Genomic DNA, 40,631 nt, shown 5'->3' with positions numbered 1-40,631 from the left:
CCCACCCTCTGTGCTGGGGGGGGGGCGGGCGGGGGGCCGCCCCCCCCCCCCGCCCGGGGCGGGGGGGCGCCCCCCGCCGCCCCCCCCCCCCGCCCCCCCCCGCCCCCGGACCAGAGGCTCAATCCAGCTGCAGTTCCGGCCGGTACAGGTCGAACCAGTGGTAGAGGTCCAGCGCCCGGTCGATCCCGGCGCGCTGGACCGAGGGCATCGTCGCCGGATCCACTTCGGACGCCCGGTGCAGCCAGTCCCGGTCCACCAGCGAGAAAACCGGGTTGTCCCGTTCGGTCAGGGCCTCCTTGGCCTGCTGCTGCAACGCCGCCGCGTAGCCCGGGTCCTGTGTGGACGGATACGGGCTCTTGACCCGGTCGCGCACGGAGGCGGGCAGGACATGCTTCGTGGCGTGCCGCAGCAGGCTCTTTTCCCTGCCGTCGAACGTCTTCAGCGACCAAGGCGTGTTGTAGACGTACTCGACGAGCCGGTGGTCGCAGAACGGCACCCGCACTTCGAGTCCGACGGCCATCGACGCCCGGTCCTTGCGGTCCAGCAGCATCCGCACGAACCGGCTCAGGTGGAGGTTGCAGACCGTCCGCATCTTCCGGTCCTGCTCGGTCTCGCCGTCGAGGTGCTCGACCTGGGCGACGGCGGTGGCGTACTGGTCGGCGACGTAGCCGGTCAGGTCCAGCTTGTCCCGGACGTCTTCCCGCAGGAGGGCGCCCCGCTCGCTGGTGAGCCCCGTCCGGAAAGCGAGCCAGGGGAAGGTCCCCGAGTTCACCGCGGCGTCGTCGTGGAACCAGCGGTACCCGCCGAAGACCTCGTCGGCCGACTCGCCCGAAAGCGCCACCGTGGATTCCGCGCGGATCGCCTTGAACAGCAGGTACAGCGACGTGTCCATGTCGCCGAGCCCCGCCGGGATGTCCCGCGCGGTCAGCACCTTGCGGCGGATCTCGGGATCGCTGAGCTCGGCCGGGTTCAGCACGACGTCCTTGTGGTCGGAGCCGACCAATTGCGCGACGTCGCGGATGAAGGGCGAGTCCGGGGTGTCCCGCATCTCGTCCGGCTGGAAGTTGTCCTCCTGGCCCTGGAAATCGACCGAGAACGTGCGCAGCCGTTCGCCCTGTTCGGCCAGCCGCGCGGCGGCGAGACCGGTGACGGCGCTGGAGTCGAGGCCGCCGGAGAGCAGGACGCAGCGGGGCACGTCGGCGATCAGCTGACGGTGCACGATGTCGGTCATCAGCTCGCGGACCCGCTCGACGGTGGTCTCCTGGTCGTCCGTGTGCTGCTTCGCGTCGAGCTTCCAGTACGTCCGCGTGCGGATCCCGGAGCGGTCGACGGTGACGATCGTGCCCGGCCCGACCTCGTACATGCCCTTCCACAGCGACCAGCCCGGGGTCTTGGTCATCGACATCAGTTCGCGCAGGCCGTCGGTGTCGACCACCTTGCGCGCCAAGGGGTTCGCGAGGATCGCCTTCGGTTCGGAGCCGAAGAGGACGCCGTCTGACGTCGGGTAGTAGTAGAACGGCTTGATGCCCATGCGGTCGCGGATCATCACGAGCTTCTCTTCGCGCTCGTCCCAGATCGCGAAGGCGTACATCCCGTTGAGGTGGTCGACGACCTCGTCGCCCCACTCCAGATAGCCGTGGAGCACGACCTCCGTGTCGCTGTCGGTCTCGAATTTGTGGCCCCGCTTGAGAAGTTCCTCGCGAAGCTCGGTGAAGTTGTACGCCTCGCCGCTGTAGACCATCGCGGCCAGCCCGGCCTCGGCCATCGGCTGCCTGCCGCCCGGCAGGTCGATGATCGCCAGCCGGCGGTGACCCAGCGCCACGCTCGGCCGCACCCAGGTGCCCGAGTCGTCCGGCCCGCGGCACGCCATGGTCGCGGTCATCGCGTCGACGACCTCACGGCGTTGTGTCAGGTCCGTGTCGAAGGAGACCCACCCTGCGATTCCGCACATCGCTACCTCCCGATGATTAGTTAGCGCATACAACTATCGGTAACACTGGTGTAACACGCTTCGCGCGGCTTGTCTGCCCGAATTGCACGCTCCGTCCTCGGTGCGTCACGGTCTGTGGGGCACGTCACCGGGCATCAAGAAGTCGTAAAGGCACCCGATCGGGGCATCAAGAGGCCGTCAGTCGATCACCGGAACCGGTCTGACCAGGCGCAGTGTTGCGGGGTCCTGGTCACCGATGGGGTGACCTGTCCTGAGAGGTGCCTAGTGGCCGACTTGCTCTACGCCGTGCTCCTGATCGGCGTATTCGTGGTTCTCGCCCTGACCCTTCGCGGTATGGAAAAGCTGTGACCGGCACGGGGACCGTGGCCAACGTCGTCGGCGGACTGCTGGCGCTGGGGCTGATCGTCTATTTGTTCATCGCACTGGTCAGGCCGGAGAAATTCTGATGTCAGACACGATGGCCGGCCTCTTGCAGGCCGGCCTCCTCCTCGTCGCGCTCGCCGTGGTCTACCGGCCACTGGGCGACTACATGGCGCGCGTCTTCTCGACCGAGAAGCACACCAAGGCCGAACGCGGCCTGTACCGCCTGTTCCGGGTGAACCCCGGTTCGGAACAGCACTGGAAGACCTACGCGTCCGCCGTGATCGGCTTCTCGTTCGTCTCCGTCGTCTTCCTGTACCTGCTTCAGCGGCTTCAGGCGATCCTGCCGTGGAGCCTCGGCAAGGAACCGGTCTCCCCGGCGGTCGCCTTCAACACCGCCGTCAGCTTCGTGACCAACACGAACTGGCAGTCCTACAGCCCCGAAGCGACCATGGGTCACTTCGTGCAGATGGCCGGTCTGACCGTGCAGAACTTCCTGTCCGCCGCCGTCGGCCTTTCGGTCGCCGTCGCGGTCGTCCGCGGCTTCGTGCGCGCGAAGACCGACCGCCTCGGCAACTTCTGGGTGGACCTGACCCGCGGCACGATCCGGATCATGCTGCCGATCGCGTTCGTGGCGGCGATCGTGCTGATCGCGCTCGGCGTCGTCCAGAGCCTCAAGAGCGGCGTCGACGTCCTCAACCCAGACGGCAGCACCAGCAAGATCGCGCTCGCGCCCGCCGCGAGCCAGGAAGCCGTCAAGGAACTCGGCACCAACGGCGGTGGCATCTTCAACGCCAACTCCGCGCACCCGTTCGAGAACCCCAACGCGTGGACCAACCTGATCGAGATCTTCCTGATCCTGGTCATCCCGGTCTCGCTCACGCGCACGTTCGGCAAGCTCGTCGGGAACACACGGCAGGGGTACGTCCTGCTTTCGGTGATGGCCACGCTGTTCACCGCGATGCTCGCGGTGACGTGGCTTTCCGAAGCCCACGCGAGCGGCCCCGCGTCGCTGGCCGCCGGGGCGAACCTGGAGGGCAAGGAACAGCGCTTCGGCATCGGCCTGAGTTCGCTGTTCGCCACCGCGACCACCGGCACGTCGACCGGCGCGGTCAACGGCGCGCACGACAGCTACAGCGGGCTCGGCGGCGGCGGGGTCCTGCTCAACATGCTGCTGGGTGAGATCTCGCCGGGCGGGGTGGGCACCGGTCTCTACGGCATCCTCGTGATGGCCGTGATCGCGATGTTCCTCGCCGGGCTGATGGTCGGCCGGACGCCGGAGTACCTGGGCAAGAAGCTCGGCAAACGCGAGGTCACCTGCGCGGCCGTCGCCATGCTGGCGATGCCGACCGTGGTGCTGCTCGGCTCCGGGATCGCGCTGATGCTGGCCGACACCCCGGCCGCCATGACCAACTCGGGCGCGCACGGACTCTCCGAGGTCCTTTACGCCTACGCGTCGACGGGCAACAACAACGGCAGCGCGTTCGGCGGGCTCACCGTGACGAACGACTGGTTCCAGTCGTCGCTGTCGGTGGCCATGCTGCTCGGCCGGTACATCCCCATCCTCGCCGTGCTGTGCCTCGCCGGATCCCTTGCCTCGCAACGGAAGGTCCCGGAGACCGCCGGCACGCTGCCCACCACCGGACCGCTCTTCGGCACGATGCTCGCGGGCACGATCGTGCTCGTCGCGGCCCTCACCTTCATCCCGGCGCTCGCGCTCGGGCCCATCGCAGAGGCACTCGCATGACCATGACTCAGGAACGCACTCCCGAGGAGATATCCCAGCACCACAGCGAAAACACGGGCCGCGTCGGTGCGGGGATCTTCAGCCCGCGTCAGCTGCTGACCTCGCTGCCGGAGGCGCTGCGCAAGCTCAACCCCAAGCACCAGCTGGCCAACCCGGTCATGTTCGTGGTGTGGGTCGGCTCGGCGCTGACCACCGTCTTCGCGATCACCGACCCGAGCGTGTTCACCATCCTCATCACGATCTGGCTGTGGTTCACCGTCCTGTTCGCGAACCTCGCCGAGGCCGTCGCGGAGGGCCGGGGCAAGGCGCAGGCGGAGACCCTCCGGCGCAGCAAGAAGGAGACCGTCGCGCGCCGTCTCACCGAGGACGGCGACGAGGAGAACGTGCCGGGCGCCGATCTGCGCGTCGGCGACCTCGTGGTCGTCGAGGCCGGGCAGGTCATCCCGGGCGACGGCGACGTCGTCGAAGGCATCGCGACCGTCGACGAATCGGCCATCACCGGCGAATCGGCTCCGGTCATCCGCGAATCGGGCGGCGACCGGTGCGCGGTCACCGGCGGCACCACGGTGCTTTCGGACCGGGTCGTCGTGAAGATCACCACCAAACCCGGCGAGTCCTTTGTGGACCGCATGATCGCGCTCGTGGAGGGCGCTTCCCGGCAGAAGACGCCGAACGAGATCGCGCTGACGATCCTGCTCTCGACGCTCACGATCATCTTCCTGCTCGCCGTCGTGGCACTGCAGCCGATGGCGGGCTACTCCGGCAGCCAGCAGTCCGTGATCGTGCTGACCGCGTTGCTGGTCTGCCTGATCCCGACGACGATCGGCGCGCTGCTGTCCGCGATCGGCATCGCGGGGATGGACAGGCTGGTGCAGCGCAACGTCCTCGCGACGAGCGGCCGCGCGGTGGAAGCCGCCGGCGACGTCTCGACGCTGCTGCTGGACAAGACCGGCACGATTACCTTCGGCAACCGCAAGGCCACCGAACTGATCCCGGTCGGCGCGTCCACTGTGGACGACATCGCCAAGGCGGCGAGGCTGTCCAGCCTCGCCGACGGCACCCCGGAAGGCCGCAGCATCGTCGAACTCGTCGCGAGGGAACACGGCCTCGCGGAGACGGCGTCCGACGACGAGAAACTCGCGGACTTCGTCGAGTTCACGGCGCAGACCCGGATGAGCGGCATCGACGTCGGTGAGCGCCAGGTCCGCAAGGGGGCCACCGCCGCCGTGAGGGAGTGGGTCCGCGAACGCGGCGGCGACATGCCGGACGAGACCGAACGTGTCGTCGACGAGATCAGCCAGCAGGGCGGGACCCCGCTGGTGGTCGCGGAGTACGACGGCGCGAAAGCGTTCGTGCGCGGCGTGATCCGGCTGTCCGATGTGGTCAAACCCGGGATGAAGGAGCGGTTCGTCCAGCTCCGCTCGATGGGCATCAAGACCGTCATGATCACCGGGGACAACCCGCTGACGGCGAAGGCCATCGCCGCCGACGCGGGTGTCGACGACTACCTCGCGGAGGCCAAACCCGAAGACAAGATGGCGCTGATCAAGAAGGAGCAGGAGGGCGGGCGGCTGGTCGCGATGACCGGCGACGGCACCAACGACGCCCCCGCGCTGGCGCAGTCCGACGTCGGCGTCGCGATGAACACCGGGACCTCCGCCGCCAAGGAGGCGGGGAACATGGTGGACCTCGACTCCGACCCGACGAAGCTGATCGAGATCGTGGAGATCGGCAAGCAGCTGCTGATCACCCGCGGCGCGCTGACCACCTTCAGCGTCGCCAACGACCTCGCGAAGTACTTCGCGATCCTGCCCGCGATGTTCACCGGCATCTTCGCCCAGCTCGGCGCGCTCAACATCATGCAGCTGGCGACGCCGAAGTCGGCGATCCTGTCGGCGGTCATCTTCAACGCGCTGATCATCGTCGGCCTGATCCCGCTCGCCCTGCGCGGCGTCCGGTACAAGCCGTCGTCCGCCTCGGCGCTGCTGCGCCGGAACCTGCTGGTCTACGGCCTCGGCGGGATCGTCAGCCCGTTCCTCGGGATCTGGCTGATCGACCTGCTCGTCCGTCTCATCCCTGGAATCGGGTAACGCCATGAACGCACTGCTGAAGCAGACCCTCGCCGGGCTGCGCGTCCTGCTCGTGATGACCGTGCTCCTCGGCGTCGTCTACCCGCTCGGTGTGTGGGCGGTGTCCCGGATCCCCGGGCTCCACGACAACGCCGAAGGCTCGATCATCACCCAGGACGGGCAAGCCGTCGGTTCGTCGCTGATCGGCGTCGACCCGGTCGCGGCCGACCCGGCCAAGGACCCGTGGTTCCACAACCGCCCGTCCGCGGGATCGAAGGACGTTCTCGGCCCCGGCGACCCGTCGTCCTCCGGTGCCTCGAACAAGGGCCCGTACAACGAGGACCTGGTCGCCGCGATCGGCGAGCGCAAGAAGATCGTCGCCGCCCGCGAAGGCGTCCAGGAGTCGCAGGTGCCCGCCGACGCGGTCACGGCCTCGGCCTCGGGCATGGACCCGGCGATCAGCGTCGCCTACGCGGACCTGCAGATCCCGCGTGTGGCGCGGAACACCGGTCTGCCGGAGGAGAAGGTCCGGCAGCTCGTGGCCGAGAACACGAGCGGCGCCGGGATCGGCGCGCCGGGCGTCACTGTGCTGAAGGTCAACTTGGCCGTGCGCGACGCGGCCGGAGGAGCACACTGACAGACGTGGACGAGAACACGACCAAGCCGCGCCGGGGTGAGCTGAGGATCTACCTCGGCGCGGCCCCGGGCGTCGGCAAGACCTACGCGATGCTCGGCGAGGCGCGACGCCGCCTCGACCGGGGCACCGACGTGGTCATCGGCCTGGTCGAGACGCACGGGCGCAAGAAGACCGCGGAGCTCGTCGAAGGGCTCGAAACCGTGCCACGCCGCCGGTCCGAGCATCGGGACCACGAGTTCGAGGAGATGGACCTCGACGCGCTGCTCGCCCGCGCCCCCGAAGTCGCCGTCGTCGACGAACTCGCGCACACCAACGTGCCGGGTTCGCGCAACGAGAAGCGCTGGCAGGACATCGACGAGCTGCTCGCCGCCGGGATCGACGTCCTCTCCACGGTCAACGTGCAGCATCTGCAGAGCCTCAACGACGTCGTCGAGCGCATCACCGGCGTCACCCAGCAGGAGACGGTGCCCGACGAGGTCGTGCGGCGGGCCGAACAGCTGGAGCTGGTGGACATCACGCCCGAGGCGCTGCGGCGGCGTCTCGCGCACGGCAACGTCTACCCGGCCGAGCGGATCGACGCGGCGCTGGGCAACTACTTCCGGCCCGGCAACCTCACCGCGCTGCGGGAGCTCGCGCTGCTGTGGGTCGCCGACCAGGTCGACGTGGCGTTGCAGCGGTACCGGGCCGAGCAGAAGATCACCGACACGTGGGAAGCACGCGAACGGGTGGTCGTCTCCATCACCGGCGGCCCGGAGAGCGAGACGCTGATCCGTCGCGCGAGCCGCATCGCGAACCGGGCGGGCGCCGAACTCCAGGTGCTGCACATCCTGCGCGGGGACGGGCTCGCCGGGATGGGGCCGACGGCGGTCGGCAAGTACCGGAAGCTCACCGAGGAGGTCGGCGCGACCTTCCACACCGTCGTCGGCGACGACGTGCCGACGGCGCTGCTCGACTTCGCGCAGGGGGTGAACGCGACCCAGCTGGTCGTCGGGACCTCGCGGCGTTCGCGGGTGGCGCGCTTGTTCGACGAGGGCATCGGCGCGGCCGTCGTCCAGCGGTCCGGCCCGATCGACGTCCACATGGTCACGCACGCCCAGGCGGGCGGACGGCTGCGCGCCAGGTTCAACCGGAGCCCCTTGACGCCATCGCGGCGCCTGACCGGCTGGGCGCTATCGCTGGTGCTGCCGGCGCTGGCGACGCTGCTCGGTGTCGTGCTGAGGGATCAGCTGGACTTCTCCACCGATGTGATCGACTACGTCCTCGCGACGGTGCTGGTCGCGCTCGTGGGCGGGCTCGGGCCCGCGCTGCTCGCGGCGGTGGTCTCGGCCGGGCTGCTGAACTTCTTCTTCACCCCGCCGCTGTACAACCTGACCGTCCACGAACCGCGCAACGTGATCACCCTGGTCGCGATGGTGCTGGTGGCGATCCTCGTCGCGGCGGTCGTCGACACCGCCGCCCGGCGCGCGACGCAGGCCGCGCGGGCGCGGACCGAGGCGGCGCTGCTCGCGTCCTACGCGCGGACCGTGCTCACGCACACCAACCCGATCGAGCGGCTGCTGGAGAAGGTCCGCGAGAACTTCGGGATGACTTCGGTGACGCTGCTGGAAAAGCGGGACGGGAAGTGGAAACGGGTCGCGAACGCCGGCACGGATCCCTGCGCCGACCCGGACCAGGCCGACGCCGACATCGCCGTCACCGCCGACGTCCACCTGACGCTGCGGGGCCGCGCGCTGCCCGCGTCGGACCGGGGAGTGCTCGAAGCCGTCGCGGGGCAGGCGCTGCTGGCCCTGCGGCAGCAGCGGACGGCGAAGGCGGCCGTCCGCGCCGAACGCAAGGCCGAGGCGACCGAACTGCGCACGGCGCTCCTTTCGGCCGTGGGACACGACCTCCGCACTCCGCTGACGTCCATCAAGGCGTCCATCGGCAGCCTGCGCGCGACCGACATCTCACTGTCCGAAGAGGACACCGACGAGCTGCTCGAAGCGATCGAGGAATCGGCCGACCGGCTCGCCGGGCTGATCGACAACCTGCTCGACTCGTCGCGGCTGGCGACCGGCGCCGTCCGCCCGCACCTGCGCCCCGTCGGCTACGACGAGGTCGTCGCGCACGCGTTGTCCAATGTGGACAACTCGGATTCGGTCGTGGTGGCGATCGACTCGCGGCTGCCGTCGGTGTGCGCCGACCCCGGCCTGCTGGAACGGGTCGTGGCGAACGTGGTCGACAACGCGCTGCGGCACGGGGCGTCCGGCGAACCGGTCGCGGCGCGGGCCAGCACGCATTCGGACCACGTCGAACTGCGCATCATCGACCACGGGCGCGGGCTCAAGAAGGGCACCGCGGACTCGGCCTTCGCGCCGTTCCAGCGGCTCGGGGGAGACCGGGACAGCGTGCCCGGCGTGGGACTGGGGCTTTCGGTCGCCAAGGGGTTCACCGAGGCGATGGGCGGGCGGATCCGGGCGGAGGACACGCCGGGCGGCGGGCTCACCGTCGTCATCTCGCTGCCCGCATATGTTGGTCAGGATCCGGAAAAGAGCCTCCTCGCCTTCGACGACGAGGGCCTGGAAAACGAAGAGGAGGAGCGAGTGCGATGAGCGCCGACACCGCGTCGGCGACCGTTCTGGTCGTCGACGACGAACCGCAGATCGTGCGAGCCCTGCGGATCAACCTGTCCGCCCGCGGCTACAAGGTGATCACCGCGCACGACGGGACGGCCGCGCTGAAGGCCGTCGCCGAGACCAAACCCGACGTCGTCGTGCTCGACCTCGGCCTGCCGGACCTCGACGGCACCGAGGTGATCGCCGGGCTCCGCGGCTGGACCACGGTGCCGATCATCGTGCTGTCCGCGCGCGGCGACTCGGCCGACAAGGTGCAGGCCCTCGACGCCGGCGCCGACGACTACGTCACCAAACCCTTCGGCATGGACGAACTCCTCGCGCGCTTGCGCGCCGCCGTCCGCCGCTCGGCGACGTCCAGTGTGGACGGTGCGGACGCGGTGGTGGACACGGGCTCGTTCCGGATCGACCTGGCGGCCAAGAAGGTGCGCCGGGACGGCAAGGAAGTGCACCTCACCAAGACCGAATGGGGCGTGCTGGAACTGCTGGTGCGCAACCGGGGGCGTCTCGTGGCGCAGAAGCAGCTGCTGCACGAGGTGTGGGGGCCGACGTATGAGACCGAGTCGCACTACCTGCGGGTGTATCTGGCGCAGCTGCGGCGAAAGCTGGAACCGGAACCCTCGCGGCCGCGGCACCTGCTGACGGAACCGGGCATGGGCTACCGCTTCGAGATGTGACCGGTTGAGGCGTCGGTGCCGGCGCTTGCCCGCTTGCTGTACATGAAGGCCCCCTTCCTTGCGCTAGGCGCAGTGAAGGGGGCCTTCATGTACTCGCCGCTGTGACTGCTGGTGCATGCGGGGCGCACGTGACGATCGCGAGTCCGGCGCCGGAATGTAGTGAAGGCCTCCTTCCCTACCCTCAAGGTAGGCAAGGAGGCCTTCACGGACTTACGAAGTCTTACTGGGCGCTGCTCGTGGAGGTGTCGGTGCCGGAGGTGCTGGACCGGGCTGGCGAGGAATCCGGAGCGCCGCTGGAGCTGGAGCCGCCGCCCGGCGGGGTAGAGCTGTTCGGCGTGGTCGGCGGGTCCGACGGGGTGGTCGTCGTCGGAGGAGGGGTCGTCTTCGTCGATGTCGTCGGCGTGGTCTTGGTCGGAGGCGTCGGAGTCACCGTGTGTGGCGGCTCACCGCCACCCGGCGGGGGCACCACGGGCGGCGGCGCGACGACGCTCGTCGTCGCCTTGCCGTCCGGGCCGACCGAGGTCACCGTGGTCGGCGGCGCCGACGAGCTGGACGAAGCGCCGGGGATCGGCGAGCCGCTGACGGTCATCGGGCCGCCGGGGACGGCGTTGCCCGGGACCAGCTGGACACCGGCGGGGGACGTGCCCTGTCCGCCGGGGACGCCGGTGCCGCCAGCCGTGGCGGAGACGCCGGGGCCCGCCAGTTCGGCGATCGCGGCGAAGGCCGTCGCCACCACGAGGCCGCTGACGCCGAGTACGGCGTAGCCGGCACGGTTGAGCTTGCCGGTGGCGCCGCGCGGGGGTGCCACGGACACGCGTGCGCTCGGATCAGACCCGTCGGGACGGGACATGGGCTGGCTCCTCGGATGGGGGACTTCGGGGAGTGAAGCGACTGGTGAGAGAACACCGGGACGCTTCCGGCTACCCGGGCGAGGTAGCCCAAAGTGGGGACCCGGCGCGGAGATTATCACCGTGGCTTCACTGTCTGCGAACCGCTGCGAACGGTGTGTTCACCCTCCGCGTTCATCCGCGTGGTGCACGATAGGGGACGTGAGTGAAGAACTAACGCACATCAGGCTGACCGCGTGGGTCCACGGTCGCGTGCAGGGGGTCGGTTTCCGCTGGTGGACCCGCAGCCGGGCGCTTGAGCTGGGGTTGGTCGGCAGCGCGGGCAACCTGGCCGACGGACGTGTCGAGGTGGTAGCGGAGGGTGTTCGAGAACACTGTGAGCGGCTTTTGGCGGCTTTGAGGTCCGGCGAATCACCCGGAAGTGTGGATCACGTCGTCGAGCGCTGGTCGCCCGCGAAAGGCGGGATCAGCGGGTTCGTGGAGCGTTGACGCCCCGCGTCCCACGATCACGGTGAGCGCACAGGTAGCCTGGACCGATTGAACGACCGGTTCCCGCAGCCAGAGGGGTCAGCACGACGTGCACCTGAAGAGCCTGACGCTCAAGGGCTTCAAGTCCTTCGCCTCGGCGACGACGTTGCGTTTCGAGCCGGGCATCACCTGTGTGGTCGGCCCGAACGGCTCCGGCAAGTCGAACGTCCTCGACGCGCTTCGCTGGGTCATGGGCACCCAGGGCGCGAAGGACCTGCGCGGCGGCAAGATGGAGGACGTCATCTTCGCCGGGACCGCCGGCCGCGCCCCGCTCGGGCGCGCCGAGGTCACCCTCACCATCGACAACGCCGACGGGGCGCTGCCGATCGAGTACTCCGAGGTCTCGATCACCCGCCGGATGTTCCGTGACGGCGCGAGCGAGTACGAGATCAACGGCGACCGCTGCCGTCTGATGGACGTGCAGGAACTGCTGTCGGACTCCGGTATCGGCCGCGAGATGCACGTCATCGTCGGGCAGGGCCAGCTTTCGGCGATCCTCGAATCCAAACCCGAGGAGCGCCGCGCCTTCATCGAAGAGGCGGCCGGTGTCCTCAAGCACCGCAAGCGCAAGGAACAGACCCTGCGCAAGCTCGCGAACATGCAGGGCAACCTCGACCGCCTCGGCGACCTCACCACCGAGCTCCGCCGCCAGCTGAAACCGCTGGGCAAGCAGGCCGAGATCGCCCGCAAGGCGCAGTGGGTGCAGTCCGAACTGCGCGACGCCCGGCTGCGGCTGTTCGCCCACGACCTGGTCACCCAGCGCGCGGGCATCGCCAAGGAGGAGGCCGACGAGCGGGTCGCCCGGCAGCGTCGTGGCGAGGTCGAGCAGGCGCTGGAGATCGTCGCCGCCGAGGAAGCCGAGCTCGAAGCGTCGCTCGCCGAGGACGCGCCGCGCCTCGCCGCGGCCCAGGAGACCTGGTACAAGCTTTCCGCACTGACCGAGCGGCTGCGCGGCACCGTGCGGCTCGCGCTGGAGCGTCAGCGGCACCTCTCGTCCGACGTGCAGCAGGCGAGCACCGGCCGCGACCCCGAAGAGCTGCTGGCCGAGGCCGAGCAGGTCGCCGAGCGGGAACAGGAGCTCAACGAGGCCGTCGCCGAGGCCCGCATGGTGCTGTCGGAGACCGTGCAGAAGCGGGAGCAGCTCGAACACCTCGTCCAGGCCGCCGAGCGCGCGCACATGGCCGCGGTCCGCGCGATCGCCGATCGCCGGGAAGGGCTCGCGAAGCTCACCGGTCAGGTCGAGGCGTTGCGCAGCAAGAACGGCGCCACCTCCGACGAGATCGACAGGCTCACCGTTTCGCTCGAAGAGGCCGCCGAGCGCGCGGAAATCGCCGTCGAGGAACTCGAAGAGGCCAAGGCCGAAGGTGGCGTGGAGGAGTCCGACGACCTCGACCTGCAAGCCCACCACGACCGCGCGGTGGAGGCCAACAACGCCGCCAAGGCGCGGGTCGAGGAACTGGTCAAGGCCGAACGGTCCGCCGAACGCGAGATCGCGTCGGAGAAGGCGCGCGTCGAGGCGCTGTCGATGGGCTTGCGCCGCAAGGACGGCGCCGGCGCGCTGCTCGGCGCTCAGCACGAGCTGCCGGGCCTGCTCGGTTCGGTGGCCGCGTTGCTCACCGTCGAGGCGGGCCACGAGGTCGCGCTGGCCGCGGCGCTCGGCCCGGTCGCCGACGCGGTCGCGGTCAACGGCGGCGAAGACGCGCTCGCCGCGCTGAAGTTCTTGAAGGACAACGACTCCGGCCGCGCGGGCATCCTGCTCGGCGGCCTGGGGTCCACTGTGGACACCGGCTCCTGGCCGTCGCTGCCCGAGGGCGCGCGCTGGGCGCGGGAAGTGGTCACGGCGCCGCCGGCGTTGCGGTCCGCCGTCGAGCACGCTCTCGACCGGGTGGCCATTGTGGACGGTCTGGAGTCCGCGCGCCGCCTCGTCGAGGTGTACCCCGAGGTCAGCACTGTCACGCCCGAGGGCGACGTCTTCGGCGCCCGCTGGGCGGTCGGCGGTTCGGCCCGCAGCGAGAGCGTCATCGAGGTGCAGGCCGCGGTCGACGAGGCGGGCGATCGGCTGAACGCCGCCGAGCGCGCGCTGGAACGCACCGCCGCGGAACTCGAAGGCGCCCGTGCCGGGCAGCAGGCGCGGCGCGAAGAGGTCGGCAGGGCCAAGGAAGCGCTCGGGGACGCGAAGGTCCGCAAGGCGCGCTCGTCCGAGCGGCTGAACCGCCTGCAGCAGGCCGCGCGCGGCGCACAGGCCGAGATGGACCGCCTGAGCACTCAGCGCGCGAAGGTCGAGCAGAGCCGGGAACAGGCGTTGCAGCAGCTCGCCGAACTCGAAGAGCGGCTGACCGCCGTCGCCGAACAGGAAGTCGACGAGGATCCGGACACCGCCGAGCGCGACCAGGCCGCCGAAGACCTCGGCACGGTCCGCCAGGAGGAGATGGAGTCGCGCCTCGCGCTGCGCACCGCCGAGGAGCGCGCGCGGAGCATCCAGGGCAAGGCCGAATCGCTCCGCCGGGCCGCGCACGCAGAGCAGCAGGCCCGTGATCGCGCCGAAAAGTCCAGGGCCGCGCGGAAACGCGGCGCCGAGATCGCCAACGCGGTGGTCAACGGCGGCGAGATCGCGCTGGAGCGCATCGAGGTCTCCGTGCAGCGCGCCGCCCACGAACGGGACGAGGCGCAGGCGCAGCGGCAGTCGCGGGAGACCGCGCTGACCCAGGTCCGCAGCAAGGTCCGCGAGCTGACCGGTGAACTGGAGAAGCTCACCGACGCCGTCCACCGCGACGAGGTGCTGCGCGCCGAGCAGCGGCTGCGGCTGGAGCAGCTCGAAACCAAGATCGCCGAAGACTTCGGCATCGGCCTCGAAGACCTCGTCTCCGAGTACGGACCGGAAAACCCCGTGCCGCCGAGCGCGGGGGAGATGGCCGAGTACGAGGCGGCCAAGGAACGCGGTGAGGACGTCACCCCACCGCCGCCCATGCCGTTCGACCGCGACACCCAGGCCCGCCGGGCGAAGCGCGCGGAAAAGGACCTGAGCCTGCTGGGCAAGGTCAATCCGCTGGCGCTGGAGGAGTTCGCGGCGCTGGAGGAGCGGTACAAGTTCCTCTCGACGCAGCTCGAAGACCTCAAGGACACCCGCAAGGACCTCGAAGCCGTCATCAAGCAGGTCGACGAAAAGATCCTGGAGGTCTTCGCGTCGGCCTACGAGGACGTCGCGCGCGAGTTCGAGACCGTGTTCGGCGTGCTGTTCCCGGGCGGTGAAGGACGGATGGTCCTGACCCAGCCCAACGATCTGCTGTCCACCGGTGTCGACGTCGAAGCGCGCCCGCCGGGCAAGAAGGTCAAGCGGCTCTCGCTGCTTTCCGGTGGCGAGAAGTCGCTCGTCGCCGTCGGCATGCTGGTGGCGATCTTCCGCGCCCGGCCTTCGCCCTTCTACGTCATGGACGAGGTCGAGGCCGCGCTCGACGACACCAACATGCGACGGCTGATCGGGCTGCTGGAGCAGCTGCGGGATTCTTCGCAGCTGATCATCATCACCCACCAGAAGCCGACCATGGAGATCGCCGACGCCCTGTACGGCGTTTCGATGCAGGGCGACGGCATCACCAAGGTGATCTCGCAGCGGCTCCGGACCTCGGAAGAGGACCCGGTTCCCGCTTAGCGCTTTCGACCTCGGATGTTGCGAAAGTGGCTTTCGCAACGTCGCCTTCCACCAGTCCGCCTTGGGTCGAGGGGGCGTGAGTGGTGGTTCCGCGCCCGAGCACCCGGTCTTGGACTTTGATCAAGGTCGTATCGGTCCCGACCGGTGGCAGCCGTCGACCACACCAGCATGCAGCACCAGCCCACGACGAAACAGGGCTCCGCCGACGACAGACTCGGGACGTTCACTGCCCCGACTCCCTCACCAACGAGACCGAGCGTGGAAGATCCGGGACGTTCAACGTCCCAAATCCTCCACACTCGCCAGCCACACCACTGGGTGGGCAAATACGTGTTCGCTAGAACGCCACTTGCCACTCACGACCACCCGCACCGATCGCTTCGCGCGATGCGGGGAAGCCCCCTTCACCGCGCTCGTCACTACTTCGCGACCCAGAACGCGTAGTCGGCCGAGTACTGGACGGCCGTCTGCGCGCCTGTCGCGCAGGTGCCGGCCGGGGCGAGTCCGCCGCGCGTGTCGAGCCGCTGGACGTAGGTGACCTTGCCGAACACCCCGTCACCGCTGTTCAGGTTCGCCTTCAGCAGCAGCTCCGGCACCGCGTTCGGCCGGGGGACGGAGGCGCCGGGCACCGCCGCCGCCCCGACCGTGCTGCCGTCCACAGTGGACGTCCACACCGGACCCTTGCTGTGCAGCGCGATGGTCTGCCCGCGGCGGCTCAGGGTCGCGGCGGGCTGGATCAGCGTCCACGCCCCGCCGGTGCAGCCATAGATCTGCACGCCTTCGCCCCGGTAGGTCGCGAGACGCTTGTTCCCGTCCGGCACCTTGATCGCGTCCGGTACGCCGCCGCTCGTCGCGGCGTACGCGGTGGTGCCACCGCCGATCAGCAAGGCGCCGACGGCGATGGCCACGGTCGTTCGCTTCATGATTTCGCCTCTCCTCATCCCGCCTCGGGCCGGCGGGTCCCATCGCCGACACGGAGATGACCAGAGGCTTGTTCATGACTGTGACGCAGAACACATGTAGTAAGAAACCGTTGTGATCAAACGGATTCCGGTTCTTTGCTCACCTCTTCGGTGAGCGGATCCGGGCTGCTGTGCCGCAGCGAGAGCAGTCCGCCGACCACGAGCGTGATGATCACACCGCACAGCGTGTACCAGGGCCACGCCAGCGCCACCGTGTTCCCCGACGCCTTGCTGAAGTCGACGCCGATCAGGCTGCCGTCCGGTTTGTTGAACTTGACGCCGAGGATGATGAACGCCATCACGACCACCGTCGAAACGAACGCCACGATCGCGTCCGCCTGCCTGGCTCGTTTGATCAGCAGGCCCAGGAGGAACGCGCCGAGCAGTGCGCCGTAGGTGTAGCCGGTGATGCCGAGCGCCTGCACCACGATCGGATCGGCCGAGGTCTTGTTGGAGGAGGCGAAGAAACCCGCGCACAGGATCAGCGCGCCCGCCCAGACGATCGTCCAGATCCGGCCGTGCTTCAGCCGTTCGGCTTCCGGCAGTTCCCGGCCGATCACCCGTTCGTAGACGTCGGTCACCGTGGACGAGGCCAGCGCGCCGAGCGACGAACTCAGTGCGGCGGCGAGGATCCCGGCGATCACGAAGCCCGAAAGCCCGCTCGGCAGGTCGTTCACGATGAAGTTCGCGAACAGCTCGTCCTTGTTGGCCAGCCCGAGGCCTTCCGGCTTCGGCTTGGTCGGGGCCAGGCCGTTGTACAGCGCCCACAGCAGCACGCCGATGAACAGGAACAGCGCGAACTGGATGAAGACCACGAAACCGCTGGCGACCAAGGCCTTCCGCGCGGCGCGCAGGTCGTTGGTGGCTTGCAGCCGCTGCACGATCAGCTGGTCCGAGCCGTGCGAGGCCATCGAGAGCACCGCGCCACCGATCACGGCGGTCAGCAGCGCGTACTGCCCGGTGAGCATGTTCGAGGAGAAGTCGAGGATCTGGAACTTGTTGGCGTCGAAGGCTTTTCCGAACCAGCCGTCCGGAAGCCTGCCGGAGATCACCCAGATCACCACGACCGCGCCGAGGATGTACCAGAGCATCTGGATCGCGTCGACCCAGACGACCGCGCGGACCCCGCCGAAGAAGCTGTAGAGCACCATCGCGATACCGAGCCCGACCACGATGGTCCAGTACGAGACGTTCAGGCCGTAGGCCGCCATCACGACCTTGATCGGGATCGCGGTGGCGAACAGCCGGATGCCGTCGGCCAGCGTCCGGGTGAGCAGGAAGGTCACCGACGCGGTGCCCTGCAATCCGCTGCCGAACCGTTTGCCCAGGAAGGCGTACGCGGTGACCAGATTGCCCGCCACGTAGCGCGGCAACAGCACCATCGACACCACGATCCGGCCGACGATGTAGCCGATCGCCAGCGCCAGGTACGTCATCCCGCCGTCGCCGGGGGTCGCGATGTAGGCCACCGTCGGCACGGAAAGCACGGTGAGGGTGGACGTCTCCGCGGAGACCACCGAGAGGCAGGCCACCCACCAGGAGATCTTGCCTTCGCCGACGAAGTAGTCGGAGCCGGATTTCTGTTTGCCGCCGATCCAGACGCCCAACAGGGGCATACCGACCAGAAAAAGCCCGATGATCGCGAGGTCAAGTGCGCGCATCCGTATCTCCTATCGCTCGCCGGTCGTCGCCGCCACCCGTAGCCGGGTCACGGTTGAGTCATGAGGCGCGGGCAGTCGCAGGGGGCCCGCGCCAGGGGTGATGCTGCCGAGCAGCCGGTCGCCCCGGGCCCCGGTCGCCGACGGGAGATTCCCCGGGACGCCGGACCAGGTCAGCCAGCCGAGCAGAATGGTCAGGTATGCCTCTTTGCCCGCGCGTGGCAGGCCGTGGTCGTCGCTGGTCTTCAAGGCCGCGCCGGGCAGATTCCGGGCGAGCGCGGCCATCAGCGCCGGGTTGTCGGCGCCGCCACCGGAGACGATCAGCGTGGCGATGTCATGGCGACGGCATTCCGCGGCGATCGTCACCGCGGTCAGCTCGGTCAGGGTCGCCAGGAGATCTTCCGCGCCGACAGGCGGGAGTCCGTCGAGCGCCCTGTCGAGGTACGCGCCGTGGAACAGTTCCTTGCCGGTGGATTTCGGCGGCGCGGCCGCGTAGTACGGGTCGAGCAGCAGTTTCGCTAGCAGGTCGGGCCGGACGGTGCCGCGCAGGGCGAGCGCGCCGTCGAGGTCGGCGCGCTGTCCGGTGGCGCGGTGCGCGGCGAGGTCCATCAAGGCGTTGCCGGGTCCGGTGTCGTAGGCGAGCACGGCACCGTCGGCGGGGACCACGGTGATGTTCGCGATACCGCCGATGTTGAGCGCCGCGACCGGGCCGAGCGCCGCCATTTCCCGTAGCCACAAGGCGTCCAGCGTGCTGGCGAGCGGTGCGCCGTGCCCGCCGGCGGCGACGTCGCGCACGCGGAGGTCGGCCACGACGGGCAGCCCGGTGCGCTCGGCGATCCACGCCGGGTTGCCCAGCTGCAGGGTGCCGCGAGCGGTTCCTTCCTCGACCCAGTGGAACACCGTCTGGCCCAGTGAGGCGACGACGTCCGCGTGACCACCGGCCAGCTCCTCGACGCCGCGCGCGGCCGCCTCGCCGAAGGCCTGCCCCACCAGGGTGTCGAGTTTCGTGAGCTGCTCGGCGCTGCACGGGTTCGGCGGCAGGGCGTCGATCAAGGCCTCGCGCAGCGCCTCGGGATACGGGACTTCGAGTTTGCCGAGCGGGGAAAGCACCACCGTGTCCCCGTCGGCGCGCAGTTCGGCGGCCGCCACGTCGATCCCGTCGATCGACGTGCCGGAGATGAGCCCGATCACCCGGACCCCAGCGCCGGTGAAAACCGTCATTCGGAGTGGTCTAGCCGTCGTTCCGGAGACCGCGCAAGCGAGACTGTTTCTTCTTGTCCGAAATGAGTCCTATCCAGTGGGCGTCTCACAAGATCGGCTTCCTTCCCGTGGGGCGTCTACGGCGGGCCGTGCGCGGATGCGAGGATTGGCGCCGTGTCGAGCACCCCCTGGTTCTGGATCGTTGTCGTTGCCGTCGTGGTACTGGTCGCCGTCCTGGTGGCCGGGCTGCTCATCGCGCGCCGCCGCCGGATCAGCCTGGATGAGTCCAAGGCTGCCGACGTCGTCGAGAAGCCGAAGGGCGGCGGCTATACCGCGACAGGCGGGATCGCGCTCGCTCCTGGCGGTGAGAAGACCGAAGAGCCCGAGCATCCGGTCGAAGAGCGCCCGGAGACCGACGGCCAGCCCGCCGTCGGGGACGACGCGTCGGTGCCCCGGGATTCCGCGCAGCGCACGGTGCGCGACGTCGAACTTCCCGAGCCCGCCGAGACCTCGGCGCCCGAGCCCGAGCCCGCTCCCGTGCCCGCCGAGGAGATCGCCCCGGCCACCGGGCGCCTGGAGCGGCTGCGCGGCAGGCTGGGCAAGTCGCGTTCGGTGTTCGGGCAGAGCCTGCTCGGCCTGCTGGGCGCCGGTGACCTGGACGAGGACTCCTGGCAGGACGTCGAAGACACGCTGCTGATGGCGGACCTGGGCGCCGCGACGACCACCGAGATCGTCGAGCGCCTTCGTGAAGAGCTGAAGCGCCGCGCCGTGCGGACGTCCGAGGAGGCTCGCACCGTCTTGCAGGAGGTGCTGACCTCCGCCCTGTCGACCGACGCGGTCCGCGCCGTCCGCGCGCTGCCGCACACCGTCGACGGGAAGAAGCAGCCCGCGGTCGTGCTGGTCGCCGGGGTCAACGGCACCGGCAAGACGACCACCACCGGCAAACTCGCCCGCGTGCTCGTCGCGCAGGGGAGCACCGTCGTGCTCGGCGCGGCCGACACCTTCCGCGCCGCCGCGGCCGACCAGCTGCAGACCTGGGCCGAGCGGGTGGGCGCGGAGGTCGTGCGCGGCAAGGAAGGCGCGGACCCGGCGGCGGTCGCCTTCGACGCCGTCAAACGCGGCACCGAGGCGGGCGTCGACGCGGTCCTGGTCGACACCGCCGGCCGTCTGCACACCAAGACCGGCCTGATGGACGAGCTGGGCAAGGTCAAGCGAGTCGTCGAGAAGCAGGCGAAGGTCGACGAGGTGCTGCTGGTGCTCGACGCCACCACCGGGCAGAACGGGCTGATGCAGGCCCGCGTGTTCTCGGAGGTCATCGACGTCACCGGCATCGTCCTGACCAAGCTGGACGGCACCGCGAAGGGCGGCATCGTCTTCCAGGTGCAGCGCGAACTCGGGGTGCCGGTCAAGCTGGTCGGCCTCGGCGAGGGGCCGGACGACCTGGCGCCGTTCGAGCCCGGCGCCTTCGTTGAAGCGCTTCTGAGCAGCTAGCCAATGCTATGAAAGGTCCTTTCCTTGCAAAATTTGCAAGGAAAGGACCTTTCATAGCGCGCGCTCAGGCCGTGACAGGGACGGTCTCGCCTGTTTCGACCGGAGCGGCCTTCTTGTCCCGCATCACCAGGAAGGCGACCATCGCCGCCGCCAGTACGCCCACGGCGCTGATCAGGAACGTCGTCGACATCGCCGAGGTGAACGACTCGCGGGCCGCCGCGATGAGGCCGTCTTGGCCGGTGGCGAACGCGTCGCCGATCGAGAGCCGCGCCTGAGCCGGGGCCGACTCGGGCATGTGCGAGGTGAACAGGCTCGACACGACACTGCCCAGGATCGCGATGCCGAGCGCGGCGCCCAGCTGCTGGATGGTGTCGTTGAGCGCGGAGCCGACACCGGCCTGCTCCTCCGGAACCTCGCCCATCAGTGCGGAGATCGCCGCAGGCATCGCCAGTCCGCCACCGGCGCCGAGCAGGAACAGCGCGATCGCCGGCAGCAGGAAGCCCGAAGTCGTCGAAACGGTGCCGAGCATGCCGAACCCGCCGGCCATCACGATCATGCCGGCCGTGGTCAGCGCGCGGTTGCCGATCTTCTGGCCCAGCGTGGCGCCGAGGGTGTTGCAGAGCAGCGACGCGAGGGCCATCGGGATGAAGGCCAGGCCCGCCTGGGTCGGGGTGTAGCCGAGGACGAACTGCAGGTACTGGGTCAGGAGCAGCAGCAGGCCGCCGTTGCCGATCTGCACCAGCGTGAGCGACAGGCTGCCGCCGCTGAAGTTGCGCTTGCCGAACAGCTTGAGCGGGACCATCGGCGACGGCGTGTGCCGCTCCCAGAGCACGAACCCGGCCAGGCTCACCACCGCGATCGCCAGCGGGACCAGGGTCCCGGCTTCGGTGAAGCCGTGCTTGGGCAGTTCGATGATCGTCCAGATCAGCGCGACCATGCCGGTCGCGGACAGGATCGCGCCGAGCGGGTCGGGCTTCTGCCAGGGACCCTTCGATTCCGGCATCAGCGTGAACGCGGCGATGACGGCGATGACGACGATCGGCACGTTGATCAGGAAGACCGCGCCCCACCAGAACCACGCGATCAGCACACCGCCCAGCACCGGGCCGCCGATCAGGCCGAGCATCGCGACCGCGCTCCACGCGGCCATCGCCTTGCGGCGCTCTTCGTCGTCGAAGACGGTGATCAGGATCGACAGCGTGCTCGGCATGATCAGCGCGCCGCCGACGCCCATCACCGCGCGGGACGCGATCAGTTCGAGCGGATTCGCGGCGAACGCGGCGACGAGTGAGGCCACTCCGAACAGGAGGAGGCCGATGACCATCACCTTCCGGCGGCCGAACCGGTCCCCGAGGCTTCCCGAGGTGAGCAGCAGGCCGGCGAACACCAGGATGTAGGAGTCCAGGATCCACTGCGTGTCCTGGGCGCTCGCCCCGAGGTCTTCGGCGAGCGGCGGCACGGCGACCGTCAGCACCATGTTGTCCACGACCAGCACGAGCGTGCTCAGGCACAGCACGATCAGGATCCACCAGCGGCGCGGGTCGCGCCTTTCCGGCTCGTTCATCGGGATACCCCCAGAGATGGTTGCGTACGTTGTTCGGTTGATGCGCACACTGTACGCAGATAGAAACATCGTTCGCAAGGGGGCACGTCGTGCGCTAGGGTGGGGCCATGGCAACGGAGGAACGAACGATCCAGTCGGTGTGGACGCGGCCCCGCCGCAAGCGGGATCAGCCCGCGTTGAGCCAGTCGCAGATCGTCGCCGAGGCCGTCCGGATCCTGGACGCCGAAGGGGTCGACGCGCTGAGCATGCGCAGGCTCGGCACCGCGCTGAACGCGGGCGCGACCTCGCTCTATCGCCACGTGGCCAACCGCGACGAGCTGATCGAGCTGGTCGTCGACGAGGTCTACGGCGAAATCACCGTGCCGGACGGCGACGATCCGGAGAGGTGGCGGGAGGCGGTCGTCGTCGGCGCGCAGAGCGTCCGCGCCATGATCCTGCGGCACCCTTGGGTCGCTTCACTGCTCGGCTCGGTCGGCCTGTCGTACCTCGGGCCGAACGTCATGCGGCTCAACGAGCGGCTGCTGGCCGTCTTCGTGACCGCGGGCTTCCCCGGCGACGAGGTCGAGCAGGCGATCAGCGCGGTCATCTCCTATGTCGTCGGCATGGGAACGACCGAGGCGGCTTGGCTGACCACCGTCGCGAGAAGCGGCAGGAGTGAACGAGAGTGGGCGGAGCAGCTGCGCCCCGCCGTCGAAGCCGCGGCACAGGAGCATCCGTACCAGCGGGAACGGATCGCCAAGAGCGACGCCGATCCGGAGCGGCTTCGCGACGAGAAGTTCCGCTACGGCCTGGAGAGGATGCTCGACGGTTTGGAGACCAGGCTCAAACGGTGACCCCGTCACGCGAAAGGGTGGAGCCGAGCGAGTTCGCGATCCGCTGGACGACGGGCGCGATCCGCTCGACGGCCTCCACCGTGAGCCGTCCCGAAGGCCCGGACACCGAGACGGCCGCCGGCACCGGAGCGCCCGGGACCGCGACGGCCACGCAGCGGACGCCCAGTTCCTGCTCGGCTTCGTCGAGCGCGTACCCCTGCTCGGCGATCTTCGCCAGCTCACGCAGGAGCGCGTCCTGGTCGGTGAAGGTGTGTTCGGTGTAGGAAGGCATGCCGGTCCTGGCGAGCAGCGCCGTGACGTCGTCGGAGGGCAGGTGCGCGAGCATCGCCTTCCCCACGCCGGTGCCGTGCGGCAGGAGACGGCGGCCGACCTCGGTGAACATCCGCATCGAGTGTTTCGACGGCACCTGGGCGACGTAGACGACCTCGTCCCGCTCCAGGACGGCGAGGTTCGCGGTCTCGCCGACCTCGTCGACCAGTTCCGCGAGCAGCGGCCGGGCCCACGAGCCAAACTGCATGCTGGCGTTCTCACCCAGCCGGATGAGCCGGGCGCCCAGCGCGTACCGGCGGTTGGTGTTCTGCCGGACGTAGCCCAGGTCCACCAGTGTCCTGATCAGGCGGTGGATGGTCGGCATCGGCAGCCCGGACAGCGTCGCCAGCTCCGAAAGGCTGGCCTCGCCGCCGGTGTCCGCGAGATGCTCGAGGAGCTCGAAGGCCCGCTGAAGTGACTGGACGCCGCCATCGCGCCCGTTCTTCTCCGCTGCCACCGTGGTACTCCTAACGTCGGCGTTGATGTTCCGCTATGCAGAAACTATAGTCCGTCATGTAAAACCGTAGGGACGTTATTTATCCGAACTCGGGGTGTTTCTCATGTCTGACCAGATCTCAGCCCAGGTGCTCGGTGCGCCCGTCGAGCGTGGGAGCGAGATCCTCACGCCGGAGGCCCTCGCCTTCCTCGCGGGTCTGCACGAGGCTTTCGCCGGCCGTCGTGACGAACTGCTGCAGGCCAGGAGCAAGCGCCGCGAGGAGGCCCGGACCACCGGCAAGCTCGACTTCCTTCCCGAGACCAAGGAGGTCCGCGAGGGCGACTGGAAGGTCGCCGAGGCGCCGCCCGCGCTGCGCGACCGCCGCGTCGAGATCACCGGTCCGACCGACCGCAAGATGACCATCAACGCGCTGAACTCCGGCGCCAAGGTCTGGCTCGCCGACCTCGAAGACGCGAACACGCCGCACTGGGCGAACGTCGTCTCCGGCCAGGTCAACCTGTACGACGCCGTCCGCGAGGACATCACGCTGGAAAGCGGCGGCAAGAGCTACGCGCTGAAGGACGACGTCGAACACGCGACCATCGTCGTCCGCCCGCGCGGCTGGCACCTCGACGAACGCGGCCTGTCCTTCGGTGGTCGCCAGGCCGTCGGCGCCCTGGTCGACTTCGGTCTCTACTTCTTCCACAACGCGCAGGAACTGCTCAACCGCGGCAAGGGCCCGTACTTCTACCTGCCGAAGATGGAGAGCCACCTCGAAGCCCGGCTCTGGAACGACGTCTTCACCCACTCGGAGAAGACGCTCGGCATCGAGCACGGCACCGTCCGCGCGACCGTGCTGATCGAGACCATCCCGGCCGCTTTCGAGATGGAGGAGATCCTCTACGAACTGCGCGAGCACGCGTCCGGTCTGAACGCCGGCCGCTGGGACTACCTGTTCAGCGTCATCAAGTACTTCCGCGACGCGGGTGAGAAGTTCGTGCTGCCGGACCGCAACTCGGTCACCATGACCGCGCCGTTCATGCGCGCCTACACCGAACTGCTGGTGCGCACCTGTCACAAGCGGGGCGCGTTCGCGATCGGCGGCATGGCCGCGTTCATCCCGAACCGCAAGGACCCCGAGGTCACCGCAGCCGCGCTCGACAAGGTCCGCGCGGACAAGAGCCGTGAGGCGGGCGACGGCTTCGACGGTTCCTGGGTCGCGCACCCGGGCATGGTCGACATCTGCCGTGAGGAGTTCGACAAGGTCCTCGGCGACAAGCCGAACCAGCTCGACCGGACCCGCGACGAGGTGTCCGTCACCGCCGACCAGCTGCTCGACGCCGCTTCGACGCCGGGTGGCGCCACCGCGGCCGGTCTGCGCGCCGCCGTCGACGTCGGTATCCGCTATATCGCGTCCTGGCTTTCCGGCAACGGCGCGGCGGCGATCCACAACCTGATGGAGGACGCGGCCACCGCGGAGATCTCGCGTTCGCAGGTGTGGCAGTGGGTGCGCAACGGCACGCAGCTCGACACCGGTGACAAGGTGACCGAAGAGCTCGTGCGAGGCGTGCTGGCCGAGGTCCGCGGGGATCTGGCCGCGGAGATCAAGCCGGAGCTGCTGGAGCCCGCCGTCGAGCTGTTCGAGCAGGTCGCGCTCGCCGACGAGTTCCCGGACTTCCTGACCCTGCCCGCCTACGAACGGATCAAGTAGACAGATGGGGAACGGGCGGCTCACCGAGGACGTTTACACCGCCGCTGACGCGCGCCTCGCCGAGGCCGACGCGCGCGTCACGGCCGAATATCCCGGCGAGCCGCCCGGCCGCCAGCCCGTGCACACCGTGTACGTGCCCGCGTCGCGATACAAGACGCGGCTCGTGGCGGATTGGGGCAAGCAGGCCCTGCGGGTCTTCGGCGAACACGCCGACCAGCTGGGCCTGGACGCGGACATCGCCGACCGGGTCAGGACCAAACTCCTGACCGAGCCGATCGAAGATCTGCGGATCGACTTCGAGGACGGCCTCGGCAGGCCGGGCGACGACGAGGAGGACGCCACCGCGCTCGCCGCGGGGCGGACTCTCGCCGTCACCGGCGGGACGCCGTTCGTCGGGATCCGGTTCAAGAGTTTCGAGCAGGCGACCCGGCGCCGCGGCATCCGCACCCTCGACCTCTTCCTGGCCGGTCTGCTGGAAAGCGGGCCGCTGCCGGAAGGCTTCGTCGTCACGCTGCCGAAGGTGACCGCCGTCGAGCAGGTCGAGGTGGCGGCGGATGTCCTGGAGCGCCTCGAATCCGCGTACGGCCTGCCCGAAGGCTCCTTGCGGTTCGAGGTCCAGATCGAGACCGCTCAGTCCATTGTGGACCTCGATGGGACGGTCGCGGTGCCGCGGATCATCCAGGCCGCGCGCGGCCGGTGTTCGGGACTGCACTACGGGACCTACGACTACAGCGCCGGGCTCGGGATCAGCGCCGAGTACCAGAGCATGGAACACCCGGCCGCCGATTTCGCCAAGCAGCTCATGCAGGTTTCGGCCGCGGGCACCGGTGTCCGGCTTTCCGACGGCTCGACGAACAAACTGCCCGTCGGCGACGCGATCCTCCCGGCCTGGCGCGAACATCTGCGGCTGGTGCGGCGCTCCCTGGAGAACGGCTTCTACCAGGGCTGGGACCTGCACCCGCACCAGCTGCCGACCCGGTTCGCGGCGACGTACGCGTTCTTCCGCGAGGGGTTCCCGGCGGCGCTGGGCCGCTTGCGGGACTACGCCGACCAGACCGGCCGCGGGGTGCTGGACGAGCCGGCGACCGCTCAGGCTTTGGCGAGCTTCTTGTTGCGTGGCTTGGATTGCGGTGCCGTGGACGCGGGGGAGTTGTCGTTCTCCCGGGCCGAGTTGGACGGCTACGCGCGACGGACCGTGTGAGCAGCCCGTCCCGTCGCGCGTTGCTGATCCACGAGTTCGTCGACGCAGAACTCCGTGCGAGCGAACAGGTCGTGCTGCGGGATCCGGACGGACAGGATCAGCTGGTCAGGATCTTCCTTTGAGCGCGCCGTGATAGGTCGCGAGCACTTCGTCCAGTGAGCCGTGCGCGCGGATCCGGCCCTCGTCCATCCAAAGTGCGGTGGTGCAGAGTTCCCGCAGCAGCTCGTCGGAGTGTGAGGCGAACACCAGGACGCCGGAGCGGCGGGCGAGGTCGACCAATCGTTCGCGCGCCTTGGCGAGGAACGCGGCGTCGATCGCGCCGAGTCCTTCGTCGAGGATGAGGATCTCGGGGTCGATGGTGGTCACCACGCCGAGCGCGAGCCGCACCCGCATACCGGCGGAGTAGGTGCGCAAAGGCAGGTGCAGATAGTCGCCGAGTTCGGTGAACTCCGCGATGTCGTCGACCCGTTTCGCCATCTGCTTGCGGGACATGCCGAGGAACAGGCCCCGGATCAGGATGTTCTCGTGGCCCGAGACCTCGGGATCGAGTCCTACGCCGAGATCGAACACCGGCGCGATCCTGCCGACGACCCTCGCGGTGCCCCGGGTCGGTTCGTAGATGCCCGACAGCAACCGCAGGAGAGTGGACTTCCCGGCGCCGTTGTGCCCGACCAGGCCGACTCGATCGCCGTCGCGCAGCGACAGGGAGATGTCCCGCAGGGCCTCGATGATCGGGACTTTCGCGTCGGTGCCGATCTTGCCGCCGACCTTGCCGAGTACCCGCTTCTTGAGTGACCTGGTCTTGGCGTCGAAGATCGGGAAGTCGACGTAGGCGCTCTCTACCTCGATGCTCACCATGGTGCCGCCTCCTCGTCGTCGTAAAATGCGAACGGAAGTTATCATTCGCATCTGGTGCGGTAACGTGCGGCCGGTGAGTCAGCCATCCGCCGATCAGGGGTTCCGTCCGCCGCAACAGGCCCGCAGCCGGGAGTCCTTGCAGAAGGTGCTGGCCGCCGCCGAACACGTCCTGGCGGTTCAGGGCATCGAGGAGTTCACCGTCGGGGCGGTCGCGGAGCAGGCGGGCATGTCGGTGGGGGCGATCTACCGCCGGTTCTCCGGCAAGCACCAGCTGCTGTACGCGGTGAAGGACCAGCTGCTCGGGCAACTCGAGACCGGTGTCGCCGAAGCGCTGCGCGCGGCAGGGCCCGGCCTGGGCGAGATCGTCGGCGCGTTCGCCCAGTCGCTGGCGGACACCTTCGCCCGCCGGGACCGGATCTTCCCCGAACTGCTCGACAACCAGCGCGCCGAGGGGCGCGATCGTGGCCTCCAGGCGCTGGCCACCATCCAGGACGCTTTCGTGGACGCCGTTCGGCGCTGTCTTCCGGAGATTCGCTGGCCGGACCAGGAGCAGGCCGTCCGCATGACGGCTCGAACCGTCATCGGTTCCTGTGTGCACCGGGCCGCCAGTGGCCGATTCTGGCCGGATGGCCTGACCTGGAGCGAGTGGGCCGCCGAAACGACCGGGATGGCGCTGGCCTATCTGACTTCGCCGGGGGAAAGCGGCCCTCGCAATTAGTCCTCTGAATGCGGGGCCGGGGTGGCGCCGAGCGTCAGGGCAGTGTCCCGAGCGCCACGTTCGAGACTGTGAGCGTCCCAAGCGTGGCGCTCGGGACGCTGCTCGCCGATCCGGCGCGGGGAAGCCGCGCACCCGCCTGGCACGACGCATTTGCCTTATCCCGCATGGGTTTCTCGGGTCATGGCTGTCGGGTCGCGTCGGGGTGATCACGCAGGCTTTGCTGATCTAGGGGGAGTTCTATCGGGATTGGGCAGTTAGGCGGCCGTTGATGGACAGTCTCGGATCGCTGATTCTCGATCAGTGGAGGTTGTGGGACAGGAGCGTCCCCGTTCTGCCGTTGATCAACGGCATCCCTGAGTGGATGACCGTGTCGTTTCAGGCGGCGGGTGAGATGGGCATGGCGAGGGGCCCGTCGCCGGTGTGGCCGACGGGCTCCTCGGGTCATGCGGATCAGGCGGGGGCGCGGTGGAGGGTGTTGCGCCGGATTCGTTGTAGCGGGTCCAAGTACTGGGGTGGGATGAACTCCGGTAGCCCGTCGGCCGCCATGCGGACGTGCCAGTCGCCGTGGTGGATCAGGCGGTGGTGGAAGCCGCAGAGGAGCACGAGGTTGCGGAGATCGGTCGGGCCGCCGTCTGCCCAGTGGTGAATGTGGTGGGCGTGGCAGTTCTTCGGTTTTCGGTGACACCCGGGGAAGGCACAGCCCCGGTCCCGGATGTTCAGGGCGCGGCGTTGGCCTGGGGTGACGAACCGTCTCAACCGTCCCACATCAAGAGGTTCACCGGCCGCGTTCATCACCACGGGCAGCATCAAGCAGTCGCAGGCGGCCATCCGGGCGTCGCGGGCTGTCATCTCCCCGACAAAGTCGAGGCAGGCTTTCCCGATCCCGGTCTTGAGCTCTTCCAGGCCGATGGTGACGTGCACGAGGGTCCGGTATCCGCTCGTGCCGGGCTGATCCGGGCACGCGATCGCCAGATCGAGAAGCTCGGCCCACGCATCGCCCTGGCGCTCGCATTTCATCCGCAGATCTGCCTGGCCGAACTCGTCCACCGGACGAGGTCTCGCGTACGCCTCCAGCGCAGCCGCGGTGCGAGCTCCCAGTTCGTCGTCGAGGAGGCCGGTGAGTGTCCAGAACCCGTCTCGACGGCGTTCCAGGGTGATTTCGCGGCGTGGCTGTTTCGGTTCGGGTTCTTTGGGTTCGTTGCCGTCGGGGTCGAGCCAGCCGAGGATTTCCTCTTCGGCCTTCGTCACCTGCCGGGGCCCCGCGTCCCGGGCCAGGTTGGCCAGGACTTTCTCCGCGTGCTCCCGGTCTTCCGCGGAGGTGTCGGCCGGGAGTCTTTTCAGGATGTCCAGGATCTGGTCGATCCGGTGCTCACCGATGAGCCCCTCGGCCGCCACCTCGGCCGTGGTGGGCGCGACAGCCGGGACCTCACTACCATCCAGGGCCCGGGTCGGGTTCAACGCGATCGCCCGCTTCACGATCGGCCCCGCCTCAGCCCGCGACAATCCCGCCACATCGGCGAACCACGCCGCCGTCGACCCATACCCATACAAGTCTTTCGAGCCCCGAGACTCGATCTCCGCCAGAAACCGCCCCATCGCGGCCGACGCCACCCGCGTCACCCGCAGAAACTGCCGCACGCCATGCGCAAGCTCCAGCTCGCCGGCACGCCACAACTCCTGCGGCAGTTCAGGAAGGAAGGTCTCGGACACCCCTCCATAATACACCCACATTTCGAACACGTGTTCGTAATTTTAAGTCACCACTAACTCGCGCATTTCCCACTGACGAGTGAACCCAAGCACAATTAGGCGACTAAATGCGTCACGTGAACGCGACGCGGTTCCAAAGTCCCTGCATTTAGTCGGCTAAATGCTTCACATAACGATGGCACGGCACGAAAATCGGCCCGTCCGGTCCGAAAGCCGGATTGTCGAACAAGCCGCCATCGACCCATCCGCATCGCTCGTAGAACCGACGCGCCCGCGCGTTCCCCGGCGCCACGGCGAGCCAGGCGCGGGAATGACCGCCGGCGCCCACGAGCCGTTCGGCCTCCGCGAGCAGCGTCCCGGCCACCCCGCTCCCGCGATGATCCGACGAGACGTACACCTGCTCGACCTCGTCGCCGACGACCATCACGAACCCCGCGACCTCGTCGCCGACCATGGCGACGGAAGTGTCGGCGACGCGTTGAGCCGCCCGCTCATGGAACGACTCGCGCGTGCGGACCCGGACAAGTGCTTCGGGCACGTTGCCGAGATGGCCGTCCCGCCAGCCGTGGTACCAGATTTCCGCGACGGCGTCGGCGTCCGCGGGGGTCGCCGGCCGGAACACCGCAAAGGAGGACATACCCGGAGTTTAGGGAACCAGCGCGCCGATCCGCCGCTCCACTTCGTCCGCGCTCGCGTTCCCGGCGACGAGTGTCACGACCTGGTCCCCGTGGGAGGCGAGCAAGGTCGGATATCCCGTGACACCCAGTTCCCGCGCCCGCCGGAAGTCGTCCGCGGCGGAAACCCGGTCCAGCGCGGCTTCGACGGCGTCCCCGTCCAAGCCTGCCCGCTGCGCGACCACGCGATACGTCGAGACCTCGGACAGGCTCAGTCCGTCGAGGTAGAAAGCCTCCTGCAGCAAGGCCGCGAGCCGCACGGCGCGGTCCGGCGCGACTTCGCGCAGCGCGGCCATCCCGCAGGCGGCGGCCTCGGAATCCATGACGAACTCGCCGTCGGCGATGAGCCGCTCGTAGCTTTCCCCGAACGGCGCCCCGGTGCGGCGGGTGATCTCGGCGTTGGCTCCCTGGACATAGCCGAACTGCCGGATCGGCACGCGGCGCCCGCCGAGGAACAAGCCGCCGGAAACCACTTCGACCGGCAGGTCCGGATGCCGGTGCGCGACGTCGGCCATGGTCCTGGCGAACCCGTAGGACCAGCCGCAGTACGCGTCGAAGACATAGATGAGCCTCATGACGAGACCCAACGATGTCTGACCAGTCAGATATTCCTAACGGAGCCGGGGGAGCGCGTCACGGGCGGAATGGCTCAGCGTCCGCAGGTCCTGGGCGAACCGTTCGCGATGGTCCGCGGGCAGCGGGTCGAGGAAGAGCCGCTGGATGTTCTCGACGTGCACCAGCGCGGCCCGGACGGTCGTCTCCTCGCCCTTCGCCGTCAGCCGGACGAGTTGCACGCGGCGGTCTTCGGGGTCGGCGGTGCGGACGACCAGGTCGAGCGTGGTCATCCGGTCGACCAGCCGCGTCGCGCCGCCGGTGGTCAGCACCTGCTCCTGCGCGATCGCGCGCATACTCATCCCGGCCTCGCCCGACCGGCCGACGATCAGCAGGACCTCGAACATCAGATGCGAGATCCCGCATTCGGCTTCCAGCGCGCGGCCGAGCAGGTATTCGAGCCGGTTCGCCGCGCCCATCATCCGCCCGAAAGCGACCACACGCGGATCGTAGGCGGCTTCTTTCGCCGTGGTGATGCCCATTTCAGCTCCCTGCCGACAAGGCCAAATAGACGTCGAGCTGTTCGGTGAACTCGGTCAGATCGGTGCCGAGCAGTTCGCTCGCCCGGCCGATCCGGTACCGCAAGGTGTTGACGTGGACGTGCAGTGCCCGCGCGGCCCGCGTCGGTGAGCCGGAGCATTCCAGGAACACGCGCAAGGTGTGCACCAGATCGGTGCCCTGTTCGGCGTCGTAGCTCAGCAAGGGGCCCAAGACCCGTCGCCGCAACGCCGTCCGGAGGTCGTCGGGCGCGCCTGCCAGCAGCAGCCGGTGCATGCCGATCTCGCCGCCGTGGACGACCTCGACCGTGCCGGGCCGTTCCGCCGCCACGGCCAGCGCGTAGCGCGCGACCTCTTTCGCGCCCCGCAGCACGGAAACCGGGGAACGGTCGCTGATCCCGATCAGCACCCGGCGGCACGGCAGCAGCGACTTCACTTCCGCCAGCGCGGAGGTCACCGTGGCCGGCCAGTCCTCCGGCCATTCGCCGTCGTCCTCGGCCACCGCCCAGGTCGTCTCCCCGGCGGGCCCGACGAGGGCGCCCGGCGGGAGTAGCTCGGTCAGGATCCCGCGCGCCGCTTCGGATCCTTCGGTGCGGGCGACGACGACGCGCAGATCGCCGCGCAGACCGGTCGCGGTCAAGGCCGCGTGCGGATCACTTCCTTCGTCGAGCGCGGCGAGCAACGGTTCGAGCACCCTGTCGGTGACCGCGCGGACCTCGTCCGCCCGCGTGCGCGCGAGCCCGATCAGCCCGGCGAGTTCCTCGGCGATCTCCGCCTGGGCGGCGGTCAGCGCGCCGCCGATCGCGAGCAGCCACGGCAACGCATGCCTGCCGCCGACCGGCCGGACGGAGACGTCGTCCGCCTCCAGGGAACGTCCGCCCGCGGCGACGAACCGCCGCACCAGATCGGTCGCCGTCCCGGTCGGCACCACCCAGCAGGGGAGACCGATCTCCGCGCGCGCCCGCGCCAGCAGCGTTTCCACCGACGCGTCTTCCGTCGCCGCTGAAAGCAAACGTTTGCGAGCGCCTTCCGCGGCCGCGGCCAACGCCAGCACGACCCGTTCGGTGACGACCGAGAACGACAGATCCGTCGGCACCTCCAGCAACGGAATCCCGTGTCGCGTGCAGGCTTCGGCGAGGTCTTCGGGGATCCCGTCGGAGTCCGCTCCGGATGCCGCCAGCGCCGCGGCCCCGGCCTTCGCCAGCGCGGCCACGAAGGCCTCGGAATCACCGGGCCCGCGCCACCACAGCAACCCGCTCAGGACGAGCTCGCCCGCCGACACGTACCGCCCGGGGTCGGGCAGTTCGGTGACGTAGATCCGGGACACCGGACGGTCGAGCAGAGCCGTCCCGGCGCGCACACGCAAGCGCAACCCGGGTAGCGCGAGCAGAGTTTTCACGGTCGTCATCAGGTTTGTAGGAAACCACAAATCGACCGGCCCGTGCTGGGGAGATTTCATGCTTCGGCACCGTTGCCGCCATACGGGCGCAGGGCGTCTACTGAGTCAGCCGTCACAGCACTCCGCCGAACCGAGGAGCCCGAGAGTGGATTTCCTGCGCCCCAGCTCGCTGACCGAGGCGCTCGCCGTCAAGGCCGAGCGACCCGACGCGGTACCCATCGCGGGCGGCACGGACGTCATGGTGGAGCTCAATTTCGACCACCGTCGTCCCGGCGCGCTGCTCGATCTGAACCGCGTCACGGAACTCGCCGAGTGGACCGAGAGCGACGGCGAGATCCGGCTCGGCGCTTCCGTGCCCTACGTCCGGGTGATCGCTGAGCTGGGTGAAGTTCTGCCCGCGTTGGCGATGGCCTCGCGCACCGTCGGTTCGCCGCAGATCCGCAACCGGGGCACCGTCGGCGGGAACCTGGGCGCCGCCTCGCCCGCCGGCGACACGCATCCCGTGCTGCTCGTGCTCGGCGCCGAGGTCGAGGCCGCGTCGGTGCGCGGAACACGCAGGATCCCGGCCGAGGAGTTTTACCTCGGCGTCAAACGCAACGCCCTCGAACCCGACGAGCTGATCACCGCGGTGTACCTGCCCGCCGTGGTCGGGCCGCAGCAGTTCGCCAAGGTCGGGACGCGCAACGCGATGGTCATCGCGGTCTGCTCGTTCGCGTTGGCCCTGCACCTGGACACCCGCGAGATCCGCGCGGCCGTCGGCTCCGCGGCCCCGACCCCGCGCCGGGCGGCCGCCGCCGAAGAATTCCTCTCCGCCGAACTTCCCTGGTCCACCAAGGCTTCCGTCGCGGATTCGGTCAAACGCCGGTTCGGCGAGCTGGTGTCGGAGGCGGCGTCGCCGATCGACGACGTCCGCGGCAGCGCCGACTACCGCAAGCACGCGTTGTCCGTCCTGGCGCGGCGGACGCTGACCTGGGCGTGGAACGACTTCCAGAAGGGTGAACGCGAGTGCGCGTGAACGTGACGATCAACGGCGAGTCCCGCCAGGCCGACGACGTCTGGGAGGGCGAGAGCCTGCTCTACGTGCTCCGCGAGCGGCTCGGCCTCCCGGGCTCAAAGAACGCCTGTGAACAGGGCGAATGCGGGTCCTGCACGGTGTATCTCGACGAGGTCCCGGTGTGCTCGTGCCTGGTCGCGGCCGGGCAGGTCGAGGGCCGCGAGGTCCGCACGGTCGAAGGACTGGCCGAGGGCGACAAGCTCGACCGTGTCCAGCAGTCCTTTGTGGATGCCGGTGCCGTCCAATGTGGCTTCTGCACGCCCGGTCTCGTCGTGGCCGCGCACGATCTGCTCAACCGGGTCGAGAACCCCGCCGACGAGGAGATCCGCGAGGCACTGGCGGGGAACCTGTGCCGGTGCACCGGATACGAGAAGATCCTCGACGCCGTCCGGCTGGCCGCGACAAGGGGAGGGACCGCGTGAAGACCGTCATCGAGAACGCCGCGATCGCCACCGTCGACGGCGCGGGCACCGAGCACGGCTCTGGCCACGTCGTCATCGAGAACGACCGCATCGCGGCTGTCGGCGCGGGAAAGGCGCCCGAAGGTGAGTACGACGAACGCGTCGACGGCTCCGGCTGCCTGGTCACGCCCGGCCTGATCAACACCCACCACCACCTCTACCAGTGGGCCACGCGCGGCCTCGCCGCCGATCACACGCTCTTCGAATGGCTCGTCGCGCTGTACCCGATCTGGGGAAGGCTCGACGCCGAGATCACGCACGCGGCGGCCACCGCCGGGCTCGCGCGGCTCGCGACCACCGGCTGCACGACCGTCGCCGACCACCACTACGTCTTCCCGCACGACGGCGGCGACCAGGTCGAAGCCCTCGCCGCCGCCCGGATCCGGGTCGGTGTGCGGCTGCACGTCGTCCGCGGCTCGATGGATCGGGGCGAATCGCAGGGCGGGCTCCCGCCGGACAACCTCGTCGAGGAGACGGAGGCCGCGCTGCTCGGCACCGAGGCCGCGATCGACCGGTTCCACGACGCCTCGGCCGGTGCTCATCTGCAGATCGCGGCCGGTCCGTGCTCGCCGTTCTCGGTGAGCGAGCGGCTGATGACCGGCGCGGCGGAACTGGCTCGCCGCAAGGGAGTCCGGCTTCACACGCATCTCGCCGAGACGGTCGACGAGGAGAAGCAGTGCCTCGCCGAGGTCGGCTGCACCCCGGCCGAGTACGCCGACAAGCTCGGCTGGCTCGCCGAAGACGTCTGGCTCGCGCACTCGATCCACCTCGCCCCGGACGCGATCCGGCGCCTGGGCGCCACGGGCACGGGAGCGGCGCACTGCCCGACGTCCAACGGCCGGATCGGCGCCGGGATCGCCCCGGTTCGGCAACTGCTCGACGCCGGTGTCGCGGTCGGGCTCGGCGTCGACGGCGCCGCGTCCAACGAGTCCGGCGGCCTCGGCGAGGAACTGCACCAGTCGTTGCTGCAAGCGCGCCAGCGCGGCGGACCGCGTGCGCTGACCACGCGCGAGGCGCTGTGGATGGGCACGATGGGCGGCGCCCGCTGCCTGGGCCGCGAGAAGGACTTGGGTTCGATCGAGGCAGGCAAGCTCGCCGACCTCGCGGTCTGGAACCTGAACGGCCTGAACTACGCCGGGATCACCGATCCGATCGCCGCCCTGGTGCTCGGCGCCACCCCGCCGGTCGAGCGGCTCTTCGTGGGCGGCGCGACCGTGGTGACCGGCGGGACCCTGCGCGAGGAATCCGAAGACGAGATCGCCCGTGACCTGGCCGTGGCCAGTGCGCGGCTGAGGGAGACGGTATGACCACCACCGAAGTCTCCAAGCGGACCACCGAAAACGGGGTGGGGACGAGCCCGCTGCGCCCGGACGGCACGGTCAAGGTGCGCGGCGAGTTCGCGTACTCCTCGGACCTGTGGCACGAGGACATGCTGTGGGGCGCGACGCTGCGCAGCCCGCATCCGTACGCGCGGATCACCGGTATCGACATCACCGAAGCCCTTGCCGTGCAAGGGGTCTACGCGGTGCTGACCCACGAAGACGTGCCCGGGCTGAACAAGTACGGCCTGGAGCACGCCGACCAGCCGGTGCTCGCCGTCGACGTCGTGCGCTATCAGGGTGAGCCCGTCGCACTGGTCGCGGCGGACCACCCCGAGACCGCGCGCCGCGCGATGAAGCGGATCAAGGTCTCCTACGAGGTCCTCGAACCGGTGACGGACTCCGAGAAGGCCGCCGCGGGCGAGGGCGCCGAGCTGCACCCCGGCGGGAACGTCGTGCGGTACGCCAAGATCCGTCACGGCGACCAGTCGGTGAAGGCCGATGTCGTGGTGTCGGGCGTCTACGAGGTCGGCATGCAGGATCAGGCCTTCCTCGGGCCCGAGTCCGGCATGGCGATCCCGGACACCGAAGGCGGCGTCGACCTTTATGTCGCCACGCAATGGCTGCACGTCGACCAGCAGCAGATCGTCGCCGCGCTGGGCCTGCCCAAGGACAAGGTGCGGTTGACGCTCGGCGGGGTCGGCGGCGCTTTCGGCGGCCGTGAGGATCTCTCGATCCAGGTGCACGCGTGTCTGCTGGCACTGCACACCGGCAAACCGGTCAAGATGGTCTACAACCGCGAGGAATCCTTCTACGGCCATGTGCATCGCCACCCGGCGAAGATGTACTACGAGCACGGCGCGGACAAGGACGGCCGGCTCGTTTATGTGAAGGCGAAGCTGTACCTGGACGGTGGCGCGTACGCCTCGTCGACCGGCGCGGTGGTGGCGAACGCGGCCACGCTCGGCGTCGGCCCGTACAATGTGGACAGTGCTTCGGTCGACTGCTGGGGTGTGTACACCAACAACCCGCCCTGCGGCGCGATGCGCGGCTTCGGCGCGGTGCAGGCGGGCTTCGCCTACGAGTCCCAAATGGACAAGCTCGCCGAAGCGTGCGGCGTCGACCCTGTCGACATCCGGATCCTCAACGCGATGGAGGAAGGCAGTCTCATGCCGACCGGTCAGGTGGTCGACTCGGCCGCGCCGGTGGCCGAACTGCTGGAACGCCTGCGCGCCAAGCCGTTGCCTGTCCAGCACGAGGATCTGGACCTGCGCCGGATGCCCGGCGGCGTCTCCAACACCACGCACGGCGAAGGCGTCGTCCGGGGTGTCGGCTACGCGGTCGGCATCAAGAACATCTGCTTCTCCGAGGGTTTCGACGACTACTCGACGGCCCGTGTGCGGCTGCAGCTCGTCGGCGGCGAACCCGCGGCGACCGTGCACACCGCCGCCTGCGAGGTCGGCCAGGGACTCGTGACGATCATGCAGCAGATCGTCCGGACCGAACTCGGCATCGAGCAGGTGACGATCCTGCCGATGGACACCAACATCGGCAACGGTGGTTCGACGTCGGCGTCGCGCCAGAGCTACGTCACGGGCGGCGCCGTTCAGGCCGCCTGCGTCGCGGTCCGCTCCGGGCTGCACAAGCATCTCGCCGGCAAGCTCGCCGCGGACGGCAAGCTGAACGTCGTCGCGAACAAGGTGGTCTCCGTCGACGGCAGCGTGCTGGCGGACCTCGCCGACGTCCTCGGCGACGAGGTCTTCGACGAGACCGTCGAATGGCGTCACCGGCCGACGACGCCCATCGATCCCGAGACAGGACAAGGCAACGCGCACGTCCAGTACGGTTTCGCGGCGCACCGCGCGGTGGTGGACGTCGACACCGAACTCGGGCTGATCAAGGTCGTCGCGCTCGACTGCGCGCAGGACGTCGGCAAGGCGCTCAACCCGCAGGCGGTGCTCGGCCAGATCCAGGGCGGTTCCGCGCAGGGGCTCGGGCTCGCGGTGATGGAGGAGATCCAGACCGTGGACGGGAAGATCCGCAACCCGTCGTTCACCGACTACCTGATCCCGACCGTGCTGGACATGCCGCCGATGGACATCGACGTCCTGGAACGGCCCGATCCCAACGCGCCGTACGGTCTGCGCGGGGTCGGCGAACCGCCGACGATCTCGTCCACCCCGGCGATCGTCGCGGCCATCCGCGCGGCCACCGGGCTGGCGCTGCCCCGTGTCCCGGTGCGTCCCGAGCATCTCACCGGCACCTGACATCCGTACTTTTTCGAGCTAGGAGCACATCCGTGGGTACCCGTCTGTCCATTTCGGAGTCCGACGAGCAGAAATGGCTCGCCGAAGCCGTCCAGCTGGCCACCGCGAACGTCGAAAGCGGCGGCGGCCCGTTCGGCGCGATGATCGTCCGCGACGGTTCGGTGCTGGCCACCGGGACCAACCAGGTGACGCCGACGCTGGACCCGACGGCGCACGCCGAGGTCGTCGCGATCCGCGCGGCCTGCCAGGCGATCGGCGACCACAAGCTCGACGGCTGCGTCCTCGTCACCTCGTGCGAGCCCTGTCCGCTCTGCCTTTCCGCCGCGCTCTGGGCGCGTGTCGGCAAGGTCGTCTACGCCGCCGACCGCCACGACGCGGCCGAGGCGGGCTTCGACGACCGCGAGTTCTACGAGCTCTTTTCCCGCCCGCGCGAGACCTGGTCACTACCCGTCGGCCAACTGTCCCTTCCGGACTCTTTCGCGCCTTTCCAGGCCTGGCTGTCGAAACCCGACAAGAAGGCTTACTAGATCTTTCCCGCCCCACAACGTTGTGGAGTAGGCATGACCCAATTAGGTACAGAGCGTCCCCACCTGCCCTCGTCCGAGCCGGGGCGGCTGTCCGGGCTCGACCGCTGGTTCAAGATCTCCCACCGCGGCAGCACGATCGGCCGCGAAGTGCGCGGCGGGATCACCACGTTCGTCGCGATGTGCTACATCGTGTTGCTCAACCCGCTCATCCTCGGCGCGTCGGCCGACATCACCGGCGCGAAGCTGACCACCGAGGCGATCACGACGGCGACCGCGCTGGCGGCGGGCGTGACCACGATCCTGATGGGCCTCGTCGGGAACGCCCCGCTGGCGCTCGCCGCCGGTCTCGGCGTCAACGGTGTCGTCGCCTTCCAGATGGCGCCGACCATGACGTGGGCGCAGGCTTTCGGGCTCGTCGTCCTCGAAGGCGTCTGCATCGTGTTCATGGCCGTTTCCGGGATCCGGGAACGGATCATCAACGCGATCCCGATGCCGCTCAAGGTCGCGATCACCGTCGGCATCGGGCTCTACATCGCGCTGGTCGGCCTGGTCAGCGCCGGATTCGTCACCCGGACCCCGGACTCCGCCCAGTCGACGGTGCCGGTGCGGATGGGGATCGGCGGTCACCTCGAAGGCTGGCCGATCGCGATCTTCTGCCTCGGCCTGCTGCTGATGATCGTGCTCGTGAGCCGCGGCGTTCCGGGCGCGGTGCTGATCAGCATCGCGGTCGCGACCGGGCTCGCGGTGCTGGTCAACAGCGTGTTCCACGTCCAGGGCTGGGGGCTGGTCGAGCCCAAGGTGCCCGATCAGGTCGTCGCGCATCCCGACTTCAGCCTGCTGGGCGACATCGATCTCTTCGGCGGCTTCGGGTCGGCGGGCGCGGTGACGGCGGCGGTCTTCCTGTTCACGCTCGTGCTTTCCGGGTTCTTCGACGCGATGGGCACGATCACCAGCGTCTCCGAGGAGGCGGGGCTGACCAAGGACGGCAAGGTCGAGGGGATGGGCCGCATCCTGCTGGTCGACGGCGCCGGCGCCCTCGCGGGCGGTGTCACCGGTTCGGCTCCGAACACGGTGTTCCTCGAATCGGCCGCCGGGGTCGGCGAAGGCGCGCGGACCGGGCTGGCGAGCATCGTCACCGGCGGGTTGTTCACCGCGACGCTGTTCCTGACACCGATCGCGGCCGTCGTCCCGGCGCAGGCCGCGGCGCCCGCGCTGGTCGTCATCGGCGGGATGATGATGGCCCAGTGCGCGCGGATTCCCTGGCGGGACCTGGATTTCGCGATCCCGGTGTTCCTGACCATCGCGTTGATCCCGTTCACCTACTCGATCACGAACGGGATCGGCGCCGGGCTGGTCGGCTACGTGCTGATCAAGATCTGCAAGGGCAAGATCCGCGAGATCGGCTGGATCCTCGGGATCCTGGCCGCGGTGTTCGGGGTGTACTTCGGGATCGAAGGGATCATGTCGTGGTTCTGATGTTCCTCAACGGCGGCGGGATGCGTGGCGGACCGCTGCACGAGCAGTTGCAGGGCGCGCCGTTGTGCTGCGTGGCCCGATCCGCGCCGAAGTACCACTACTTCTCGGTGGGCGACCGGTTTCCGGCGATGTACGAAGGCGGTTCCGGATCGGTGGTCGGGGAGGTGTACGACTTGCCGCTCGCGGTGTTGCGGGATCACCTCGTCCCCGCGGAACCGCCGGAACTGGAGCTGGGCGTCGTCGAGCTGGAGGACGGTGCAGCCTGCCTTGCCACGGTCCTGCGCTCGTCCTTTGTGGACTCGCCTGGCCTGACCGACATCACCTCCGTCGGTGACTGGCGGGCCTATCTGGCGTCCCGCTAGCCGTCCGTGGAGGCCTCCTTCCCTGCCTTGCGAGGCAGGGTCTCGGCGAAGTCGCTTCTCCGCTGGTCAGGGAGGTTGTGAAAGCCACTTTCGCAACGGTGAAGGTTGCGAAGGTGGCTTTCGCGACACCGCCGAGCCTCCGCCACCCACGAGACCCGCGGTACCCGCAAGACCTTCTGATGGGCATCGGCGGCACCCCCGAGGGCATCATCTCGGCCTGCGCCATCAAGTGCCTGGGCGGCACCATCCAGGGC

At 69.1% G+C, this 40,631-nt stretch carries 34 protein-coding genes and 1 pseudogene; 23 read left to right on the top strand and 12 right to left on the bottom strand.

Features of this window, described 5'->3' with window-relative positions; translation table 11 throughout:
* Positions 1-118: 118 nt before the first annotated feature.
* Positions 119-1,951 (bottom strand): asparagine synthase (glutamine-hydrolyzing), encoded by a 1,833-nt coding sequence (gene asnB / locus ACFWMR_RS15450; RefSeq protein WP_378378822.1) that lies wholly within the window; start codon positions 1,949-1,951, stop codon positions 119-121.
* A 344-nt stretch (positions 1,952-2,295) separates the two neighbouring features.
* On the opposite strand from asnB, the gene kdpF reads away from it, so the two are divergent.
* The 9 genes from kdpF (at position 2,296) to smc (ending at position 15,078) form a co-directional block, all read left to right on the top strand.
* Positions 2,296-2,397, top strand: coding sequence for a K(+)-transporting ATPase subunit F (gene kdpF, locus ACFWMR_RS15445; RefSeq protein ID WP_020630647.1), 102 nt, complete (start codon positions 2,296-2,298; stop codon positions 2,395-2,397).
* Entirely contained in the window at positions 2,397-4,058 is a 1,662-nt protein-coding gene (kdpA, locus tag ACFWMR_RS15440; RefSeq protein ID WP_378378821.1) for a potassium-transporting ATPase subunit KdpA, read from the top strand. Before kdpF ends, kdpA begins: the two co-directional genes overlap by 1 nt.
* Positions 4,055-6,148 carry a potassium-transporting ATPase subunit KdpB gene (gene kdpB / locus ACFWMR_RS15435; protein ID WP_378378820.1) on the top strand — a complete coding sequence of 698 codons (2,094 nt, stop codon included), beginning with the start codon at positions 4,055-4,057 and terminating at the stop codon, positions 6,146-6,148. The genes kdpA and kdpB overlap by 4 nt, the downstream gene beginning before the upstream one ends.
* A gap of 4 nt (positions 6,149-6,152) precedes the next feature.
* On the top strand, positions 6,153-6,764 hold the full coding sequence (locus ACFWMR_RS15430; protein ID WP_378378819.1) for a potassium-transporting ATPase subunit C: 612 nt from the start codon (positions 6,153-6,155) through the stop codon (positions 6,762-6,764).
* A 5-nt stretch (positions 6,765-6,769) separates the two neighbouring features.
* A complete protein-coding gene (locus ACFWMR_RS15425) occupies positions 6,770-9,355 on the top strand; it encodes a DUF4118 domain-containing protein (RefSeq protein ID WP_378378818.1) in 2,586 nt (861 codons plus the stop codon).
* Entirely contained in the window at positions 9,352-10,053 is a 702-nt protein-coding gene (locus ACFWMR_RS15420; RefSeq protein WP_005154857.1) for a response regulator, read from the top strand. The genes ACFWMR_RS15425 and ACFWMR_RS15420 overlap by 4 nt, the downstream gene beginning before the upstream one ends.
* A 248-nt stretch (positions 10,054-10,301) precedes the next feature.
* Entirely contained in the window at positions 10,302-10,817 is a 516-nt protein-coding gene (locus tag ACFWMR_RS15415) for a hypothetical protein (protein WP_378378817.1), read from the top strand.
* 285 nt (positions 10,818-11,102) lie between these two features.
* Positions 11,103-11,390 (top strand): acylphosphatase, encoded by a 288-nt coding sequence (locus ACFWMR_RS15410; RefSeq protein WP_093938235.1) that lies wholly within the window; start codon positions 11,103-11,105, stop codon positions 11,388-11,390.
* Positions 11,391-11,478: 88 nt separating this feature from the next.
* The gene (gene smc / locus ACFWMR_RS15405; protein ID WP_378378816.1) at positions 11,479-15,078 is read left to right on the top strand and encodes a chromosome segregation protein SMC; all 3,600 of its coding nucleotides are present in this window, start codon (positions 11,479-11,481) and stop codon (positions 15,076-15,078) included.
* A gap of 419 nt (positions 15,079-15,497) precedes the next feature.
* On the opposite strand, the gene ACFWMR_RS15400 is transcribed toward smc, so the two are convergent.
* From ACFWMR_RS15400 to ACFWMR_RS15390, 3 genes are all read right to left on the bottom strand, one after another.
* Complete coding sequence (locus ACFWMR_RS15400; RefSeq protein ID WP_378378815.1) at positions 15,498-16,001, bottom strand: DUF3455 domain-containing protein; 504 nt, start codon at positions 15,999-16,001, stop codon at positions 15,498-15,500.
* A 116-nt stretch (positions 16,002-16,117) separates the two neighbouring features.
* Positions 16,118-17,701, bottom strand: coding sequence for a sodium:solute symporter (locus tag ACFWMR_RS15395; protein ID WP_378378814.1), 1,584 nt, complete (start codon positions 17,699-17,701; stop codon positions 16,118-16,120).
* A 9-nt stretch (positions 17,702-17,710) separates the two neighbouring features.
* Positions 17,711-18,919, bottom strand: coding sequence for an anhydro-N-acetylmuramic acid kinase (locus ACFWMR_RS15390; protein WP_378378813.1), 1,209 nt, complete (start codon positions 18,917-18,919; stop codon positions 17,711-17,713).
* Between the two features lie 153 nt (positions 18,920-19,072).
* Here ACFWMR_RS15390 and ftsY point away from each other — a divergent pair, with 153 nt between their 5' ends.
* A complete protein-coding gene (gene ftsY / locus ACFWMR_RS15385) occupies positions 19,073-20,389 on the top strand; it encodes a signal recognition particle-docking protein FtsY (RefSeq protein ID WP_378378812.1) in 1,317 nt (438 codons plus the stop codon).
* A 64-nt stretch (positions 20,390-20,453) separates the two neighbouring features.
* On the opposite strand, the gene ACFWMR_RS15380 is transcribed toward ftsY, so the two are convergent.
* Positions 20,454-21,953, bottom strand: a complete 1,500-nt coding sequence (locus ACFWMR_RS15380; RefSeq protein WP_378378811.1) for an MFS transporter — start codon at positions 21,951-21,953, stop codon at positions 20,454-20,456.
* 107 nt (positions 21,954-22,060) lie between these two features.
* Here ACFWMR_RS15380 and ACFWMR_RS15375 point away from each other — a divergent pair, with 107 nt between their 5' ends.
* On the top strand, positions 22,061-22,786 hold the full coding sequence (locus tag ACFWMR_RS15375; RefSeq protein WP_378378810.1) for a TetR/AcrR family transcriptional regulator: 726 nt from the start codon (positions 22,061-22,063) through the stop codon (positions 22,784-22,786).
* Here the strand turns inward: ACFWMR_RS15375 and ACFWMR_RS15370 are convergent.
* The gene (locus ACFWMR_RS15370; RefSeq protein ID WP_005154827.1) at positions 22,776-23,552 is read right to left on the bottom strand and encodes an IclR family transcriptional regulator; all 777 of its coding nucleotides are present in this window, start codon (positions 23,550-23,552) and stop codon (positions 22,776-22,778) included. The genes ACFWMR_RS15375 and ACFWMR_RS15370 overlap by 11 nt on opposite strands.
* A 103-nt stretch (positions 23,553-23,655) precedes the next feature.
* Here ACFWMR_RS15370 and aceB point away from each other — a divergent pair, with 103 nt between their 5' ends.
* Genes aceB through ACFWMR_RS15355 form a run of 3 tightly spaced genes read left to right on the top strand, consistent with a single transcriptional unit; the run spans position 23,656 to position 26,565 of the window.
* Positions 23,656-25,242 (top strand): malate synthase A, encoded by a 1,587-nt coding sequence (gene aceB, locus ACFWMR_RS15365; RefSeq protein ID WP_378278095.1) that lies wholly within the window; start codon positions 23,656-23,658, stop codon positions 25,240-25,242.
* A 4-nt stretch (positions 25,243-25,246) separates the two neighbouring features.
* Positions 25,247-26,443: a DUF6986 family protein gene (locus ACFWMR_RS15360; RefSeq protein ID WP_378278096.1), complete on the top strand. Its 1,197-nt coding sequence runs from the start codon at positions 25,247-25,249 to the stop codon at positions 26,441-26,443.
* Positions 26,440-26,565 (top strand): hypothetical protein, encoded by a 126-nt coding sequence (locus ACFWMR_RS15355; protein WP_378378809.1) that lies wholly within the window; start codon positions 26,440-26,442, stop codon positions 26,563-26,565. Before ACFWMR_RS15360 ends, ACFWMR_RS15355 begins: the two co-directional genes overlap by 4 nt.
* On the opposite strand, the gene wzt is transcribed toward ACFWMR_RS15355, so the two are convergent.
* A complete protein-coding gene (wzt, locus tag ACFWMR_RS15350; protein WP_378378808.1) occupies positions 26,549-27,301 on the bottom strand; it encodes a galactan export ABC transporter ATP-binding subunit Wzt/RfbE in 753 nt (250 codons plus the stop codon). The genes ACFWMR_RS15355 and wzt overlap by 17 nt on opposite strands.
* Positions 27,302-27,374: 73 nt before the next feature.
* Here wzt and ACFWMR_RS15345 point away from each other — a divergent pair, with 73 nt between their 5' ends.
* Positions 27,375-28,019, top strand: coding sequence for a TetR/AcrR family transcriptional regulator (locus ACFWMR_RS15345; RefSeq protein ID WP_378378807.1), 645 nt, complete (start codon positions 27,375-27,377; stop codon positions 28,017-28,019).
* Positions 28,020-28,469: 450 nt separating this feature from the next.
* Here the strand turns inward: ACFWMR_RS15345 and ACFWMR_RS15340 are convergent, their stop codons facing one another.
* From ACFWMR_RS15340 to ACFWMR_RS15320, 5 genes are all read right to left on the bottom strand, one after another.
* Positions 28,470-29,729, bottom strand: coding sequence for an HNH endonuclease signature motif containing protein (locus tag ACFWMR_RS15340; RefSeq protein WP_378378806.1), 1,260 nt, complete (start codon positions 29,727-29,729; stop codon positions 28,470-28,472).
* A 148-nt stretch (positions 29,730-29,877) separates the two neighbouring features.
* Positions 29,878-30,366: a GNAT family N-acetyltransferase gene (locus ACFWMR_RS15335; RefSeq protein ID WP_378378805.1), complete on the bottom strand. Its 489-nt coding sequence runs from the start codon at positions 30,364-30,366 to the stop codon at positions 29,878-29,880.
* A gap of 9 nt (positions 30,367-30,375) precedes the next feature.
* Entirely contained in the window at positions 30,376-30,978 is a 603-nt protein-coding gene (locus tag ACFWMR_RS15330; RefSeq protein WP_093938248.1) for a DsbA family protein, read from the bottom strand.
* A 36-nt stretch (positions 30,979-31,014) separates the two neighbouring features.
* On the bottom strand, positions 31,015-31,497 hold the full coding sequence (locus ACFWMR_RS15325) for a MarR family winged helix-turn-helix transcriptional regulator (protein ID WP_093938249.1): 483 nt from the start codon (positions 31,495-31,497) through the stop codon (positions 31,015-31,017).
* A gap of 1 nt (position 31,498) precedes the next feature.
* Positions 31,499-32,920, bottom strand: a complete 1,422-nt coding sequence (locus tag ACFWMR_RS15320) for a PucR family transcriptional regulator (RefSeq protein WP_378378804.1) — start codon at positions 32,918-32,920, stop codon at positions 31,499-31,501.
* A gap of 136 nt (positions 32,921-33,056) precedes the next feature.
* On the opposite strand from ACFWMR_RS15320, the gene ACFWMR_RS15315 reads away from it, so the two are divergent.
* From ACFWMR_RS15315 to ACFWMR_RS15280, 8 genes and pseudogenes are all read left to right on the top strand, one after another.
* On the top strand, positions 33,057-33,926 hold the full coding sequence (locus tag ACFWMR_RS15315; protein ID WP_378378803.1) for an FAD binding domain-containing protein: 870 nt from the start codon (positions 33,057-33,059) through the stop codon (positions 33,924-33,926).
* Positions 33,917-34,387, top strand: coding sequence for a (2Fe-2S)-binding protein (locus tag ACFWMR_RS15310; protein ID WP_378378802.1), 471 nt, complete (start codon positions 33,917-33,919; stop codon positions 34,385-34,387). The genes ACFWMR_RS15315 and ACFWMR_RS15310 overlap by 10 nt, the downstream gene beginning before the upstream one ends.
* Positions 34,384-35,733, top strand: coding sequence for an 8-oxoguanine deaminase (locus ACFWMR_RS15305; RefSeq protein WP_378378801.1), 1,350 nt, complete (start codon positions 34,384-34,386; stop codon positions 35,731-35,733). Before ACFWMR_RS15310 ends, ACFWMR_RS15305 begins: the two co-directional genes overlap by 4 nt.
* Positions 35,730-38,012, top strand: a complete 2,283-nt coding sequence (gene pucD / locus ACFWMR_RS15300) for a xanthine dehydrogenase subunit D (RefSeq protein ID WP_378378800.1) — start codon at positions 35,730-35,732, stop codon at positions 38,010-38,012. Before ACFWMR_RS15305 ends, pucD begins: the two co-directional genes overlap by 4 nt.
* Positions 38,013-38,044: 32 nt before the next feature.
* The gene (locus ACFWMR_RS15295) at positions 38,045-38,539 is read left to right on the top strand and encodes a nucleoside deaminase (protein ID WP_093938255.1); all 495 of its coding nucleotides are present in this window, start codon (positions 38,045-38,047) and stop codon (positions 38,537-38,539) included.
* A 33-nt stretch (positions 38,540-38,572) separates the two neighbouring features.
* Positions 38,573-40,015, top strand: coding sequence for an NCS2 family permease (locus ACFWMR_RS15290; RefSeq protein ID WP_093938256.1), 1,443 nt, complete (start codon positions 38,573-38,575; stop codon positions 40,013-40,015).
* Positions 40,006-40,377, top strand: coding sequence for an allophanate hydrolase-related protein (locus tag ACFWMR_RS15285; protein WP_378277629.1), 372 nt, complete (start codon positions 40,006-40,008; stop codon positions 40,375-40,377). The genes ACFWMR_RS15290 and ACFWMR_RS15285 overlap by 10 nt, the downstream gene beginning before the upstream one ends.
* A 170-nt stretch (positions 40,378-40,547) precedes the next feature.
* Positions 40,548-40,631, top strand: a pseudogene (locus tag ACFWMR_RS15280) (fructose-bisphosphatase class II); the annotation flags it as partial.

The sequence above is a fragment of the Amycolatopsis thailandensis genome (assembly GCF_042723255.1).
GTDB lineage: Bacteria > Actinomycetota > Actinomycetes > Mycobacteriales > Pseudonocardiaceae > Amycolatopsis > Amycolatopsis thailandensis.
The sequence above is the reverse complement of the archived record's forward strand: the minus strand, read 5'-3'. Positions and strand labels throughout refer to the sequence as shown.

Bases quoted from the DNA above. Each gene is read 5' to 3' on its own strand.
- asnB (WP_378378822.1), bottom strand. From the start codon at position 1,951: ATGTGCGGAATCGCAGGGTGGGTCTCCTTCGACACGGACCTGACACAA.
- kdpA (WP_378378821.1), top strand. From the start codon at position 2,397: ATGTCAGACACGATGGCCGGCCTCTTGCAGGCCGGCCTCCTCCTCGTC.
- kdpB (WP_378378820.1), top strand. From the start codon at position 4,055: ATGACCATGACTCAGGAACGCACTCCCGAGGAGATATCCCAGCACCAC.
- ACFWMR_RS15430 (WP_378378819.1), top strand. From the start codon at position 6,153: ATGAACGCACTGCTGAAGCAGACCCTCGCCGGGCTGCGCGTCCTGCTC.
- ACFWMR_RS15420 (WP_005154857.1), top strand. From the start codon at position 9,352: ATGAGCGCCGACACCGCGTCGGCGACCGTTCTGGTCGTCGACGACGAA.
- ACFWMR_RS15400 (WP_378378815.1), bottom strand. From the start codon at position 16,001: ATGAAGCGAACGACCGTGGCCATCGCCGTCGGCGCCTTGCTGATCGGC.
- ACFWMR_RS15395 (WP_378378814.1), bottom strand. From the start codon at position 17,701: ATGCGCGCACTTGACCTCGCGATCATCGGGCTTTTTCTGGTCGGTATG.
- ACFWMR_RS15390 (WP_378378813.1), bottom strand. From the start codon at position 18,919: ATGACGGTTTTCACCGGCGCTGGGGTCCGGGTGATCGGGCTCATCTCC.
- ACFWMR_RS15380 (WP_378378811.1), bottom strand. From the start codon at position 21,953: ATGAACGAGCCGGAAAGGCGCGACCCGCGCCGCTGGTGGATCCTGATC.
- ACFWMR_RS15375 (WP_378378810.1), top strand. From the start codon at position 22,061: ATGGCAACGGAGGAACGAACGATCCAGTCGGTGTGGACGCGGCCCCGC.
- aceB (WP_378278095.1), top strand. From the start codon at position 23,656: ATGTCTGACCAGATCTCAGCCCAGGTGCTCGGTGCGCCCGTCGAGCGT.
- ACFWMR_RS15360 (WP_378278096.1), top strand. From the start codon at position 25,247: ATGGGGAACGGGCGGCTCACCGAGGACGTTTACACCGCCGCTGACGCG.
- wzt (WP_378378808.1), bottom strand. From the start codon at position 27,301: ATGGTGAGCATCGAGGTAGAGAGCGCCTACGTCGACTTCCCGATCTTC.
- ACFWMR_RS15335 (WP_378378805.1), bottom strand. From the start codon at position 30,366: ATGTCCTCCTTTGCGGTGTTCCGGCCGGCGACCCCCGCGGACGCCGAC.
- ACFWMR_RS15330 (WP_093938248.1), bottom strand. From the start codon at position 30,978: ATGAGGCTCATCTATGTCTTCGACGCGTACTGCGGCTGGTCCTACGGG.
- ACFWMR_RS15325 (WP_093938249.1), bottom strand. From the start codon at position 31,497: ATGGGCATCACCACGGCGAAAGAAGCCGCCTACGATCCGCGTGTGGTC.
- ACFWMR_RS15320 (WP_378378804.1), bottom strand. From the start codon at position 32,920: ATGACGACCGTGAAAACTCTGCTCGCGCTACCCGGGTTGCGCTTGCGT.
- pucD (WP_378378800.1), top strand. From the start codon at position 35,730: ATGACCACCACCGAAGTCTCCAAGCGGACCACCGAAAACGGGGTGGGG.
- ACFWMR_RS15290 (WP_093938256.1), top strand. From the start codon at position 38,573: ATGACCCAATTAGGTACAGAGCGTCCCCACCTGCCCTCGTCCGAGCCG.